Source organism: Pseudomonas sp. HUK17, from assembly GCF_001566765.1.
In genome coordinates this window covers 57,672-114,192 of the sequence record NZ_LSMW01000010.1, presented here as the reverse complement: position 1 = coordinate 114,192, position 56,521 = coordinate 57,672, and the positions used below count along the sequence as shown (strand labels likewise).

General features: G+C 66.7%; 49 protein-coding genes and 4 pseudogenes (2 of these 53 only partly in view). 16 read left to right on the top strand and 37 right to left on the bottom strand.

From position 1 onward, the window contains the following. The 5 genes and pseudogenes from AX284_RS06155 to AX284_RS12275 all read right to left on the bottom strand — a co-directional run. Positions 1-1,339, bottom strand: partial view of a non-ribosomal peptide synthetase gene (locus AX284_RS06155; protein WP_068384120.1) — the beginning only. The gene continues 8,210 nt to the left of window position 1, outside the view; 1,339 of the gene's 9,549 nt are visible here — the first part of the coding sequence; it begins with the start codon at positions 1,337-1,339; its stop codon lies off the left edge, out of view. A gap of 73 nt (positions 1,340-1,412) precedes the next feature. Next, a complete protein-coding gene (locus AX284_RS06150; protein ID WP_068384118.1) occupies positions 1,413-2,699 on the bottom strand; it encodes a lysine N(6)-hydroxylase/L-ornithine N(5)-oxygenase family protein in 1,287 nt (428 codons plus the stop codon). A gap of 148 nt (positions 2,700-2,847) precedes the next feature. After that, the gene (locus tag AX284_RS06145; RefSeq protein WP_068384116.1) at positions 2,848-4,512 is read right to left on the bottom strand and encodes a multidrug ABC transporter permease/ATP-binding protein; all 1,665 of its coding nucleotides are present in this window, start codon (positions 4,510-4,512) and stop codon (positions 2,848-2,850) included. Next, positions 4,509-5,162: a sigma-70 family RNA polymerase sigma factor gene (locus tag AX284_RS06140; RefSeq protein WP_082731519.1), complete on the bottom strand. Its 654-nt coding sequence runs from the start codon at positions 5,160-5,162 to the stop codon at positions 4,509-4,511. The genes AX284_RS06145 and AX284_RS06140 overlap by 4 nt, the downstream gene beginning before the upstream one ends. 169 nt (positions 5,163-5,331) lie before the next feature. Further along, positions 5,332-5,481 (bottom strand): annotated as a pseudogene (locus AX284_RS12275) (LysR family transcriptional regulator); the annotation flags it as partial. 242 nt (positions 5,482-5,723) lie between these two features. Between AX284_RS12275 and AX284_RS06135 the strand changes: the two are divergent. From AX284_RS06135 to AX284_RS06105, 7 genes and pseudogenes are all read left to right on the top strand, one after another. Then, on the top strand, positions 5,724-6,335 hold the full coding sequence (locus AX284_RS06135) for a glutathione S-transferase family protein (protein ID WP_017639891.1): 612 nt from the start codon (positions 5,724-5,726) through the stop codon (positions 6,333-6,335). Positions 6,336-6,365: 30 nt separating this feature from the next. Further along, positions 6,366-8,393: a 2Fe-2S iron-sulfur cluster-binding protein gene (locus AX284_RS06130; protein WP_068384114.1), complete on the top strand. Its 2,028-nt coding sequence runs from the start codon at positions 6,366-6,368 to the stop codon at positions 8,391-8,393. Between the two features lie 76 nt (positions 8,394-8,469). After that, entirely contained in the window at positions 8,470-9,372 is a 903-nt protein-coding gene (locus AX284_RS06125) for a LysR family transcriptional regulator (protein WP_068384112.1), read from the top strand. A 141-nt stretch (positions 9,373-9,513) separates the two neighbouring features. Then, complete coding sequence (locus tag AX284_RS06120; protein ID WP_068384109.1) at positions 9,514-10,977, top strand: NAD-dependent succinate-semialdehyde dehydrogenase; 1,464 nt, start codon at positions 9,514-9,516, stop codon at positions 10,975-10,977. A 143-nt stretch (positions 10,978-11,120) separates the two neighbouring features. Next, complete coding sequence (gene gabT, locus AX284_RS06115) at positions 11,121-12,410, top strand: 4-aminobutyrate--2-oxoglutarate transaminase (RefSeq protein ID WP_068384106.1); 1,290 nt, start codon at positions 11,121-11,123, stop codon at positions 12,408-12,410. Between the two features lie 54 nt (positions 12,411-12,464). Continuing rightward, on the top strand, positions 12,465-13,154 hold the full coding sequence (locus tag AX284_RS06110) for a hypothetical protein (RefSeq protein ID WP_017639896.1): 690 nt from the start codon (positions 12,465-12,467) through the stop codon (positions 13,152-13,154). 29 nt (positions 13,155-13,183) lie between these two features. Further along, positions 13,184-13,675, top strand: a pseudogene (locus tag AX284_RS06105) (Lrp/AsnC family transcriptional regulator). 52 nt (positions 13,676-13,727) lie between these two features. Here AX284_RS06105 and AX284_RS06100 read toward each other — a convergent pair. Then, positions 13,728-14,441 carry a cupin domain-containing protein gene (locus tag AX284_RS06100; protein WP_068384104.1) on the bottom strand — a complete coding sequence of 238 codons (714 nt, stop codon included), beginning with the start codon at positions 14,439-14,441 and terminating at the stop codon, positions 13,728-13,730. Between the two features lie 231 nt (positions 14,442-14,672). On the opposite strand from AX284_RS06100, the gene AX284_RS06095 reads away from it, so the two are divergent. After that, positions 14,673-15,599: a 2-hydroxyacid dehydrogenase gene (locus tag AX284_RS06095; protein ID WP_068384102.1), complete on the top strand. Its 927-nt coding sequence runs from the start codon at positions 14,673-14,675 to the stop codon at positions 15,597-15,599. 18 nt (positions 15,600-15,617) lie between these two features. Here the strand turns inward: AX284_RS06095 and argE are convergent, their stop codons facing one another. The 11 genes from argE to AX284_RS06040 all read right to left on the bottom strand — a co-directional run bounded on the left by argE (position 15,618) and on the right by AX284_RS06040 (position 29,277). Continuing rightward, positions 15,618-16,769 carry an acetylornithine deacetylase gene (argE, locus tag AX284_RS06090; RefSeq protein ID WP_068384100.1) on the bottom strand — a complete coding sequence of 384 codons (1,152 nt, stop codon included), beginning with the start codon at positions 16,767-16,769 and terminating at the stop codon, positions 15,618-15,620. Then, on the bottom strand, positions 16,766-17,926 hold the full coding sequence (locus AX284_RS06085) for an NAD(P)/FAD-dependent oxidoreductase (protein WP_068384098.1): 1,161 nt from the start codon (positions 17,924-17,926) through the stop codon (positions 16,766-16,768). Before AX284_RS06085 ends, argE begins: the two co-directional genes overlap by 4 nt. Continuing rightward, a complete protein-coding gene (locus AX284_RS06080) occupies positions 17,923-19,338 on the bottom strand; it encodes an FAD/NAD(P)-dependent oxidoreductase (RefSeq protein WP_068384096.1) in 1,416 nt (471 codons plus the stop codon). Before AX284_RS06080 ends, AX284_RS06085 begins: the two co-directional genes overlap by 4 nt. Next, a complete protein-coding gene (locus AX284_RS06075; RefSeq protein WP_017639902.1) occupies positions 19,323-19,628 on the bottom strand; it encodes a (2Fe-2S)-binding protein in 306 nt (101 codons plus the stop codon). Before AX284_RS06075 ends, AX284_RS06080 begins: the two co-directional genes overlap by 16 nt. Then, positions 19,625-21,469 (bottom strand): ABC transporter ATP-binding protein, encoded by a 1,845-nt coding sequence (locus AX284_RS06070; RefSeq protein WP_068384094.1) that lies wholly within the window; start codon positions 21,467-21,469, stop codon positions 19,625-19,627. The genes AX284_RS06075 and AX284_RS06070 overlap by 4 nt, the downstream gene beginning before the upstream one ends. Position 21,470: 1 nt before the next feature. Continuing rightward, positions 21,471-22,373, bottom strand: a complete 903-nt coding sequence (locus AX284_RS06065; protein WP_068384093.1) for an ABC transporter permease — start codon at positions 22,371-22,373, stop codon at positions 21,471-21,473. Beyond that, positions 22,370-23,326, bottom strand: coding sequence for an ABC transporter permease (locus AX284_RS06060; protein ID WP_068384091.1), 957 nt, complete (start codon positions 23,324-23,326; stop codon positions 22,370-22,372). Before AX284_RS06060 ends, AX284_RS06065 begins: the two co-directional genes overlap by 4 nt. A gap of 72 nt (positions 23,327-23,398) precedes the next feature. After that, complete coding sequence (locus tag AX284_RS06055) at positions 23,399-25,036, bottom strand: ABC transporter substrate-binding protein (RefSeq protein ID WP_068384089.1); 1,638 nt, start codon at positions 25,034-25,036, stop codon at positions 23,399-23,401. 609 nt (positions 25,037-25,645) lie between these two features. Further along, complete coding sequence (locus tag AX284_RS06050) at positions 25,646-26,938, bottom strand: NAD(P)/FAD-dependent oxidoreductase (RefSeq protein ID WP_068384087.1); 1,293 nt, start codon at positions 26,936-26,938, stop codon at positions 25,646-25,648. Positions 26,939-26,965: 27 nt separating this feature from the next. Further along, positions 26,966-27,637, bottom strand: a complete 672-nt coding sequence (locus tag AX284_RS06045; RefSeq protein ID WP_064308769.1) for a haloacid dehalogenase type II — start codon at positions 27,635-27,637, stop codon at positions 26,966-26,968. Positions 27,638-27,801: 164 nt separating this feature from the next. Next, a complete protein-coding gene (locus AX284_RS06040) occupies positions 27,802-29,277 on the bottom strand; it encodes an aldehyde dehydrogenase family protein (protein WP_068384084.1) in 1,476 nt (491 codons plus the stop codon). Positions 29,278-29,460: 183 nt separating this feature from the next. Between AX284_RS06040 and AX284_RS06035 the strand changes: the two genes are divergently transcribed. Continuing rightward, positions 29,461-30,306, top strand: coding sequence for a GNAT family N-acetyltransferase (locus AX284_RS06035; protein ID WP_068384082.1), 846 nt, complete (start codon positions 29,461-29,463; stop codon positions 30,304-30,306). Between the two features lie 21 nt (positions 30,307-30,327). Here the strand turns inward: AX284_RS06035 and AX284_RS06030 are convergent, their stop codons facing one another. From AX284_RS06030 to hmgA, 11 genes and pseudogenes are all read right to left on the bottom strand, one after another. Next, entirely contained in the window at positions 30,328-31,107 is a 780-nt protein-coding gene (locus AX284_RS06030; RefSeq protein ID WP_064308771.1) for an ABC transporter permease, read from the bottom strand. Beyond that, the gene (locus AX284_RS06025; RefSeq protein ID WP_068384080.1) at positions 31,104-31,925 is read right to left on the bottom strand and encodes an ABC transporter ATP-binding protein; all 822 of its coding nucleotides are present in this window, start codon (positions 31,923-31,925) and stop codon (positions 31,104-31,106) included. The genes AX284_RS06030 and AX284_RS06025 overlap by 4 nt, the downstream gene beginning before the upstream one ends. Beyond that, positions 31,925-32,952, bottom strand: a pseudogene (locus AX284_RS06020) (ABC transporter substrate-binding protein). Before AX284_RS06020 ends, AX284_RS06025 begins: the two are co-directional and overlap by 1 nt. Before the next feature lie 145 nt (positions 32,953-33,097). Continuing rightward, positions 33,098-33,380, bottom strand: a pseudogene (locus AX284_RS06015) (ABC transporter permease); the annotation flags it as partial. A gap of 58 nt (positions 33,381-33,438) precedes the next feature. After that, positions 33,439-33,843: a hypothetical protein gene (locus AX284_RS06010; protein WP_068384078.1), complete on the bottom strand. Its 405-nt coding sequence runs from the start codon at positions 33,841-33,843 to the stop codon at positions 33,439-33,441. Between the two features lie 80 nt (positions 33,844-33,923). Then, complete coding sequence (locus tag AX284_RS06005; protein WP_068384076.1) at positions 33,924-35,060, bottom strand: glycerate kinase; 1,137 nt, start codon at positions 35,058-35,060, stop codon at positions 33,924-33,926. Between the two features lie 83 nt (positions 35,061-35,143). Further along, positions 35,144-36,238 carry a CdaR family transcriptional regulator gene (locus tag AX284_RS06000; protein WP_068384074.1) on the bottom strand — a complete coding sequence of 365 codons (1,095 nt, stop codon included), beginning with the start codon at positions 36,236-36,238 and terminating at the stop codon, positions 35,144-35,146. A gap of 94 nt (positions 36,239-36,332) precedes the next feature. Then, positions 36,333-37,412 carry a 4-hydroxyphenylpyruvate dioxygenase gene (hppD, locus tag AX284_RS05995; RefSeq protein ID WP_017639920.1) on the bottom strand — a complete coding sequence of 360 codons (1,080 nt, stop codon included), beginning with the start codon at positions 37,410-37,412 and terminating at the stop codon, positions 36,333-36,335. A gap of 136 nt (positions 37,413-37,548) precedes the next feature. Then, on the bottom strand, positions 37,549-38,187 hold the full coding sequence (gene maiA, locus AX284_RS05990) for a maleylacetoacetate isomerase (RefSeq protein ID WP_068384072.1): 639 nt from the start codon (positions 38,185-38,187) through the stop codon (positions 37,549-37,551). A gap of 143 nt (positions 38,188-38,330) precedes the next feature. Next, positions 38,331-39,629, bottom strand: a complete 1,299-nt coding sequence (fahA, locus tag AX284_RS05985; protein ID WP_068384070.1) for a fumarylacetoacetase — start codon at positions 39,627-39,629, stop codon at positions 38,331-38,333. Next, positions 39,626-40,924 carry a homogentisate 1,2-dioxygenase gene (hmgA, locus tag AX284_RS05980; protein WP_068384068.1) on the bottom strand — a complete coding sequence of 433 codons (1,299 nt, stop codon included), beginning with the start codon at positions 40,922-40,924 and terminating at the stop codon, positions 39,626-39,628. Before hmgA ends, fahA begins: the two co-directional genes overlap by 4 nt. A gap of 122 nt (positions 40,925-41,046) precedes the next feature. On the opposite strand from hmgA, the gene AX284_RS05975 reads away from it, so the two are divergent. Together AX284_RS05975 and AX284_RS05970 are read left to right on the top strand one after the other, a co-directional pair. Next, positions 41,047-41,820, top strand: a complete 774-nt coding sequence (locus AX284_RS05975; RefSeq protein WP_064308778.1) for an IclR family transcriptional regulator — start codon at positions 41,047-41,049, stop codon at positions 41,818-41,820. Positions 41,821-41,994: 174 nt separating this feature from the next. Continuing rightward, on the top strand, positions 41,995-43,026 hold the full coding sequence (locus AX284_RS05970; RefSeq protein ID WP_068384066.1) for a GGDEF domain-containing protein: 1,032 nt from the start codon (positions 41,995-41,997) through the stop codon (positions 43,024-43,026). A 63-nt stretch (positions 43,027-43,089) separates the two neighbouring features. Here AX284_RS05970 and AX284_RS05965 read toward each other — a convergent pair whose 3' ends face one another. After that, positions 43,090-44,760 carry a methyl-accepting chemotaxis protein gene (locus tag AX284_RS05965; RefSeq protein WP_064308779.1) on the bottom strand — a complete coding sequence of 557 codons (1,671 nt, stop codon included), beginning with the start codon at positions 44,758-44,760 and terminating at the stop codon, positions 43,090-43,092. Between the two features lie 159 nt (positions 44,761-44,919). On the opposite strand from AX284_RS05965, the gene AX284_RS05960 reads away from it, so the two are divergent. Further along, complete coding sequence (locus AX284_RS05960; RefSeq protein ID WP_064308780.1) at positions 44,920-46,110, top strand: MFS transporter; 1,191 nt, start codon at positions 44,920-44,922, stop codon at positions 46,108-46,110. Here AX284_RS05960 and AX284_RS05955 read toward each other — a convergent pair. Together AX284_RS05955 and AX284_RS05950 are read right to left on the bottom strand one after the other, a co-directional pair. Then, entirely contained in the window at positions 46,107-46,370 is a 264-nt protein-coding gene (locus AX284_RS05955) for a hypothetical protein (RefSeq protein WP_017639928.1), read from the bottom strand. The genes AX284_RS05960 and AX284_RS05955 overlap by 4 nt on opposite strands. A gap of 50 nt (positions 46,371-46,420) precedes the next feature. Next, the gene (locus AX284_RS05950; RefSeq protein ID WP_017639929.1) at positions 46,421-46,873 is read right to left on the bottom strand and encodes a MarR family winged helix-turn-helix transcriptional regulator; all 453 of its coding nucleotides are present in this window, start codon (positions 46,871-46,873) and stop codon (positions 46,421-46,423) included. Positions 46,874-47,051: 178 nt separating this feature from the next. Here AX284_RS05950 and AX284_RS05945 point away from each other — a divergent pair, with 178 nt between their 5' ends. Both AX284_RS05945 and AX284_RS05940 read left to right on the top strand, forming a co-directional pair. Next, positions 47,052-48,284: an MFS transporter gene (locus tag AX284_RS05945; protein ID WP_064308781.1), complete on the top strand. Its 1,233-nt coding sequence runs from the start codon at positions 47,052-47,054 to the stop codon at positions 48,282-48,284. Between the two features lie 89 nt (positions 48,285-48,373). Then, positions 48,374-49,030: an ion channel gene (locus AX284_RS05940; protein ID WP_017639931.1), complete on the top strand. Its 657-nt coding sequence runs from the start codon at positions 48,374-48,376 to the stop codon at positions 49,028-49,030. Here AX284_RS05940 and solA read toward each other — a convergent pair. Together solA and AX284_RS05930 are read right to left on the bottom strand one after the other, a co-directional pair. Next, the gene (solA, locus tag AX284_RS05935; protein ID WP_082731518.1) at positions 49,027-50,196 is read right to left on the bottom strand and encodes an N-methyl-L-tryptophan oxidase; all 1,170 of its coding nucleotides are present in this window, start codon (positions 50,194-50,196) and stop codon (positions 49,027-49,029) included. The genes AX284_RS05940 and solA overlap by 4 nt on opposite strands. Before the next feature lie 132 nt (positions 50,197-50,328). Then, positions 50,329-51,327, bottom strand: coding sequence for a fatty acid desaturase (locus tag AX284_RS05930; RefSeq protein WP_068384064.1), 999 nt, complete (start codon positions 51,325-51,327; stop codon positions 50,329-50,331). A gap of 660 nt (positions 51,328-51,987) precedes the next feature. Here AX284_RS05930 and AX284_RS05925 point away from each other — a divergent pair. Further along, entirely contained in the window at positions 51,988-53,211 is a 1,224-nt protein-coding gene (locus AX284_RS05925) for an acyl-CoA dehydrogenase family protein (RefSeq protein ID WP_068384062.1), read from the top strand. A 103-nt stretch (positions 53,212-53,314) separates the two neighbouring features. Further along, the gene (locus AX284_RS12135; protein ID WP_017639934.1) at positions 53,315-53,449 is read left to right on the top strand and encodes a hypothetical protein; all 135 of its coding nucleotides are present in this window, start codon (positions 53,315-53,317) and stop codon (positions 53,447-53,449) included. Positions 53,450-53,479: 30 nt separating this feature from the next. Here the strand turns inward: AX284_RS12135 and tauD are convergent, their stop codons facing one another. The 4 genes from tauD to tauA form a co-directional block, all read right to left on the bottom strand. Continuing rightward, positions 53,480-54,331: a taurine dioxygenase gene (tauD, locus tag AX284_RS05920; RefSeq protein ID WP_068384061.1), complete on the bottom strand. Its 852-nt coding sequence runs from the start codon at positions 54,329-54,331 to the stop codon at positions 53,480-53,482. A 10-nt stretch (positions 54,332-54,341) separates the two neighbouring features. Further along, positions 54,342-55,157 (bottom strand): taurine ABC transporter permease TauC, encoded by an 816-nt coding sequence (gene tauC / locus AX284_RS05915; protein ID WP_026083713.1) that lies wholly within the window; start codon positions 55,155-55,157, stop codon positions 54,342-54,344. Further along, positions 55,147-55,935 carry a taurine ABC transporter ATP-binding protein gene (locus AX284_RS05910; protein WP_068384059.1) on the bottom strand — a complete coding sequence of 263 codons (789 nt, stop codon included), beginning with the start codon at positions 55,933-55,935 and terminating at the stop codon, positions 55,147-55,149. The genes tauC and AX284_RS05910 overlap by 11 nt, the downstream gene beginning before the upstream one ends. Before the next feature lie 70 nt (positions 55,936-56,005). Beyond that, a protein-coding gene (gene tauA, locus AX284_RS05905; RefSeq protein ID WP_153015322.1) for a taurine ABC transporter substrate-binding protein crosses the window boundary here: on the bottom strand, positions 56,006-56,521 show its end. 516 nt of this gene lie beyond the right edge of the window; 516 of the gene's 1,032 nt are visible here — the last part of the coding sequence; its start codon lies beyond the right edge, outside the window; the stop codon is at positions 56,006-56,008.

The window sequence follows — 56,521 nt, the reverse complement described above, 5'->3', positions numbered from 1 at the left end:
CGATATAGAGTTCGCGCTCAGCGGCGATGCCCAGGTCGCCGGTGCGCAGCCAACGGCGACCATCGCGCTCGATGAAGGCCGCGGCCGTGGCCTCGGGATTGTTCCAGTAGCCTTGCGCCAGGCTGGGGCCGGCGACCCACACCTCGCCGGCGCGGGTCTCGTCCAGCGGTTCCAGGGTGTGCGGATCGACGATGCGGAACTCGTGGTCGGCATCGCACCAGCCGCACCCGGCCAGGCGGCCGTGTTGCAGCGCCGCCTCGGCCCCGGCGGCACTCAAGGCGTCACCGGCGAATCGCTGGATACGGAATTCGTCGGTCGGCTCGTGGGCGCAGACATAGAGGGTCGCTTCGGCCAGGCCATAGGCCGGGGTCAAGGCCTGCCGGCGGAATCCCGCGGCGGCGAAGCGCTCGCAGAAGGCATCCAGGGTGTCCACTCGGATCGGCTCGGAACCGGAAAAGGCCATGCTCCAGCGACTCAAATCGAGCTCGGCCAGGGCACTGTTGCTGATCCGCTCCACGCACAGGCGGTAGGCGAAGTCCGGCCCGCCGCTGACGGTGCCGCCGTATTGGCTGAGCGCTTGCAGCCAGCGCGCCGGGCGGGTGAGGAAGTGATTGGGCGACATCAGCGTCAGGGTGCCGCCATGAAAGATCGGCAGCAGCAGTCCGAGCATCAGGCCCATGTCGTGGTAGAGCGGCAACCAGCTCACCCATTCCTCGTCGCGCCCGGTGAAGAAGCCGCGCTGCATGGCCTTTTCATTGGCAATCAGGTTGGCATGGCTGACCATCACCCCCTTGGGCGCCGACGTCGAACCCGAGGTGTATTGCAGGAAGGCCAGCGCCGAGGGGTCCACCACCTGGGGGCGATAGGTCAGCGCCCAGCTGGCCTCGATGTCTTCCACCGCCTGGCACAACGCGCCCTCGGGCAGCGCCTGCGCCAGGGTGTCGGCATGGGCGGCGAGGCAGGCCCGCTCGCCGAGCACTACCCGCGGCTGGGCGTCGTCGAGGATGCCGCGCAGGCGCTCGATGTGCATCTGCCGACTGTTTTCCGGCGGGAAGGCCGGCACGGCGATGACCCCGGTATAGAGGCAGGCGAAGAAGGCCGCGGCGTAATCCGGGCCGCTGGGTAGCAGAAGCACGCAGCGCTCGCCCCGGGTCTGCCCGAGCCGCTCCTGCAGGTAGCCGGCCAGGCTCAGCGCCCGGTTGCGCAGCTCGGCATAGGAGGTCAGCTGCGGCGTCTCGTCGTTGGTCAGATGGCGCAGCACCGTCTTGTCCGGCTGGCGCTCGGCGTAGAAATCGAGGACGTCGACGAAGTGCTCGGCTTGATCCGCTCGGGAGGTCATGGCTTCACCTGCAAAAATAGAAGGCCGGACGCCGCCGTGGCAGCGTCGCGAAAAGAAAGGAGTGACGGGTGGCTCAGGCGGAACGCATCGCCACCGGCGGCGCGCTGGCCAGGGTCATGGCCTTGACCAGCTCAGCGGAGCGAATCGCCAAGACCGACAGCAGGGTGTCGGACAGCCCGTGGCTGACCTCGCAGCCACCTTGCAGGAACACCTGGACCGCGCCGCCCGCCGCCAGCGGCAAGCGGTAGTGGCGGTCGGGCTCGCCGTCTTGCAGATGCTCGCGCAGGCCGGCCAGCAGGTGCTGGTGGTAGTCACGGCGATAGCCGGTGGCCAGGATCACCACGTCATAGCCCAGGGTGGTGCGGCTGCCGTCCAGCCGCCCTTCCAGCTCCAGCTCCAGCCCCTGCGCGGATGGCAGGCAGGTCACCACGTCTCGCTCGCAGAGCAGTCGATGGCGCTCGTGACCGCGCAGCTTCTGCAGGTAAAAGAGTTGGTAGAGGTTCTCGATCAGCTCCAGGTCGACGACCGAGTAGTTGGTATTGCGGTACTCGGCGAACAGGCGTTCACGGCGCTCGGGCGATTGCGCATAGATCCGGTCGGTAAAGGACGGATTGAAGATCTCGTTGACGAAGGGGCTGTCATCGGACGGTTTGAGTGCCCCGCCCCGCAGGATCAGCGACGCCTCGACCTGGGGAAAACGCTGGGTAAGGTCCTGGAAGATCTCGGCGGCGCTCTGGCCGCCACCGATCACCGCCACCCGGCGCGGCTGGGCTGGATCGGCCAGCAGCGCCTCGATCCGCCCGCGATAGGCCGAGGAATGCAGTACCCGCGGATCGCTCAGCCCGGCGAAGGCCGGTGGTACCTGCGGTGTCCCACCAATGCCGAGGATCAGATTGCGCCCCAGGCGCCGTTGCAAGGTGCCCTGCTGATCGCGGGACACCACCTGCACCGCGGCCAGGCTACCGTCGCGGTACCAGGGCTCCACCGCCACTACCTCTTCACCGTAGTGCACCTGCTCGGCGAAGGCGGCCGCCGCCCAGCCGAGGTAGTCGTTGTACTCTTCGCGGCTGGGGAAAAAGGTCTTGAGATTGATGAAGTCCTCCAGTCGACCGCGTTCCTTCAGATAGTTGATGAAGGTGAAGCGGCTGGCCGGATTGCGCAGGGTCGTCAGGTCCTTGAGAAAGGAGATCTGCATCGTGCTGCCCTCGAGCAGCATGCCTTCGTGCCAGCTGAAGGCCGGCTTGCGCTCGATGAAGCATCCCTGGGGCTGGCGCTCGGGAGCCTGCTCGTCCGCGGCGATGGCCAGCGCCAGGTTGGAAGGCCCGAAGCCGATGCCGATGTAGTCGTGGACCTGTTCCATGCGAACCTCTCGTCGATAACCGGGTGGGATTGCCCTCGCGACACAGCACGACTGACAATCATTCTCACCTTCCTCGACGAACAGCCCTGACGCTTGTTCAGGGCTTTTTTGCCGATCCCTGTCCAGATCGGCGACTGCTTCTCACCTCCTAGCCGGCGATCTCCCGCAGGGCATCGCGACTGGCCCGCTCGCGCTGCTCACCGACCAGTTCCACCAGGCGGCCGCCATCCATCTTCAATAGCCGATCGGCCTGATCGAAATAGGCGTCGTCATGGGTGATGGCAAATACCGTCAACCCCGCCGCCTTCATCAGGGGCAACAGCTCCCGATAGAACAGCTGGCGAAACAGCGGGTCCTGGTCGGCGGCCCACTCATCCAGTAGGACGATGCTGCGCCCCTCCAGCATGGCCAATAGCAGAGCCAACCGCTTGCGCTGGCCCTGGGACAGGCGGGTATCGCTCAGCCGCCCCTCCGCCACCCGCACTTTGCGCTCCAGATGCAGGCGTCGCAGCCAAGTCTGCACCTGAGACCCCTCGGCAAGCGTGCCATCGGGCCCGAGCAGGCGATCGAACAGATGGAAGTCGGTAAAGACCGCGGCGAACAGCTGGCGATAGGCCGTCCGATCGGCCACGCCCACGACCCTGTCGTCCACCGCGATGACGCCGCGTTGCGGCTGATACAAGCCGGTCAGCAGACGCGCCAGGGTCGACTTGCCACTGCCGTTACCCCCCATCAGGAACACCGTCTCACCGCGCCTGAGCGTAAGATTCAAGGGTCCCACATCGAAGCCCTGCTCATCGCCCTGGGTCTCGTAGCGATACTCCACGCCACGCAACTCCAGGCGCTGCCAGTCTCCTGCGAAGGCCGGCACCGACTTGGCGAAATCTTCCGCGGCGGGCGCCAGGGCCAGAGCCTCCACCCGCTCCAACGCCACCTGCCCCGCCATCAGCGGTGGTAGCGCCCCGACCGCCATCACCAGCGGCGTGCGCAGGAACAGGATGGTCAGGGCATAGGTGGCGGCCACCTCGGTGCTGGCCCAGCCCAGTCCGTTCGCCAGGTAGAACGCCAGGCCGATGGTGCCCAGCACCATGGTGTTGGCCCAGTTGCTGGCGAGGGCGTTGTAGCGATCCGCCAGCGTCACGTGCTCGCGATAGGCACTGGCGTTGTCCTCGAAGTCCTCCTCGAAGAAACGCTGGGCGCGGGCACGATTCAGCGCCAGTTCCTTGCGCCCCTCGATCAGCGCCTGGTAGTCCGCATAGAGGCTATTCTCCGCATCGCGCAGCAGATGCAGATGGCGATTGAGCCGCGTCACCAGCAACCAGCCCAGGCCCAGGGTCAGGGTCATCCAGGCGAGCGTCACCAGGAACAGCGACCAGGACAACCAGGCCATATAAAGGAACGCCGCCAGGCTCAGCACCGCGCCATAGAGCAGCCCAGGCAGCTGCACGAAGGCCAGGGTGAGGTTGCGCAGGTCGCTGGATAGACTGGCCAGGATGGCCGGCCCCCCCACGGCCTCGATGCGTTCGATATCGGTATCCAACACCCGCTTCACCACCTGCCGCCGCAGATCGTAGACGAAGCGATGGCCCAGCGCGGTCAGGGCCACCTGGGCGCCGGCAGCCATCGCCAGCAACAGTAGCAGCAACCCGAGGAATTGCAGCAGCGCCTCGGTCGGCGCTGTCTGGACGGTCACCAACCGCCAATTGATGAAGGCGATCACCCCGACGCTGAGCAAGGCACTCCCCAGGCTGAGCAACAGCACCAGGGTCGTGGCCAGCGGGCGATAGCGCAGGATGAGGCGGATGAGGGTCATGGGCGACCTCGCTTCGGACAGTTACGGGCAAGACAGTTGCCGGTCAGGGACTTGCGACAATGCACGGTAGCGTCCTGCAGCAGGACATTGACCAGCGCCGGCGAGGCACCGATCCGCCGGGCGACATCACGCTGGGTCAAGCCCTCAACCCGACACAGGGTGATCACATCCTGGGTGCGGGGCGGCAGCTGCCGCAACGCCCGGACCACTAGCCCGATCTCCTCCCGGGCCTGGACCACTCGCTCGGCGGACACCTCGCCCGGCACCCCTTCGGCCTGTTCATCGGGGCTGGTGAACCAGCGCGCCTCCAGCTTCCGGCGGCGCAGCTGATCGACCGCCAGATTCTGCACCACCCGATACAGATAGCGCGAAGGCTCCACGACCTCCCGGGAATCGCGCTGCTCCCAGAACTTGAGGAAGGCGTCTTGAACGATGTCTTCGGCACGCTTGCTACAGCCGAGCAACCGCGTCGCGATTCCGAGCAGGCGGCTACGGTGATGATCGAACAGCTTTCCCAGCGCCGGACCCTGAGCGGCGCCCCCCTGCCCGACCGGCTGCGGTGGTGAAGCCTGAAGGGTCGGCGGGGTGACCTCATCAAGGGGAAACCCGGGCTGACGTGACGCCTGAAGTGGAGCAAGCAGCGATAGCATTTTTGCGTCCATGTAAAACTAGGAACGCGAAACTCTAATTGATACTCATTCTCACATCAACGAACCGTTTAACGTTTCGTGATCCTGCTTGTTGAGCACTCTTGGAATGGGCGAGGGCCAAACCCTTAGCGGCTTAGCGAGTTTTGCGAAGAAGCATGCCTCGACAGTTATACCCGGCGCAAAGCGCGGGCAGGTAGAGCGGCGCCGCAGACTCTAGACAGCCGATGGCCACCGTGCCCGAGACCCTCTCGTTTTCCACCTTGGCGTTCTGTTCCAGTTCCTGGGACAACCGCAACAGTACCTTGGCCTTTTCGTGGAGTCGGCGCCCGCTGGCATGGCCCAGGGTCACAAGCCGGACGAATTCATCACCCAGGCGCAGCTGGATGGCTGCAACGTCATGCTGGAGCGGGTGTTGGCCTTCGCCTGTCGCTGACTCGATCATTCCAGTTTGCGGAATGCTGAAGTGACCAGAAGGCCCATTCCCTCGCGAAGGTTCTGATTCCAAGCTGGTAGCACCTGTCGGGACCACCCTTGGCCCCGATGCCTGCCAGGAGTCGGCTCATGCAGCTCTATCACACCCCGCTGTCCGGTCATGCCCATCGTGCTGTGCTCTTCGCCTCCTTGTTGGGATTAGAGGTCGAGCTGATCGACGTCGATATCCCGGGCGGCGCCAATCGCACGCCTGAATTTCTCGCCCTCAACCCCTTTGGTCAGGTACCGGTGCTGCGGGACGGCGAAACGGTGGTCGCCGATGCCAACGCCATCCTCGTCTACCTGGCGAAAAAGACGGGCCGCAGCGACTGGCTGCCTGAGGACCCGGCTGGTGCCGCCGCCGTACAGCGCTGGCTGTCGGTAGCAGCCGGCGAGCTGGCCTATGGCCCGGCGGCGGCGCGCTTGATCACGGTATTCGGCGCCCAGCTGGATGCCGACGAGGTCATCGCCCGCGCCCATGTCCTGCTCGAACGCCTGGAGGCCCACCTGGCCTCGCGAGACTGGCTGGCGGCCGCTTACCCGACCGTCGCCGATATCGCCCTCTATAGCTATTTGGCCGGGGCGCCGGAAGGCAATGTGGATCTGGCACCCTACGCGGCCGTGCGCGCGTTCCTGCAGCGGGTGGAAGCCTTGCCGGGCTTCGTGCCCTTCCCCCGGACCGCGGCAGGCCTCAGGACCTGATCGCGCGTCGCCTAGCTGGAGGTCACGGTCATGCACGAATCCCTACCCACCTGGCACGCCGGTGAAACCCTTATTCAGGAACGCCTGGGCGTCCGTGAGCGCATGGCGGCCCTGGGTCCGCGGGTGATCCGCTCGTTCATGCCTGACCAGCATCGGCAGTTCTTCGCGCAGTTGCCCTTTGTGATACTGGGCAGCGTCGATGCCGAGGGGGCGGCCTGGGCGACGATCCTGGCAGGCCAGCCCGGCTTTCTCGCTTCGCCCACGCCCACCACCCTGGACATCGCCGCCCATCTCTCAGCCGAGGATCCGGTAACCCCGGGCCTGGGCGACGGCGCCGCCGTGGGCCTGCTCGGCGTCGAGTTGCATACGCGCTGCCGCAATCGCATGAACGGCACACTCAGCGTCACTGCCCAGGGTCTGCGCGTGACGGTGGACCAGAGCTTCGGCAATTGCCCGCGCTATATCCAGCTGCGCGATCTGAGCGTCGTCCACGCGCCAGGCCCGCCCCCGGTCGCATCGATGGAGAACCTCGCCTGCCTGGACGCCGATGCTCGCGCGTTGATTGCCGGCGCCGATACCTTTTTCGTCGCTTCCTATGCCGACCAGCAAGGCCAGCGGCGGGTCGATGTCTCCCATCGCGGCGGCAAGCCGGGCTTCGTCCGGGTCGGCGCCGAAGACCTGCTGACCATTCCCGACTTCAACGGCAATCTGTTCTTCAACACCTTGGGCAATGTCGTCGCCAACGGCCGGGCCGGGCTGCTGTTCGTGGACTACGAACACGGGGATCTGCTGCAGCTGAGCGGCACCGCCGAGGTGCTGTTCGACTCGCCGGAGATCGCGGCTTTCGACGGGGCCGAGCGGCTCTGGGCCTTTCGCCCACGGCGGATCGTTCGCCGCCGCGCCGCCCTGGCGCTGCGCTGGAAGGCCCGAGCCGGAGGAGCGTCGGACAGCAGCCAGCTGACCGGCAGCTGGCTGGAAGTCGAGCGGCGCCTGGAGGCTGGGGCCCAGGGCCGCCACTGGCGCCCGCTACGCATCGCCCGGATCGTCCAGGAGAGCACCACCATCCGCTCCTTCCATCTCGAACCCGTGGACGCCGCCGGCTTGCCTCCCTATCAGGCCGGTCAGTTCCTGCCGATTCGGGTGACACCTCGGCCGGGCCAGCCCTACCTGGTGCGGACCTATACGCTGACCTCCCTCCTCGCGGACGGTCGCTACCGCATCAGCGTCAAGCGCGACGGTCTGGTCTCTCAGCTGCTCCACGACCAGTGGCGCGAAGGCGATTTGATCGAAGCGCGAATGCCCGCCGGCGACTTCACCCTGGCACCCGCTGGCACTCGTCCCCTGGTGTTGCTGGCCGCCGGGATCGGCATCACCCCACTGCTGGCCATGTTGCGGCAGCTGGTCCATAAAGGTCGGCGAACCGTCACGCTGTTCTATGGCGCCCGCACCAGGGCGGAACGGGCCTTCGACAGGGAGCTCGCCGAGCTGCTGGCCCAGGCGCCGGAGTCGATACGGATGATCAGGGCGCTGAGCGATCCCTCCGACGCGCTTCCCGGGGTGGACTATGACGCCGCCGGACGCATCGAGATGGCGTTGCTGGAGCGCTACCTGCCCTTTGGCGACTACGACTTCTACCTCTGTGGTCCGGCTGCCTTTACCCAGGGGCTCTATGACGGCCTGCGGGGTCATGGCATCGAGGATGATCGTATCCATGCCGAAGCCTTCGGGCCGGCTGGACCGATGCGCACCGTCACGGCGACGGCGGAAGTAACCCGCCCAGCGGTGTCCACCGAGACCATTCCGGTGCGCTTCACGGCGTCCGGCCGGGAGGCGCAGTGGACGCCTGCGGCCGGCAGCCTGCTGGAACTGGCCGAGGCCCAGGGGCTGGAGCCTACGTTCAGCTGTCGCGAGGGACACTGTGGCAGCTGCCGTACCCCCTTGCTCAAGGGCGCCGTTGCCTATCTCAAGGAACCCGCCGCGGCGGTGGGCGCCAGTCAGGCGCTGCTCTGTTGCGCGCGGCCCGCGGCCGGGTCCGCGCCGCTGGAATTCGACCTCTAGGCTGGTCAGCCAGGTCGGGTCGACTACCATGCACCTCTGGCCGGTCCGCTCCGGCGCCCTGAGGAAGACCCCGCAGATGGATCGTTGGCAGGCGATGCGCGTGTTCGTGAAGGTGGCCGAAACCGAGAGCTTCGCCCGCGCGGCCCGGGAACTGCACCTGAGCGCACCGGCGGTGACGCGCCTGGTGGCCGGCCTGGAGGCGCTGGTCGGCGCCCGCTTGCTGGTGCGCACCACCCGCTCGGTGAAGCCCACCGAGGCCGGCGCCCGCTATCTGCAGGATTGCCGGCGCATCCTCGGCGAGATCGCCGAGGCGGAACTGGCCGCCGCCGGGCACCAGGTCGAGCCTTCGGGCACCCTGGCGATCACCGCACCGCTATTGTTTGGCCAGCTGCACGTACTGCCGCTGGTGCTGGACTTTCTCACGCTCTATCCGGAGATGCGCGTCCGTACCTTTTTCGTCGACCGGCAGGTGAATCTGTTGGACGAGGGCATGGATGTCGCCCTGCGCATTGGTCAGTTGCCGGATTCGGGGCTTACCGCCATCCAGGTCGGCCAGATGCGGCGGGTGGTTTGCGCGGCCCCGAGCTATCTGGAGGCGCGCGGCACTCCCGCCACCCCGGCCGCACTTAAGGAGCACCGCATCCTTGTCTGCCAGGGCGCCTGGGCCTCGCCGGAATGGCGCTTCGCCCGCGGACAGCGGGTGGTGGTGGATCCGCTGTTGCTGTGCAACACCAACGAAGCCGCCATCGCCGCGGCCAAGGCGGGGCACGGTCTGACCCGGGTGCTGCATTACCAGATCGCCCTGGCGCTGGCCGAAGGCAGCCTGAGGATCGTGCTGGCGGACCATGAGGAGGCGCCCCTGCCGGTGCACCTGGTCTATCCCCAGGGCCGCCAGGCGGCGGCCAAGGTCAGGGCCTTCGTCGAACTGGCCGTGGCGGCGTTGCGCGGTGATCCGCTGTTTGGCGAACCGTCCGACTGAGCGGACCTATTGGCCGCCGCACAAACTGCGGCCAGGACGCGCCGAACGCGTTCTGCCACTGCTCGTGCAGCGCCAATTCGGCATCCGCCGCCGCCACCGCTCCCTAGACTCAGGGGCTGACCTGCCACTGGGAGCGCCACCATGCCACTGCACCCCGATCTGCGAGACCCACGCCTGTTCAAGGAATCCGCCTATGTCGACGGTCACTGGATAGCCGCCGACAACGGCGCCACCTTCGCCGTGGAAAATCCTGCCACCGGCGCCGTCATCGCCCAGGTGGCGGCACTGGAGGCAGCGGAAACCGCCCGCGCCATCGCCGCCGGGGAAGCGGCCTGGCCGGCCTGGCGCGAGCGTCCGGCAGCCGAGCGAGCGGTCCTGCTGGAGCGCTGGCACGCGCTGATGCTGGAGCATCAGGAAGACCTGGCCCTGCTGATGACCCTGGAACAGGGCAAGCCCCTGGCCGAGGCGCGCGGCGAGATCGCCTATGGCGCCAGCTTCGTCAAATGGTTCGCCGAAGAAGCCCGGCGCGCCTATGGCGACATCCTGCCCGCCCCGACGCGCGATCGCCGCGTGCTGGTGCTCAGGCAACCGGTGGGCGTCGCCGCCGCCATCACCCCGTGGAATTTCCCGAATGCCATGATCACCCGCAAGGCCGCGCCGGCGCTGGCGGCCGGCTGCCCGGTGGTGATCAAGCCCTCGGACCTCACCCCGCTCTCGGCCCTGGCGCTCGCCGAGCTGGCCGACCGCTCCGGCTTTCCGCCCGGCGTATTCAACGTGCTCACCGGGATGCCCGCCGGCATCGGCAGCGAACTGACCGGCAATCCAGCGGTGCGCAAGCTGTCGTTCACCGGCTCTACCCGCATCGGCCAGCTGCTGTTGGCGCAGTGCGCGGCCACGGTGAAGCGCACCAGCATGGAGCTGGGCGGCAACGCCCCCTTCATCGTCTTCGACGACGCCGATCTGGACCTGGCCGTCGCCGGGGTGTTGCAGAGCAAATTCCGCAACGCCGGCCAGACCTGCGTCTGCGCCAACCGCATCCTGGTACAGGACGGCATCCACGATCGCTTCGCCGAGCGCCTGGCCGCCGAGGTCGCCAAGTTCAAGGTGGGCAACGGCCTGGAGACCGGAGTGACGCTGGGTCCGCTGATCAATCGCCAGGCGGTGGACAAGGTGGCCCGCCACGTCGACGACGCCCTGACCCAGGGTGCCAGGGCCCTGTTCGGCGGCCTGCCCAGCGGCCGTGACCAGTTCGTCGCCCCCACGGTGCTCACCGGCGCCACGGCGGACATGCTGCTGGCCAGCGAGGAGACCTTCGGCCCGGTAGCGCCGTTGTTTCGCTTCCGCGACGAGGCCGAGGCCCTGGCCCTGGCCAACGCCACGCCCTACGGCCTGGCCGCCTACTACTACACCCAGGACCTGCGCCGCGCCTGGCGGGTGGGCGAACAGCTGGAATTCGGCATGGTGGCCCTCAACACCGGCACCCTGTCGATGGAGGTCGCGCCCTTTGGTGGCGTGAAGCAATCCGGCCTGGGCCGCGAGGGCTCGCACCTGGGGCTGGACGAGTACCTGGAGGTGAAGGCCTGGCACCTGGGTGGCCTCGACTGAGGCCCGACGGCGGCGGGCAACCGAAAATGCCGCCGCTCCTGACCAAAACAGCCGATCGCGATGCCGGGGCCAGCAACTTCAGCGTTACCAACCCCAGGGCCTGCGTAGGCTGGAACTCTCGCCCCTGCCTGGAGTATCGCTGCATGAATTCCGCTGCCAAAGCCACCGAACGTCTGTTGGGTTATCGCGAACAAGGCGTTCCCCGCGGCATCATCACCGCCCACCCCGTCGTGGTGGCCCGCGCCCAGGGCAGCGAAGTCTGGGACGTGGATGGTCGCCGCTACCTCGATTTCGTCGGCGGCATCGGCGTGCTCAACGTCGGCCACAATCACCCGCGAGTGGTGGAGGCCGTCCGCCGCCAGGTCGGGGAGATCTCCCACGCCAGTTTCCAGGTGATGGCCTACGAGCCCTACCTGGAACTGGCCAGCCGCCTCAACACCCTGATCGGCGATGGTGAGGCCTACAAGACGCTGCTGCTGACCTCCGGGGCCGAAGCGGTGGAGAACGCCATCAAGATCGCCCGTGCCCATACCAAGCGGCCGGGGGTGATCGCCTTCCGCGGCGGCTTCCATGGCCGCACGCTGCTGGGCGTGACCCTGACCGGCTTCGCCCAGCCCTACAAGCAGAACTTCGGGCCCTTCCCTGGTGACATCTATCACGCGCCCTACCCCGATGCCTTCCGCGGGGTGGACAGCCAGCAGGCCCTGGCCGGCTTGCGCGAAGTGCTCGCCACCCAGGTCTCCCCCGACCAGGTGGCCGCCATCCTGATCGAACCGGTACAGGGCGACGGCGGTTTCCGCCCGGCGCCGGTGGAATTCCTCCAGGGGTTGCGCGCGCTGTGCGACCAGCACGGTATCGTCCTCATCGCGGACGAGATCCAGACTGGCTTCGGCCGTACCGGCAGCCTCTTCGCCTTCCAGCAGACCGGCATCCAGCCCGACCTGGTGACGGTGGCCAAGAGCCTGGCCGGCGGCCTGCCGCTTTCCGGGGTGGTCGGCCGCGCCGCCATCATGGACGCGCCCCTGCCCGGTGGCCTCGGCGGTACCTACGGCGGCAACGCCCTGGCCTGCGCCGCAGCGCTGGCAGTCCTGGACATCTTCGACGAGGAAGACCTGGTCGCCCGTGGGGTCACGCTGGGCGAGCAGCTGCGCAGCGGTCTGGTCGATTTGCAACGCCGCCACCCACGCATCGGCGAGGTCCGCGGTCGCGGCTTCATGCTGGCGGTGGAGATGGTGGGCGCGGATGGCAAGAGCCCGGATGCCGCCCTCGCTCAGCAGATCATCGAGGGCGCTCGTCAGGCCGGATTGCTGGTGATCAAGTGTGGGGTGGAGCGCAATGTCATCCGTTTCCTGGCGCCTCTGGTCACCACCGAGGCACAACTGGCCGAAGCCTTGCAGATGTTCGGCCAGGCTCTCGCCCAGGCTGGTGCCTGAGGTCAAACGTAACGCCGCCCGGCCCGGCTGTGGCAGCGCCAAGGGAATCCGACCATGAGAATCACGCGTTACCAGGCCCTAGGCTTTTCCTGCTACGGCACCCTCGTCGACCGTGAAGGGGGCATCCTCGAAGCCCTGCGCCCCCTTGTGGCGCAGGCGGGCCTGAGCACCCATCCCGACTGGCTGCTCGGCAGCTACCACCGCCTGGCCCGCGAAATGCGCCAGGCGGCTCCCACTGCCAGCCAGACCAGCCTGCACCTGCGCATTCACCAGCGACTGGCGCAGGAGTTGCAACAGGAAGCCGACCTTGATGCCAGCGTGGCTTTTGGAAACGCCACGACGTGCTGGCCGGTGTTCGAGGATGCTCCGGGCGCGCTGCAGTACCTGAGCAAGTTCTATCGATTGGTGTTGCTGGCCTCGCCCGATGACGGCGAGGCGGCAGCGGTCACGGCGCGCTTGCCTGAGGTGTTCGCCGCCGTGATCCCCAACCGCGGTGGCGATCTGCGCCAGGCGTTGGACAACACCCTGGAAGAACTGGGCTTGGCGCGTGGAGATTTGCTGCCCATCAGAGGCAGTGAACCGGACGATCCCTGGAGTGCCCTGGTGGATTTTCCCCTGTGTACCCTGCGCCGTGATCGCTCGCGGCCCTGGAACCTTTCGCGGCAGGCCCTGGATGGCACGCGGTGCGAGTACGCGAGTCTCGCCGACCTGGTGCATGCGCACCAGACCGCCCTGCGTGCCTAACCTGCCGTTCACGATTGCGAGGAACGACGATGGACGCCGCAACAAAACTGGATCGCATCGACATCAACATCCTGGTGCAGCTGCAGAAGGATGGCCGGATGACCAATGTCAGTCTCGCCGAAGCCGTGGGCCTCTCCCCCAGCCCCTGCCTGCAGCGGGTCAAGCGCCTGGAGGCGGCCGGCTACATCAGTGGCTACGAGGCCCACGTCAATCTCGCCAAGATCGCCAACTAGGTGACGGTTTTCACCGAGGTCACCCTCTCCGACCACAAGCGCGCCGACTTCGTGAAGTTCGAGTCCTTTATCCGCGGGGTCGACGAGATCCTCGAATGCCACCTCATCAGCGGGGGCTACGACTACCTGCTGCGCTTCATGTGCAGCAGCATCGGTCACTACCAGGAATTGATGGAATCCATCCTCGACCGCAACGTCGGCATCGAAAAGTACTTCAGCTACATCGTCATCAAGTCGCCGGTGGTCAAGAACGCCCTGCCGCTGCGCAGCTTGATCAAGGCGGGCTAGTACTCCCCGGCTCGACGCTCCGCCAGCATCCCGCTGCCGGAGCGCGCCGTTCCTAGCGCAGGATGCAATAGAGCTTGCGTACCGTCTCCCGACTGTCCCAGGCCATGGGTGTCGCCGCCGGCACCAGCACCGCCTCGCCCGCCCTGACACTGCAGGGCGCTTCACCCTCGACGGCCAGGGTCACAGAGCCGGCATAGAGCAGCATCAGTTCGCAATGGGGATTGGTCACTGCCTTGCGCACGTAACCGGTGCATTCCCACATCCCTACCCGCAAGGCGCCGCAGCCGCTTTCGAACAGATCGCAGCCGGTGGCCGTGGGCTCGGGACTGAGCAAGACGCTGGCCGCCGGTGGCGACGAGGGTTCGCGCGGAGCCGAGGGATCCAGCAGCACGGGCGCCTGGGGCATGGCGCCTTCGCTGGCGCGGCCGGGAAAGGCCATGAACAGGCGACGTAGCTCGCCACTATGACGCCAACGGCAACTCAGGCCCCGGGGCAGGACAAAGGCATCGCCGGCCTTGAGCTGCAGGGCGCCACCGGCCCACTCCAGCTGCAATTCGCCCGCTTCGAGAATGCTCACTTCCACCCAGGGAAAGTCATCCAGCTGGCAATCGGCGAAGTGGCTGGTGGCGCTGCCCATGACATAGCCCAGGCGGCCATCGTGCAGGTGCAGTTCCCGGCCGGCGGCCAGGGGATCACTGTGCAGGGGCTGCAGCGCGCGCGGCAGCTGCCGGTCATTGGGCGGTTGGCAGTAGTGCAACAGGGGCATGGCGGATCCTCACGACCAGAGGCGCGGCGGGCATGCCGCGGACAGGGTCAGTATCGGTCGCCAAGACGGCCGGGTTATGGCGTTTCCGGCGCGAGGCAGCACAGAAGCTGCCGTTTTTCCCAGATGCGGCGCAGTTTCCACCGCACCACCGATCATGGCGGCGGCAGTGGAGAATTCGGGACAAACTACCGCGCCCTTGCGCCATCCTTGAGCTTTGCCGGAGACCTCCCCATGACGCTGCTCTACAAGGCTGATCCCGAACGCGGCCAGGTCTGGCGACGCCTGTTCCAGGAACGCGCGCCCGATATCGAATTTCGCCAGTGGCCGGAGGTGGGCAACGCCGACGAGGTGCGCTACCTGGCCTGCTGGCAACCACCAGAAGACCTCGCCAGCCGCTTTCCCAACCTGGAGGTGCTGTTCGCCACCTCAGCCGGGGTCGATCAGTTCGACCTGAGCCTGCTGCCTGCCGACCTGCCGGTAGTGCGCATGCTTGATCCCGGTATCGTCGCCGGTATGGTGGAGTACGCCACCCTCATGGTGCTGGCCCTGCATCGCCAGCTGCCGCTCTACCTCGAGCAGCAAGGTGCGGGGCGCTGGCAGGAACATGCCCTGGTGACAGCGGAGAACAGACGCGTCGGGGTGCTCGGCCTTGGCCAGATCGGCCAGGCGGTGCTGGAGTGCCTGAAGAGCTTCGGCTTCGCGTTGTCGGGTTGGTCGCGATCGCCCCATGAGCTGCCAGGGGTACGCTGTCATGCCGGTCCCGAGCAGCTGCCGGCGTTTCTCGCCGATTGCGAGATCCTCATCTGCCTGCTGCCCCTGACCCCGGAGACGCGCGGCATTCTCGATGCCGAACTGTTCGCCGCCCTGCCTCGTGGCGCCAGCCTGATCAACCTGGGCCGTGGCGCCCAGCTGGTGGAAGCCGATCTGCTGGCGGCCCTGGATAGCGGTCAGCTGAGCCAGGCGGTGCTGGACGTGGTGGAGCCGGAACCGCCCGCGGCCGACCATCCCTTCTGGCAGCATCCGCGTATCTGGCTGACGCCCCACGTGGGCGCCATGACGGTGCCGGAAACGGCCTTCACGGTCTTGCTGGACAACATCCGCCGCCACCAGCGCGGCGAGCCGCTGCGTGGGCTGGTCGACCGGCAGCGGGGGTATTAGCCGAGGCTCGGGGTGCCCTTAGCCCAAGGCCACTCGCAACCGTCCGAGCAAGGCATCACAGGCTTCCAGCTGGCTGATCTCGACGTACTCATCGGGCTTGTGCGCCTGCTCGATGCTGCCGGGCCCGCAGACCACCACCGGGGTGTCCAGACGATTGGCGAAGAGGCCGCCCTCGGTGCCGAAGGCCACCTTGAGCTGGGCAGTGCCGGGCTCGACCAGGGTCTGCAGGAAGCGCACGGCTTCGACACTGGGATGGGTGTCCAGGCCTGGATAGGCATTGACCGTCTCGATCTCGATGGCAGCCTTGGCTGACGTCTGCCGCGCCTCCCTGACCAGGCGGTCCGCCGTTTCCTGCAGCTTGGCCACCAGGCTGGCGGGATCGTCCGCCGGCAGGTGGCGGATCTCGAAATCCAGGGTGCAGAGATTGGGCACGATATTCAGCGCCTTGCCGCCATCGATCCGGCCGACATGCAGGGTGGTGTAGGGAATGTCGTAGGCCGCGTCACGGGCGCCCTCTTCCGCCAGGCGCCGCTGGCTGGTGCGCAGGGCCGTGACCAGATCGCTGGCCAGGTGGATGGCGTTGACGTGCAGCGGGGCGCGCGAAGAGTGCCCTTCCTGGCCTTGGCAGTGGGCGCGCAACGCCGCCTTTCCTTTGTGGCCAAGGACGACCTGCATGTTCGTGGGTTCGCCGACGATGCAGAGGAAAGGCCGCACCGGAGTCAGCTCCAGCACCTCCAGCAGTCGCCGTACACCGACGCAACCAATCTCCTCGTCGTGGGAGAGCGCCAACTGCAGGGGTCGTTTCAGCGGTTCACCGCGAGCGGCGTCCAGCAGGGCCACCACCGCGCAGGCGACGAAACCCTTCATGTCGCAGGCACCGCGCCCGTAGATCCGGCCGTCCTGCAGGGTGCCGGCGAAGGGTGGCAAGGTCCAGGCCTGGCCTTCCACCGGCACCACATCGGTATGCCCGGACAACAGCACCCCCGGTACGTCGGCAGGCCCCACGCTGGCGTAGAGATTGGCCTTGCGCCCGCTCTCGTCCAGCACCAGCCGGCAGGCGATGCCGGCGGCTTCCAGCAACCCCTGCACATGCCTGATCAGCGCCAGGTTGGAGTCGGCGGAAACGGTGGGGAAGCCGATCAGGGTGCGCAGCAGATCCTGGCTGTTCATCCGGCAAGGCTCTCCCGGCGCGGTTGCGCGAAACGGGCCACGTCGAAAGCCGCCAGGGGGGTGTCGGTATGGCCGGTGGCGATCAGCTCGGCCATGGTGTCCCCTACCCCCGGGCCGAGCTGGAAGCCGGCACCACAGAAACCGAAGGCGTAGTAGAGCCCCGGCACCTGGCTGCTGGGGCCCATGATCGGCAGGTCGTCGGCGATGTAGCCCTCGACCCCGCTCCAAGTACGGATCACGTTGACCCGCCCCAGCGCCGGCGCCAGACGGCGCAGCTGGGTGAGCTGATTGAGCAGGCCGTGGGGTTCGGCGCGGGCCAGACGGGTGTCCAGATCCGGTCGGGTACGGAAGCAGCCGCCAAAGATCACGTTGCCCCGCGGGATCTGGCGGAAATAGATGGTCTCGCTCACCAGCGGCGAAGACACGCCCACCGCTTCCTTGAAGGCATAGGGCAAGGGCTCGGTAACGCCCATCTGCGGCCCGTGGGTCTCGATGGGCACCGGCTCGCCGAACTGGCTCGACAACCGGCTGCCCCAGGCCCCGGCGGTGACCAGCAACCGTGGCGCCTGGTAGCGGCGACCATCGGCGGCCTGCACCAGGAAGTCACCGCCCGGCTTGGTGACCTGGGTGATCTCGACCCCTTCCTGCAGATCGACGCCTTCGCGCATCGCGGCGCGGGCGAACGCCGGCGCGGCCAGGCGCGGATTGGCGTGGCCATCGTGGGGCGCATAGGAGCCGGCCACCACCTCGGGGCCCAGGTAGGGAAACTTTTCGTGCAGGGCCGCGCCTTCGAGCACCCGCAGCTCCAGGGCGGCGGTCTCCGGTGCCCGTGCATACTCATGCAGCATGGCGATGCGCGATGGATCGTAGACCACCCGCAGATGGCCGCCGGGAATGAACTCCAGATCGTCCCCGATAAGCTCCGGTAGCCGCCCCCAGATCCCCCGCGACCGCGTGGCCAGTGCGACCTGACTCAGGTAGCGGCCCTGACGGCGGACATTGCCGAAGTTGGTGCCACTGGCGAAGCGCCCGACCTGGTCACGCTCCAGCAGGAGCACCGACAAGCCCCGGCGCCGCAGGAAAAAGGCGCTGGCGCTGCCCATGATGCCGGCGCCGACGATGATGACGTCGGCCTGGTTGGCGGCATTCTGGCTCATGATGAAACCTCCTCTTCGCTGGTCACGATGCCCAGCGGCAATGGCCGGACCGGCGCCTGGCCACGCAGGCGGCCAACGGTCTCGACCGGCACCCCGGATTCGGCGGCGATGATCTCCGCCCCGGCCTGGGCGCAATAGCGACCCTGGCAGCGACCCATGCCGACGCGGCTGAAGGCCTTGGCGCGATTGGCCTCGCGAGCGCCCTTTTCGCGCACCACGGCGCGCAACTCGCCGGCGGTGATGCCTTCGCAGCGGCAGACCACCGCCGTGTCCGGCAAGCTGGCCATCTGCCTGGCCGGCCAGGGAAAGGCTTCGGCCAGGCCCAGGCGGAAGCGCTCCTGCACCGCCAGCGCCTCGCGGCAGTGCTCGGCGAGCCCCGTGGGCGGCGTGCGGCCGAGATCGGTCAGGACCGCGCAGGCGGCCAGTTGCCCGGCCAGCTCGGCGCCGTCGGCGCCCCGTACCCGCGCCCCATCCCCGGCGGCATAGACGCCGGGCGTGGAGGTGCGGCCGTCGCCGTCCAGTTGCAGTACCCACTGGCCGGTCGCCTGCTCGAATTCGAAGGCGCAACGGGCCAGATCGGCCAGTTGGGTTTCCGGACGCAGGTGGTAGCCCAACCCCACGGCATCGCCGACCACCTCCTGACGCAGGCCGCGGGCATCGGCGAAGGCCACGCCACGCACGCCCTGCTCGGCATCGCCGAGGATCTCCAGCGGGGTGACGCCCAGGTGCAGCGGCACCCCGGCGCGCTTGAGCGAGGCCATGAGCTGCACACCCTTCCAGGCCACCCCCGGGCGGGCCAGCAGCTTGGGCGTCGCCAGGGCACGCAGGCGCAGCGGCGCGGTGTCGAGTACCGCCGCCACCGTGGCGCCGGCCTGCTGGTACTGGGCGGCGACGAGATAGAGCAAGGGCCCGCTGCCCATGAAGATCACCCGGCGGCCGATGGACACCGCCTGGGCCTTGAGGGCGATCTGGGCGCCACCCAGGGTATAGGTGCCGGCCAGATTCCAGCCCGGCACCGGCAGCAGCCGATCGCCGGCACCGGTACAGAGCACCAGGGCGTCGAACTCCAGGGTGCGCTGGCGATTGCCCTGCACCGTGTAGAGGGTGCGCTCGTGCAGGTGCCAGGCCAGGGTGTCCGGGTGATAATCGAGGCGTCCGCGCAAACCATCGAAGGTGCGGTGCAGGTCCTCGGCCTTGGCCGCCTCGCTGCCATAGAGGGTGGCATAGGCGCGCTGGAAGCCCTCGGGCTGACGACGATAGATCTGGCCGCCGTCGCGTCGATTCTCGTCGATCACCACCGGGCTGATGCCGGCGGCCAGCAGGGTCTCGGCGCACCGCACGCCGGCCGGACCGGCGCCGACGATGACCACCCGCGGAGTGCTCTTGCCCGGTTGGGCTAGGCCAGATTCCATATGGCCTCCGGTTGCGCGGTGAGGATCTGCAGTCCTTCGCGGACCTCGGTGCCGCAGGCACGCAGGCGCTCGCCGGCGGCGGTCCACACCCAGCAATCCTGACAGGCGCCCATCAGGCAAAAGCCGGCACGGCGCTCGTCACCGAATTCGGAACGCCGCAGCGCCGGACCGTTGGCGAGCAAGGCGACCATCAGGGTATCGCCGGCCAGGGCCGTGACCGGCAGCCCGTCGACGGTGAGACTGACCTGCGGCCGGCCGGTTTCGGCGAGTCGCTGGAAGCGGGAAGTCATGCGCGAACTCCTTGGGAATGCAGCACGGCGCCGCCCTGCAGCCGCTGCAGGGTCTCGCCATCATGGTGACAGAGGATGCGGTTGCCGCCGGCCAGCGTCAGGGGCCGTGGCGGCACCTGGTCGCAGCGGCCTTCGAGCCGTACCGGGCAGCGCTGCAGGAAGCTGCAGAGCCGACCACTGGCGGGCGGCGACGAGACCAGAGGGACCGCCGTGCGGATGGGTTGCTCTTCCAGCCAGCCCTGGCGCAGCGCCGGTACCGAGGCGGTGAGCAATTCGGTGTAGGGGTGCAGCGGCGGATGCTGCAGGGTGGTCGGGGTGCCCAGTTCCACGGGCTGCCCGGCATAGAGCACCAGTACCTCGTCGCAAAGGCTGCGCACCGTGGAAATGTCGTGGCTGATGAACAGATAGGCCAGCCCCAGCTCACGGCGCAACTCGACGAGCAGGTCGAGAATGGCCGCGCCGACCACGGTATCCAGCGCCGAGGTGACCTCGTCACAGAGGATCAGCTCGGGTTCCGCGGCCAGGGCACGGGCCAGGTTGACCCGCTGCTTCTGGCCACCGGAAAGCTCGCCTGGACGCCGGCTGGCGAGGCTGGCCGGGAGTTGTACCCGGTCGAGCAATTCGCGGACCTTGCGCTGGCGGGTGGCCTTGTCGAAGGCGTGATAGGTCTCCAGCGGGCGCATGAGGATGCGCTCCACACTGTGGGCCGGATTGAGCGCCGTGTCGGCATTCTGGTAGACCAGCTGCACCCGGCGGAATTGCTCGCGGGTGCGACCGTCCAGCCCCGGTGGCAGCAGTTCGCCGCCCAGGCGCACGCTGCCCTGGGCCGGTGGCAGCAAGCCGGCGATGACCCGCGCAAGGGTCGACTTGCCCGAGCCGGATTCGCCGATCACCCCCAGGGCCTGGCCGGCGGCGATGCGCAGATCGATACCCTCCAGCACCCGGTAACGTGGCAGGCCATCGGCGCCGCTGGGGCCATAGCCGGCCACCAGGTCCTTCACTTCCAGTACCGGCGCCGCGGTCTCAACCGTGGGCAGGCCACGGTCTGTCAGGGGCTCCGGCCGGGCCGCCGCCAACAGGCTGCGTGTATAGGGATGGCGGGCGCTGGCCAGCAGCCGTTCGGTGCGGCGGTTCTCATAGACCTCGCCGCCGTTGAGCACCAGGATGCGATCGGCCATCTGCGCCACCACCGCCAGGTCGTGGGAGACGTAGATGGCGGTCACGCCCCGCTCGCGGACCACCTGCTTGAACACCCGCAGCACCTCGATCTGGGTGGTCACGTCCAGCGCCGTGGTGGGTTCGTCGAGGATCACCAGGGTCGGATCGGTGATCAGCGCCATGGCCGCCATCAGCCGCTGCAACTGACCGCCCGAGACCTGGTGCGGATAGCGCTGACCAATGTGCTCGGGATCCGGCAGCGCCAGCTCCCTGAACAGTTGCAGCGCCCGCGCTTCGGCTTCCTGGCGCGTCAGTACACCATGGATCAGGGCGCTCTCGATGATCTGTTCCATCAGGCGCCGCGACGGGTTGAAGGCCGCCGCGGCGCTCTGGGCGATATAGGCCACGGTGCGACCGCGCAGGCGGCGCAGGCCAGCGGCGTCCAGCTCCAGCACCTGGGTATCGCCGACGCGGATCGAGCCGCCGGCCAGTCGGCAACCCTCACGGGCATAGCCGAGCAGCGACAGGGCGATGGTAGTCTTGCCCGAGCCGGACTCGCCGATCAGCGCCAGCACCTCACCCTTGGCCAGGTTGAAGCCGACGTCCTTGACGATGGGGGTTTCGCTGCCGTCGTCGCCCTGGGCGACCACGCGCAGGTCCTTGACCTCTACCAGCAGTTCCATCTCAGCGCCCTCCCCGGCGTCGCGCGCCGAACCGGTCGATGAGCAGGTTGACGCCCACGGTCAGGGTGCCGATGGCCAGCGCCGGCATCAGCACCGCCGGGGCGCCGTCGGCCAGACCGCCGATGTTTTCCCGCACCAGGGAGCCCAGGTCGGCGTTGGGCGGCTGCACGCCAAGACCAAGAAAGCTCATGCCGCTGAGCAGCAACACGATGTAGACGAATCTCAGGCCCAGGTCGGTGAGCAGCGGCAGGCGCATGTTGGGCAGCATCTCGCACAGGGCGATATACAGCCGGCCCTCGCCACGGGTGCGGGCGACCTGGACGTATTCCAGCTCGATGAGATTCATCGCCAGGCTGCGGGCGATCCGATAGCAGCCGGGGGCATAACCCACCACCGCCATGACGATCAGCAAGGGCACCGAGGAGCCAAAAGCCGAGACCATCACCAGCGCCAGCATCTTGCTCGGCAGGGAGATCAGTGCATCGATCAGGCGCGACAGCGGCTCGTCCACCCAGCGCCCGGACAGCGCCGCGAGCAGACCGAGACCGGTGCCGAGCACGCAGGCCAGCACGGCCGCGATCAACGCCAGGCCCACGGTGAAGCGGGCGCCGTCGAGGATACGGCTGAGCACATCACGGCCCAGGTAATCGGTGCCCAGCGGATGGACGGCGCTGTAGCCGGCCAGCACCGCGCTGTCGCCCAGGGCGCCTGGGTCATAGGGCGCGAGCCAGGCGCCGAACACGGCGAGGAATAGCCAGAAGGCCACCAGGATGCCGCCGATGATGCCGGTCAGTGACCAACGCGCGCGGCGACGAGTGCGCGGCGGCGACAGCTGGGCATCGAGCGTCTTGCCGTCCACCGGCAGGACGGACGCGGCACGTACGGGAGTCACGGGTCGGGTCATAGCGTTCTCAGCCTCGGATTGGACAGGATGGCGCAGAGATCCGCCAGGGTCATGAGCACCAGGTAGGCGCAGCAGAACAGCATGGCGCAGGCCTGGATCAGCGGCAGGTCGCGACTGGCGACGCCGTCCACCATCAGCTGGGCGATGCCCGGGTAGTTGAAGATGGTCTCGACGATCACCACCCCTCCCATCAGGTAGGAAAGACTCAGGGCGATGGAATTGGCGATGGGCCCCACGGCGTTGGGCAAGGCATGGCGCAGCACGGCGCGCACCGGACCGACGCCCTTGAGCCGGGCCATCTCCACATAGGGACTCTGCAGCTGCTCCACCAGGGCGGCGCGGGTCATGCGCGCCATCTGCGCCACGATCACGCAGCACAGGGTGCCCACCGGCAAGGCGTAGGCACGCAGGAAGTCCAGGGGGCCGGCGATGTCGTGGGCGAAGGTCAGCGCGGAGGTCCACTGCAGGCGCACGGCGAAAACCAGCACCGCGAGGGTCGCCACCAGGAATTCCGGTACCGCGACGATGCCCAGGGTGAAGACGTTGAGCGCCCGGTCCAGCCGCCCGCCGGCGTTCATCGCCGAGGCGATGCCCAGGCCGAGCGCCAGGGGCACCGACACCAGGGCGGTGACGCCGGCCAGCATCAGCGAGCCGCCCAGCCGGTCACCGATCATCGTGGCGATGGGCATCTGGCTGGCCAGGGACTGGCCGAGATCGCCGTGCAGCAGGCCGCTCAGCCAGTGGAAGTAGCGCAGCAGCGCCGGCTGGTCGAGGCCCATCTGGGCGCGCAGCGCCGCGACCTGCTCGGGCAGCGCGAACTGGCCCAGGGCCTGCTGCGCGGCATCGCCCGGCAACAGCGCCGAGACGAAGAACACCAGCAACGAGACGATGAGCAGGGTCAGCAACCCGCCCCCGAGGCGTCTGGCGATGAGGGAAAACACGGAAAGATCCAAAGCCACCTCCTGCTTGAGCGTGGAGTGGCGAGTCCTGTCCCTGCGGACCGACTCGCCGTCAGGCACCGGGCGTCAGGCCTCCAGCCAGACGTGTTCGGCGAACATGTAGCCCATGAAGCCCCCGATAGGGATGATTCCGTAGCCGCCGAGCTTGGGCGAATGGGCATCGATGGAACTGGTGAAGATCGGCAAGCCGATGCCGGCGTGCTGGTGGATCAGCAACTGCATGTCGGCGTACATCTGCTTGCGCTTGGCCAGGTCGGTCTCGCTACGGGAGGCCACCAGCAACTGGTCGAATTGCTCGTTCTTCCAGCCCGATTCGTTCCAGGGTGCATCGGACTTGAAGAACTGCGATAGCAGGATGTTGGCGGTAGGTCGGGCGTTGATGTTGCCGAAACCCAGGGGATCCTTCATCCAGTGGTTGTCCCAGTAGCCGTCGGCACTGACCCGGTTGACCATCAGGTTGAGCCCGGCCTGGCGTGCCGATTGCTGCAGCACCAGGGCCATCTCGTTGGCGTTGTCGGCGGCGGTGGAGGTCACCAGCGGCATCCGCGCACCGGCGATCCCGGCTTTCTGGAAGAGGAACTTGGCCTTGTCCGGATCATAGGGCCGTTGCGGCAGGTCCGCGGCGTGATAGGGAGTGCCGGGCATGATCGGCTGGTCGTTGCCGATGGTGCCGTAGCCCAGGAACACCGACTTGAGAATCTGCTCGCGATCGAACAGCAGCTTCATCCCCTCGACCACATTGGGATCGTTGAACGGCCGATTAGGGATGCGCATGATCAGATCGGTGTAGCCACCCGAGGTGTTGGCCACGATCTTGAGTTTGCCGCTCTGCTTGAGGCGGTCGGCGGAGCGCGGATCCACCGAGACGGTCAGCTGGACGTCACCGGCCAGCAGCGCATTGACCCGCGAGGGTTCGTCGCCGATGCCGATCAGCTCGATCTCGTCCAGATAGGGCTTGCCGGACTTCCAGTAGTTTTCGTTGCGCGTGCCGACGGTGCGCACCCCCGGCTTGAATTCCTTGACCTTGAAGGGGCCGGTGCCGTTGGCGGTGGAGAAGTCCTTGGTGCCATCGGCGATGATCAGGAACGGCGAGATGGCCAGTACGGCGGGCAACTCGGAATTCGGCGACACCAGGCGGATACGCACCTCGTCGGATGACACCGCGGTGATCTCGGCGAACTGGTCGGCCAGCGCCTTGACCTTGGAGCCCACCGCCGGGTCCTTGTGGCGCAGCAGCGAGTAGACGACGTCGGCGCTGTCGAAGGTCTTGCCGTTATGGAACTGCACGCCCTGGCGCAGCTTGATCGTCCAGGTCAGGGCGTCCTGGGTGTCGAAGCTGGTGGCCAGGGCCATCTGCGGCTCCAGATGGCTGTCGAACACGGTCAGGCCGTTGTAGAAGAAATAGTGGCGCGCGTAGTCACCGGAAAAGGCGCCACGGGCCGGGTCGAGGGTATCGGCGGTGGACGAACCCGCCGCCGCGGCGCGCACCCGACCGCCGCGACGCGGGGTGCCGGTGACCGCATCTTCTGCCGCGAAGGCCTGACCATCACGGCCGAGCAGACTGCCCACGCCGGTCGCCAGCAGCCCGGCGGCGCCGAGCAGGCGGAGCGCATCGCGCCGCGACACACCCCGCTGCAGGGCCTCGAAGGCACGCACGCTTTCAGCAGCACCTATCAGGGGACTTCCAGTCTTTTTCTCGGTCATGTCGGCTCGCTCGTTGGGGGCTCTGTCACCAGCGCCGCGATCCCCTCCCCGGGCCTGCGGCACTGTCCTCGTGGCCGCCGTGTCGCACGGCCTGGTTCATTACAGCACCGGCCCTTCGTCGAATACGGTCGAATTGAGCAGGCGACGAGACAGAAAAGACCGTTTTGGCCAAGCCGCTCAGCATTGTTTGCGGTGTGCGTCGCCACAGCGCAACGGGGCTGCCCATGCCCGGGTTTGGCGCGCTGCCAGCCGTCTCGCTGGCCAGCGGAGCGGCGTTTCCGACCAGGTACAAGATGCGAACGCCGACCCTCGCAGCAGCTTTCACGCCGGCCACCTGCCTGGCACAGGGGAAAATGCCAAACCGCCCGTTGGCCTGCAGAAACGACAAAACCGCCCGCCTTGACGCTGCGGTTGGTTGGCAGGTCCGGGCGCGCGGTTCGTTGCTCAGGATCTAGGTTCTGTACGAAAAGTCGACGAGCGAAGGTCAGGCGAGGCGAAAAAGGCTGAGGAAGCGGAGTTTACGAGCAGTAAATGAGCATTCCGACCGGCTGGCGATCCAGGCCTTTTTCAACGAAGCATCACCGAGCGCAGGCACTTTTCGTACAGAACCTAGTGCAGGCGATCCTGGACCCGGTAATACAACCCCACCAGCGGCAGGAACCAGGGCTTGCCGAAGTGGCCGGGGATGGCCGGCCAGTCCAGCACCCGCCAGGGGTTGGACTGGCTGCGCCCTTCCAGCACCTCGGCCATCACCCGGCCCATGTGCACCGCCATCTGCACGCCGTGGCCGCTGTAGCCCATGGCATAGAACAGGCCGTCCTGCTCGCCGGCGCGGGGCAGGCGGTCGGCGGTCATGTCCACCAGCCCGCCCCAGCAATAGTCGATGGGCGTCTGGGCCAGGCTGGGAAACAGCTGCCCCAGGGCGGCGCGCAACACGGCGCCGCTCTTGGCGTCCTGGCGTGGATCGGACAGGGCGAAACGCGCCCGACCGCCAAAGATCAACCGGTGGTCCGGGGTGGTGCGGAAATAGTTGCCGATGATGCGGCTGGTAACATAGGTGCGGCGGTTGGGCAGCAGCTCGTCCAGCTGCGCCTTGGGCAGCGGCGCGGTGGCGATGATGAAGCTGCCTACCGAGGCGATGCGCCGCCGAAACCACTGGAAGGGGCCGACCCGGGCATTGCCCGTCGCCACCAGCACCTGGCGGGCGCGCAGCTCGCCCTTGGCGCTGATCACGCGAAAGCTGCCATCGGGCAGCCGCTGCAGATCGCTGACCGCTGCGCCTTCGTAGACCTGGGCGCCACGCCGGACCGCCGCCTCCGCCAGGCCCACACCAAACCGCCCCATGTGCATCTGGGCGCCATTGCGCTGTAGCAGACCACCGTGGAAACCATCGGAGGCCACCTCGATCCGCACCTGGGCGGCGTTGAGCAGCTCCACGTCCGGGTCCACCTCCCGGCGGATCAGCTCGCAGGTACGTGCCAGGTTGTCATAGTGCTGCGGCTTGGCCGCCAACTTGAGTTTGCCGGCCTTGTGAAAATCGCAGCCGATGCCCTCCTCGGCGATCACTGCCTCCACGCTGGCCACCGCATCGGCATAGGCCTGGTAGAAGGCCCGCGCGCGCTCGGCACCCAGGCTGGCGTGCAGGGCCGCGTAGTCCTGGGCGACCCCGGTGTTGCAGTGCCCGCCGTTGCGCCCGGAGGCTTCGCCGATCACCCGACCGGCCTCCAGCACGGCCACGCTGGCACCGCGCCGGCGCAGGGCCACCGCCGCGGAGAGCCCGGTGAAGCCGCCGCCGATGACGGCGACATCCACCTCGCCCACCACCGGCCCCGGGGTGGCCCCAGTAAAGCCCGGCGCGGTCGCCAGCCAGTAGGAATCGGACGATGCTGGGCCAAGACTCATGGGCGGGCGCTCCGGCAGCTCAGGGTGTTATTCGAGACCGACCACGGCGGCCAGGCCGCCGATGTCCTTGATCTCGGTGTTGCGGTAGAACGGCGTGCTCGGCTCGTGGCCGCGATTCACGAACACCTTGTTCTGGATGTTCATGTAGTCGGCCGGGATGAGGTCGTAGCGGAAGCTCGACGACACATGCAGCACGTCTTCCGGACCGCAGCCGAGGTTGTCCAGCATGTATTCGAAGGCCTGCAGGCGCGGCTTGTAGGCCTGGCCCTGCTCGGCGGTGAAGACGCGGTGGAAGGGCACGCCCAGCTTGTCGACGTTGGACATGATCTGCTCGTCGGCGGCGTTGGAATAGATCACCAGCGGGATCTTGTCGGCGATCTTGGCCAGGCCCGCGGTCACGTCGGGATGCGGGCCCCAGCTCGGCACCGCCTCATAGTAGGCATTGGCCTCGGCGTCGGTGAAGGAGATGCCCCAGCGCTTGCAGGTGCGCTCCACTGCCGCGTACAGCACCTCCGAATAGGGCTTCCAGGCGCCAAGCACCTCGTCGAAGCGATAGCCGTTGAAATCCTTACAGAACTGGTCCATCGCCTCAGCTGGAATGCGGTCGGCGAACATCTCGCGGGCCATGTCGGACATGCGGAAACGGGTCAGGGTACCGTAGCAGTCGAAGGTGATGTACTTGGGCCGAAAGGCGGTCATGGCAAGGGTCCTTTGACGAGGGTCGGGAGTGAAGGCCGGGACATTGTTGGCGTCCCTGGCACGCATTACAGCATCGGTGGGCCTGACAGTTGTCCGCTTTCAGGCGACGTGGGAGATAGAAAAAACCGTTTTACCGGTAGGAGCCAGCATTGTTTGCGGCCTTCTCAGGAATGCTCCAGATCGATCAGCACACTCTTGCTACGCAAGGTCGCCTCATAGGCGGCGCGACCCAGGTCCTTGCCGATGCCGGAACGCTTGTAGCCACCGGTGGGGATGATCCAGTCGTGGCTGCGGCCATAGCGATTGACCCAGACGGTGCCGGCTTCCAGGGCGCGGGTCAGGCGCAGCGCTCGGCCGAGGTCGGCAGTGTGCACCCCGGCGGCCAGGCCATAGGTGGGGTGATCGGCCAGGGCCAGGGCCTCGGCTTCGTCGTCGAACACCTGCACGGTCAGCACCGGACCGAAGATCTCTTCGCCCACGGCGGGATTGTCCGCGCCGACCCCGGTGATCAACGTCGGCTGATAGTAGGCGCCGCCCAGCCCCTCCTCCAAGGCGCCGCCAACCAGGATCTCTGCGCCGGCCGCCTGGCTGCGGGTGACGATGTCCTGGATACGTTGGCCCTGGCGCTGGGAAATGATCGGCGACAGCGTCGCTGCTGCCGACCAGGTAGGCCCGGGACGCAAGTCGACGAAGGCCGCGCGGATGCCTTCCAGCATCGGCTCCAGGGCGGCGCGCTGCACCAGCAGCCGCGAACCCGACACGCAGACCTGGCCGGCATTGCCGGTGATGGCCGCTGCCACGCTGCGGGCGGTCCGTGCCAGATCCGGCGCATCAGCGAACACCAGCTGCGGACTCTTGCCGCCCAGCTCCAGGGTCACCGGCTTGGGGCCGCTCTCGGCGCAGGCGGTCATGATGGCGGTGCCGGTACCCGTGGAGCCGGTGAAAGTGACCTTGCCGATGCGCGGATGCCGGCACAGGGCATCGCCGGTCACCCGGCCATCGCCCTGAACCACGCTGAGGATGCCGGCGGGCAGCCCGGCCAGCGTGGCCAGCTCAGCCAGGCGCAGGATGGAAAAGGGCGTCAGCTCCGACGGCTTGATCACCACCGCATTGCCGGCCGCGAGCGCCGGCGCGATCTTCCAGCCGGCCATGCTCAGCGGAAAATTCCACGGGGCGATGGCGCCCACCACGCCATAGGGCTCGGTGATCTGTAGGCCCAGGTGACTGGTGGCGGTGGCCGCCACCTCGCCGCCGTGCTTGTCGGCAAATTCGGCGAAGAAGCGGATGCCCTCGGCCACATAGGGGATGTCCCAGGCCAGCACCTCGCGCAGCGGACGGGTCGAGCCCACGGCTTCCAGCGGACCGAGCACCGCGCCATCGGCCTCCACCAGATCGGCCCAGCGGCGCATCACCCGCGCCCGTTCCCGGGGCGGACGGCTGGCCCAGTCACTGGCCTTCCAGGCGCGCCAGGTGCCTTCCACCACCTCATCTACCAGATCCGCCGAGGCGCACGGCAGCCCGCTCTGGAAGCCGCCATCGGAGGGCCGGAACACCTCCAGCTCGGCACGGGCATCGCGGCTGCGGCCGCCGATGAAATGGGCACAACGAACCGCAACTTCTCTGGGGTCGAACGAGGCCATGGCGCGCTCCGCTAGGGCTGTGGGCTTGGCCCCATGCTAGGCCGGCGGACCGCCATCTTTTGCCGATCTGGCCCGGACCTTCGGCGCCTCACGCCGCTGCACCCGGCCATCGGCAACCGAATCTGCCGTCGCGTCTTGCTAGGCTGACGTCTGCATCAGCCAGACCCGAACCGGAGCCCTGCCGTGTCCCACGCCACCCTGAGACCCCTGCGCGAAACCGACCTCGCTACCGCCTACCGCCTGTCCCAGGCGCTGCACTGGCCTCATCGGCCGGAAGACTGGCAATGCCTGTTCCATACCGGCGAAGGCCTGGCGCTGGAGGACGACCAGGGCGTGTTCGGGACCGGCTTCTGCGTCCCCCAGGGCGATTACGCCACCATCGGCCTGGTGATCGTCGCCGACAGTCACCAGGGCCAGGGCCACGGCCGCCGCCTCATGGACGGCCTGATCGGCCTGGCGGGCACCCGCACGCCGTTGCTGGTCGCCACCCTGCGCGGCGCCCCGCTCTATCGCAGCCAGGGCTTCGTCTCCTACGAGCGTATCTATCAGCACCAGATCGCGACGCTGCCGGCCATGGACGACCAGCGCCACCCGCTGGAAAGCCAGGTTCAGGAGCTGACGCTGGCCGCAGCTCCCCAGCTGCAGCGCCTCGCCCAGGCCGCTACCGGCCTGGACCGCACCACCTTGCTTCAGGAACTGCTGCCACAGGCCGAGCGCATTGTCGGCCTGGAACGTGGCGGCCAGCTGCGCGGCTTCGCCTTGTTGCGTCCTTACGGTCGCGGGTTGTCGGTCGGTCCGGTGATCGCCGAATCCGCCGACCAGGCCAGGGCGCTGATCCTCGCCCTGCTGCGCCACGCCGAAGGGCGCTATGTGCGCTTCGACGTGACGGCTCGTAGCGGCCTCAATCCCTGGCTCAGCGAGCTGGGCATCCCCCAGGTCGACGAGGTCGAGCAGATGGCCAGGGGCGAGGCGCCGGTATCCCGCGATGGCCTGGATCAGTTCGCGCTGCTGACCCAGGCGCTGGGTTGATCCGCGCAAATCGAGCCGGGCTCAAGCACGCGCCGACAAGCCACGCCGCCAGCGCAGCAGCCGTGCTTCCAGCAGGGCCAGCACCGCATTGAGCGCCAAGCCCACCACTGCCAGCAGCAGGATGCCGGCGTACATGCTGGGGATCTGGAACACCTCCTGGGAGTTGAGGGTGAGAAAGCCCAGCCCCGAGTGGGCGCCGATCATCTCGGCGGCCACCAGCGCGGTGATGGAATAGGCACCGGCCAGGCGGATGCCGGTGAAGATCGACGGCGCCGCCGCCGGCAGCACCACCTTGAGAAAGAGGAAGCGCCGGTTGGCCCCCATGGACAGCGCCGAATTCACCAGCAGCGCATCCACCTGCTTCACGCCGCTGATGGTGCTCAGCAGGATCGGCCAGAAGGACGCCCAGAAGATGATGGCGATCTTCGAGGCCTCGCCGATGCCCAGGAACAGGATGAACACCGGGAACAGCGCCAGGGCGCTGGTCTGGCGGAACAGTTGCAGCAGTGGATCGAGCAGCCGTTCAAGGCGGATGAACCAGCCCATCAGCAGGCCCAGGAGCACCCCTGCGCCTATGGCCAGCAGCAGGCCGGCCAGCGAGCGTAGCAGGCTGGCGCCGAGGTGCCGCGCCAGGCTGCCATCGCGCGCCAGGTCGAGGATGCTCTGCAGCACCACCGAGGGCGGACTCAGGTAGCCGGGGTTGACCAGGCCCAGCCGCGGCAAGGCCTCCCAGAGCGACAGGAACAGCAGGATGCCGAGGCTGCCGTCGAGCAGCCGACGGGAATGGCGTATCAGCTTCATGCGCCTACCTCCTGGCGTCGCGGTGCCGCTGACGGCACGGGTGCAGGCGCCCCGCGCAGGGCTTCCCAGGCCTGTTGGCGCAAGGCCGCGAAGGCCGGGGTGTTGCGCACCTCGGCCGCCCGCGGACGCGGCAGGTCGATGTCGAGCAAGCGGTGGACCCGCCCCGGGCGGGGCGTCATCACCGCGACCCGGTCGGCGAGGAAGATCGCCTCGTCGAGACTGTGGGTGATGAAGACGATGGTCTTGCGTTGCCCGTCCCAGATGCGCAGCAACTCGTCCTGCAGATGCTCGCGGGTCTGGGCGTCCAGCGCGGCGAAGGGCTCGTCCATCAACAGCACGTCCGGCACATAGGCCAGGGCGCGGGCGATGGCCACCCGCTGGCGCATGCCGCCGGAGAGTTCGTGGGGATAGCGAGCGCCCTGCCCCTCCAGCCCTACCAGCGCCAGATACTCCCGCGCCGTCGCGAGCCGCTCGCGACGCCCCACCCCGCGAATCTCCAGACCGATGGCGATGTTGTCCAGCACCGAGCGCCACGGCAGCAGCGCATAGCCCTGGAATACCACGCCCTGATGCGGATTGATGCCTTGCAACGGTCGGCCGTCGATGGTCAGCTCACCCGCGCTCTTCTGCGCCAGACCGGCGAGAATGTTGAGGAAGGTGGACTTGCCGCAGCCGGAAGGCCCCAGCACCGCCAGGAATTCGCCCTGGCGCACCTCCAGGTCGAAGTCCTGCAACACCGGTACCCGCTCCTGGGCGCCGCTTTCGCTAAGGCCGTCATAGGCCAGCGCCAGGCCCCGGGCGACGATCTTGGCGCTCATCAGACGGTACCCCGGACAAAGGGATTGAAGGCATTGGTGTAGACGTCCTTGACCTGCACCGCGCCGGGCTTGAGCTTGCCTTCGTGTTCGAGGATGTCGATGTAGTACTGGATCGGCGGCTCGGTGATAACCAGATCGTCGACGTAGGCGAAGCGCTCGACCAGTTCCAGCTTCATGCCCAGGCGCTCGGCGGTGATCTTGCGGGCGTCGTCGGGATGCCCGTTGACCCAGTTGGCCGCCTTGGCCAGCGCCTGGACCACGTCCCGCGCAGCCTCGGGATGGTCGCGCAGAAAGCGGCCATGGGCGCTGTAGGGCGCCATGCCGCCCAACCCCTCGTCCAGGTCGAAATCGCTCCACAGCTTGCGCAGGGCGGGATTGTGCTCGGCGCTGCCGGAGGTGGGCGGATGGATGATCGCCAGATCGATGTTGCCGGTGGCGAGCGTCTGTTCGGCCTGGACGTCCGGGACCACCACCCATTTGATGCGATCGACGTCCACGCCTTGCTGGCGCAGGTATTTCTTGGTGACGAACTCGGCGCAGGCGCCGAAGCTGTTGAAGCCCACCGTCTTGCCTTGGGCGTGCGAATACCCGAGTCGTCGCGCACGAAGTACTTCATGTGCGGCGCTTCCTGCAACGTCTTGCCCCCGGCGGCCACCACCTTGAGGTCGAGGCCGCTGGCGATGGCGGAGATCACCAGCGGCACCATGCGCGTGCCCAGGTCCAGCTCGCCGGTGCCGACCAGCGGGATGATCTGCGGCGCGGCGACCTTGCCGACGTATTGGGGACGCACCCGGGTACCCTCGAAGTAGCCCAGGGAGTCGGCGACGTAGACCAGATCGAAGGTAGGGTTGTCGGGGTAGCGGAAAGGGACCACCTGATCCGAGCGCTGGCCGATCACTGCCGGTGCGCCGGCCTGGGTACCGGGTTTGTCGTCGCAGCCGAACAGGCTGGTACCCAGGGCACCCAGGGCGGTTACGGTGGTTAGCTGTCGAATGAAGCGGCGTCGGTTGAGTGGCTCGAGATCCATTGGGGCTCCTGTCCTGGTTGTCAGCTCGTACGAACGGCTAGGCATGCTGCCCCAGGGTGGCGGACGACTCCAAAGACCCAGATTCTTTATGAATAGATCGAATGGTTAGACCCCATAATCTTTCACTCTAACCATATTCTTTCCGCTATCGCCCAGGTAGGAAGCGCTGGTGCAGCTGCCGCGCCAGCACGTTCAGGCAGGCCGATCAGCAGCACCAGGGCCATCAGCTCGCCATAGGCCAGGCGGTCGCGGGTGTCGAGGATGTAGTAGCCCAGACCGGTGCTGACGCCGAGCATCTCGCAGGGCACCAGCACGATCTAGAGGATGCCGATGGCCAGGCGCACGCCGGTCAGCACCTGGCCCAGCACGCCGGGCAGGATTACCCGCCGCAGGATTTCCCAGCGGGTAGCGCTCAGGCTGTGGGCCAATGACGCCGCAAGCGGGACACATGCGAGTGACGGGCGCCCCTCAAGCGCAGCCCTCCTGCTAGCGCCACTCGCACCCCGCCACGCGATTGCAGCTGGTGCGGGCGCGGTCGCCCTGGGAGGTGGAGAAGCGGCTGATGACGTTCCAGCCCAGCTGGCGGGTACGACCCAGCCAAAGGTTGCCGTCGCTGGTCAGGCCGCTGAAGAACTGCAGCCGCCCCAGTCGGGTGCTGGTCTGGGACCAGGAGAGGCCCGAGACCGGATCGTAGCCGCGCATCAGGGTATCGTTGCCCTGCACCGCCACCCCATACCAGCCGCCCTGCCTGTCCTGGCAGCGCAGCACGAAGGCGCTGCGCACGCAGGTGTTGGCCGGCTTGAGACTGGGAATGGCCGCCTGGGCGGAACACAGCGGCAGCAACAGCGCGGCGGACAGCAGGCAGCTACGCAGAATCAGGGACGAGGTCATTGCGGTAATTGGTCGAGAGCGGGACGCCCAGCATGAGGTAAATCCCGCCACCCTGCCAGCCATGAACGAAGGCTCTGGCTTCAGCCTTTCGCCGTCCGCCAGAGCCGGCCAATGTCGCGCGCGGTGCGTTCCAGCAGCACCTCGGCCTGGGCCAGGGCTTCTTCCAGGCTGAGCGGTCCCGGCACCAGGCTGAAGGCGGCGGCGAGGCCCTGGTCATAGAGGGCGTCGTACCCCTCGCCCAGGGAGCCGGCCACCGCCACCACCGGCACGCCGTGACGCCTGGCCAGGCGCAGCACGCCCGCTGGGGTCTTGCCTCTCAGGGTCTGGCCGTCCAGCCGCCCTTCCCCGGTCAGCGCCAGGTCGGCGCCCATCAGCGCGTGCTCCAGACCCACCAATTCCGCCACCACCTCGATGCCGGGTTGGAAGGTCGCCCGGAGAAAGGCCAGCGCCGCGAAACCCACCCCTCCGGCAGCGCCGGCACCGGGCTGCGCGCGGACATCGCGGCCCAGGGTCGCGGCGGTGACCGTGGCGAAATGCGCCAGTGCGCCATCGAGCTCCAGCACCTGTTCAGGCGAGGCACCCTTTTGCGGTCCGAAGATGTGGCTGGCGCCCTGGGGACCGCAGAGGGGATTGTCGACGTCGGCGGCGATGACCACCTCCACCTCGGCCAGGCGTGGATGCAGCTGGCTCACGTCGAGGCGAGCCAGGTTGGCCAGGGCCGCACCGCCCGGCGCCAGCGCCTGGCCCCGCTGATCCAGCAGCCGTACCCCCAGGGCCTGGAGCAGGCCTGCCCCGCCGTCATTGGTGGCGCTGCCGCCGATGGCCAGCACCAGGCGCTCGGCGCCGGCGTCCAGTGCGGCGTGCAGGAGCTCGCCGGTCCCCCGCGAGGTGGCCACCCGCACATCGCGACGCGCCTTGGGCACCAGTTCCAGACCGCTGGCGCTGGCCATCTCGACGAAGGCGGTGCGCTGCTCGGCCAGCCAACCCCAGCGGGCGGTCACGGGCTCGCCGAGGGGACCGGTCACCTGCGTCTGGCGCACCTCGCCACCGGTCGCGGCCAGCACGGCATCCAGGGTGCCCTCACCGCCATCGCCCAGCGGGCATTCGATGAGTTCGGCCTCCGGTAGCGCGTGGCGCAGGCCGCGGGCCAGGGCACGGGCGACCCCGGCGGCGGACAGGCTTTCCTTGAAGGAATCAGGGGCGATGACGATCTTCATGGGGCCGATTCTCCGTTGTTATGTGCCGAGTGTTCCGCGGATCGCTCAGCACAACAATAGGACAATTGCCCACCATCGACAGGTCAAGATCGTGAATTTGCCCAGTGCTGATCCAGCATCAGCAGGGCGCAATAGAGTTCGGCAGCCTCGGTGAAGCGCCGCGGATCCCGCCCGGTCAGCCTCTGGATCCGGTCGAGTCGATGGCGCAGGCCGTTGCGATGCAGCCCCAGCGCCTCGGCACAGGCCTGAGGGCTGGCGTCCTGGGCGAACCAGTTGCGCAGGGTCGCCAGCAACTGGCCATCCCGGTCGGCTTGGCGCAAGCGCTGCAGCGGCTCCAGCAGCCAGGTAGCGGGCAAGCACTCAGCCTGCCCCTGTAGCCAGGTGGGCAAGGCCAGGTCGTCCAGGGCCACCCGCACAAGGTCAGGTCGCAGCCGCCTGGCCACCGCCAGCAGATCCACGGCCCGCTGGGTCGTCTCGGCCAGGCCGGTCCAGGGTCGCGGCGCAGGGATCCAGGCGCTGCGCCCCAGTGACCAGCCCTGCCCCGGCAGTTCCTCCAGCAGCGCCTCTGGCGCCTTCGCTCCGGGTCGATACCAGAGCCATTGCCCCTCCTCCCGTGGCAGGCACCAACTGTGGGTTACCCGCTGCTGCGCCCAGTCGCCAAAACCCGGTGCTGGCGCGGTGAACTCCAGCAGTAGCACGTCTCGTGGCAGCGCCGGCTGCAGGCCGAGCAGATTGGCGTGGCGACCCAATTCGGGCGCCGCACCAGGTGCGAGCAACTGACGCAGCAAGGGTACGGTCATGCAGGTAGTCGCAGGCGCCTGCCCAGTGGCCTGTTCGATCAGCATTTCCGCGGTCAGGCGCAGGAGTTCGGCGGGCAGCCGCAGCTGCTCGGCGTCAGCCCCGGTCACGCCGAGAACGCCGACCAGCTCGCCCTGGCGATACAGCGGCAGGTTGATACCGGGCTGGGCACCCGCCAGCCGGGCGGCGGCAGTGGCATCCAGCGCCAGCGCGCGGCCTTCGGCGATGACCTGGCGCGCCCCGGCATGGCGGGTGAACAATCGCGCCGGATCACCCGAGCCGATGATCAGCCCGGACGCATCCATGACATTGACGTTGCCGGGCAGGATCCGCATGGCGCGTTCGACGATTTCCTGCGCCAGGGTCTGGCTCAGTTCCATGGCCACCTCTGTAGTTTGGGCGCGCCTTCGCGACGCGCCGTCACCTTAGAGGCGTCGCCTGCCGCCGAGCAAGCCGCCAGACGACCGGGCGCCGTTACTCCGAGGTGCTCAGCACGCCGCGGCGTACCTGGTCGCGCTCGATGGATTCGAACAGCGCCTTGAAGTTGCCCTCGCCGAAACCGGTGTCGCCCTTGCGCTGGATGAATTCGAAGAACACCGGACCCAGCAGGGTCTGGGAGAAGATCTGCAGCAATAGCCGGCGCTCGCCACCCTCGGCACTGCCATCGAGCAGGATGCCGCGGGATTTCAGCGCGTCCACCGGCTCGCCATGATTCGGCAAGCGACCTTCGAGCATCTCGTAGTAGGTCTCCGGGGGCGCGGTCATGAAGCGGGTGCCATAGGCCTTGAGGCGATCCCAGGTGGCGATCAGGTCATCGGTGAGAAAGGCCACGTGCTGGATGCCCTCACCGTTGAACTGCATGAGGAATTCCTCGATCTGCCCGGCGCCGCGGGAGGATTCCTCGTTGAGCGGGATACGCACCAGACCATCCGGCGCGGTCATGGCCTTGGAGGTGAGGCCGGTGTATTCGCCCTTGATGTCGAAGTAGCGCAACTCGCGGAAGTTGAACAGTCGCTCGTAGAAGTCGGCCCAGTAGGCCATGCGTCCGCGATAGACGTTATGGGTCAGGTGGTCGATCACCTTGAGCCCGGCGCCGAAGGGCTTGCGCTCCACCCCCTCCAGAAAGACGAAGTCGATGTCGTAGATGGAGCTGCCCTCCTCGAAGCGATCGATGAGGTACAGAGGCGCGCCGCCGATACCCTTGATCGCCGGCAGGCGCAATTCCATCGGCCCGGTGGGCATGTCCACCGCCTGGGCGCCCAGTTCCAACGCCTTGGCATAGGCGTGGTGGGAGTCGCGGCAGCGAAAGGCCATGCCGCACACGGACGGGCCGTGCTCCACGGCGAAATAGGCCGCATGGCCGGTCTTCTCGCGATTGACGATGGCATTGATGTCGCCCTGGCGGAACAGCACCACATCCTTGGATCGGTGGTTGGCGACGTGGCTGAAGCCGAGACTCTCCAGCACGGGCTCGATGACATTGGGAGTGGGCGAGGCGAATTCGATGAACTCGAAACCCATGAGGCCCATGGGATTTTCAAACAGATCGGCCATGATTGGCTCCTTGACGGGTGACGTGCGGACGTTGTCGATGACGCGGGTCAGCGTGTCGTCAAGGGTGGCGCGCAGGAGATTCCGCGTACGCTGCGGGCCAGGAAGTCACCGAGCAGGAGCTGGCAACCGAGGAACTTCACGAGGTCACCCGCTCCGGGCTATCCGCTTGCAGCACGGGGTGGGCTTGTTGAAAGGCGGGGTCAGCTGCGGCCAGGCTCTCCACGCGCAGCAGGCGCGGGTAGACCGACAGGTCCACCTGGAAACGCCGCGCGGCATAGAGCTGAGGCAGCAGATAGACGTCCGCCAGCCCCCGTTCGCCGAAACAGAATCCGCTATCACCGACCTGCGCCTCCACCGCGGCCAGACCTTCACCTATCCAGTGCGAAATCCAGTCTAGGATGGCCGGCTCGTCCAGGCCCAGACCGCGCAGGCGGTTGAGCACCGCGGCATTGTGCAACGGATGGATATCGCAGCCGATCAGCGCGGCGATGCCGCGATGACGAGCACGCAGCAGTGGCTCGGCTGGCAACAGCGGCACCGCCGGATAGCGTTCTTCCAGGTATTCGAGGATGGCGGGTGACTGGCTCAGTACCTCACCGCTGTCGAGGCGCAGGCTGGGCACCCGGCCCTGGGGGTTGAGCGCCCGGTAGGCCGGCTGGTGCTGCTCGCCGTCCAGCAGATTGACCGGTACGGCGCGCCAGTCCAGCCCCTTCAGCGCCAGGGCAAGACGCACCCGGTAGGACGAAGTCGAGCGGTAGTAGGTATAGAGGTCCATCAGGGCTGTCCTGCGGTCGCCGGTCGGCTTCTTATTATGCGTAAGTCAGTTACGTTGAAAGGAATCTGCGCGTGTCCGGCGGGCTTGTCAACGGCGCTCAGGTCGGGAGCCATCCTGCTGACCGCGTCGAAGCCCGCCCTTCCCTAGCCTGCCGGCAGCACCCGTCCGCGGCACTCGCCGAAGCCGATGCCGGGCAATCCAGGCGCCTCGCAGCGGGCCCTGAAGATGACCTCGTCGCCGTCCTCCAGAAAGGTACGGGTCTCACCACCGGGCAGCTGTAGCGGCTGCTTGCCGCCCTGGGTGAGTTCCAGCAGGCTGCCGCAGCTGTCGGCATCCGGACCGGACAGGGTGCCCGATCCAAAGAAGTCGCCCGGCTTGAGGGCGCAGCCGTTGACCGTGTGATGGGTCACCATCTGCGCCACCGTCCAGTACATGTTCAGGGTGTTGCTCAGGGCGACTCGCTGGGCGGGCAGCCCCTGCGCCTCCATGCGCGGCGTACGCAGCAGCACCTCCAGCTCGATATCCAGGGCGCCCTCGGCTTGGTCGTGCTCGTCGAACAGATAGGGCAACGGCTGGGGATCGCCCTCGGGCCGCGCCGGTTGCGCCCGGCGATAGGGTGCCAGGGCTTCCGCCGTGACCACCCAGGGCGACAGGGTGCTGGCGAAGCTCTTCGACAGAAAGGGCCCCAGCGGCTGGTATTCCCAGGCCTGGATATCCCGCGCCGACCAGTCGTTGAGCAGGCAGAAGCCAGCGATATGCGCTGCCGCGTCGCCAATGGCGATGGGCTCGCCCTGGGCATTGCCCGGCCCGATCCAGATGCCCAGCTCCAGCTCGTAGTCCAGCCGGCGGCAGGGTCCGAAGACCGGTACGTCCTGCCCGGGTGGCAGCGTCTGGCCCTTGGGCCGTTTGAAGGCCTCGCCGGAAACCCCGAGCGTCGAGGCGCGACCGTGATAGGCGATGGGCACGTGCTTGTAGTTGGGCAGCAGCGGATTGTCCGGGCGGAACAGTCGGCCGATCTGAGTGGCGTGGTGAATACCCACATAGAAATCGGTGTAGTCGCCGACCCGCGCGGGCAGGTACATCCGGCAGGCACCCTGGGGCACCAGCAGGTGTTCGCCTAATTCCTGCAGGTGCTCGCGTTGCGGATGATCGGCGCGCAGCAGCGCCTGCACGGCCTGGCGTAGGGCGACCCGCGCTTGCGTACCGGCGACGAAGAAGGCATTCAGTGTCGTCTGGCCGGCCAGCTCGGCGGCGCGCTGGGCCTCGCCCTGGAACAGGCCGGCTTCGAGGGCGAAACCGAGATCGAGGATGAAATCACCCACGGCCACGCCCCCGCGGGGCGTCTCCTCGCCACGACTGAATACGCCCAGGGGCAGGTTGTGCAGGGAAAAATCCAGATGGCCGTTGGCCGAGGCCACCCAGCTGTGTAGTTCGTGGGTCATGCCGGTTCTCCCGCGTTGGGCGCGACAAAGGTCTTGGCGAGGCCTGCCCAGCAGGCGTCGTAGTCAGGCTGCAGCAGCGGCGACGCCAGCGCGTGACGGGTCGGCCGCAGGACGCGACCGGTCTCGAACATGAAGGCCATGGTGTTCTCGATCTTGTGCGGCTGCAGGTCGGCGGCGATGGCGTTCTGGGTGGAGACGTGGTCCGGCCCATGGGCGCTCATGCAGCCATGCAGGGAGGCGCCACCCGGCGCGAAGCCATCGGCCTTGGCGTCGTAGGCGCCCTGGATCAGCCCCATGAATTCGTTCATCAGGTTGCGGTGGAACCAGGGCGGGCGGAAGGTGTTTTCCGCCACCATCCAGCGTGGCGGAAAGATCACGAAATCGATGTTGGCCATGCCCTCGATGGCGCCGGGCGCGGTCAGTACGGTAAAGATGGACGGATCCGGATGATCGAAACTGACCGTGCCCAGGGTATTGAAGCGGCGCAGGTCGTATTTGTAGGGCACGTGGTTGCCATGCCAGGCGACCACGTCCAAAGGCGAGTGATCCAACTCGGTTTCCCATAGCTCGCCGAGAAATTTCTGCACCAACCGGGTCGGCGCCGTGACCTCCTCGAAGCGGGCCACGGGCGCCTGGAAGTCCCGCGGATTGGCCAAGCCGTTGCTGCCGATGGGACCCAACTCCGGCAGGCGCAGGGAGCGACCGTGGTTCTCGCAGACATAACCGCGGACCGCTTCGCCCTCCACCAGCTCCACCCGGAATTTCATTCCGCGCGGGATCACCGCCATCTCCAAGGGCTCGATACGCAGCAACCCCAGCTCGGTGAGCAGATCGAGACGGCCCCACTCGGGCACGATCAGCAATTCGCCATCGGCGTCGTAGAACACCCCGGTCATGCTGGCGTTGGCGGCATAGCGATAGAGGCTGACGCCCTCGGCCTGGTCGCCCTCGGCAGTAGCGACGATCCGCTCCAGCCCGGCGAGGAAATCGGTGGGGGCTTCCGGGAGCGGCAAGGGATTCCAGCGCAGGCGATTGGGCGTTGGGCCACCCAGCTCGGCGCCGGTCAACTGGACGACGCTGCGCTGAAAACGGCCGTGAGCGGCCGATGGCCTGAGTCGATACAGCCAGGAGCGCCGCGCCTCGTGGCGCGGCACGGTGAAGGCCGTCCCGGACAGTTGCTCGGCATAGAGCCCGAAGGGCGCCCTTTGCGGCGAATTCTGCCCGATCGGCAACGCGCCCGGCAGCGCTTCGGTACTGAAGTGATTGCCGAAGCCGGACTGATAGGTCACGGGCATGGCTGCTTGTTCTTGTCTGTTCACCTGAGCACCCATTATGCGTAATAGGTTTACGCAAAAAGTAAATTGAACCCAAGGGAGCGTCAAGCTATAACGCTGCCTTTCCCCATGCGATCGAGCAGATGACGAACATCCCAGAAGAAGTTCCCCCACGGCGGCAGAAGGTGCAGGCAGCCGAGGTCGGTACCGACATCCTCAAGGCCCTCGCCGAGCTGGCACCCGCTACCTCCTTGTCACGCTTGGCCAGCCACCTGGACATGCCCGCCAGCAAGGTGCACCGCTATCTGCAGGCCCTGATCGCCAGCGGTTTCGCCGAACAGGATCCGCGCACCAACCATTACGGCCTTGGCCAGGCGGCGCTTTTCGTCGGTCTGGCGGCCTTGGGTCGCCTGGATGTGGTGAAGCTGGCGGCCCCGGTACTGGCCGAGCTGCGCGATGAGGTGGGCGAAACCTGCTTTCTGGCGGTCTGGGGTAACAAGGGGCCGACCGTGGTGCTGGTGGAGCAGGCGGTGCGCGCCGTCACCCTGGTGACCCAGGTTGGCTCGGTGCTGCCGTTGCTGGGCTCCTCCACCGGCCTGGTGTTCAACACCTTCCTGCCAGATGCCGAGACCGCGGCGTTGCGTGAAGAGGAGCTGCGCCAACCGGATGCGCCCGCTGCAGCAACGCTGGAAGAAACCGCACGCCAGCTGCGGGAAATCCTAATCCAACCGGTACACGGCCTGCTGATGGCCGGCGTCAATGCGCTCTCCGCGCCCTTGCTGGGTACCGGTCGCCGGCTGGCTGGGGTGCTGACCGTGGTAGGGGCCGCACCAGGCTTCAAGGCCGAGGTGGAAGGTCCTGCCGCGCTCCGCCTCCACGCCGCTGCCCAGGCCATCAGCAGGCGTCTGGGCGGATAAGACAGACAATCTCAACCAACCGGACCCTGCGTTAAGCGCCGCCAGCGGGCGCGACGCTCCGCCTGATCCTTTCTATACTCCATTCGGCTAAAGGATGACCCAGAATGGCCGTTTGCCATTAAGCTTACTGTTAGCGCGTTTATTATTGGCGCACTGCTTTATGGTGACCCCTTCATGAGTGCTCTTTCCTACCGCGATCGCAACCAGGCTCTCAACGACTCCCTGGACAAATTCTGGCAAGTCGCCAAGCCCGTGGTCCAGGCGGCCATGGTGATTCATGTAGCGTTACTGGTCATTTTCGTCCTGCTCGACCAGATGCTGATGGCCTGGACCAACGTGATCAGCGTAGCGGCCTATGTGGGCTGCCTGATCGCCCTGCGCCAGCGTCGCTATCGCATCGCCAGCCTGACGATGAGCTGCGAGATCGTCGCCCACGCCTGGATCGCCACCTGGCAACTCGGCTGGGACAGTAATTTTCATTACTACGTGCTGTGCATCCTGCCCATCGTCATCTACAACTACCGCACCGCCCCTCTGCGGCATCTGCTGCTGGTCATCGGCATTCTGGTGACCCTGGCGGGTGGCTATCTGCTGCACACACCGGCGACCCTCGCCCCGCTGACGATGAAGCTGTTCGGCACCCTCAACATCATCAGTGCCCTGTTGTTGCTGCTCTACGGCACCGGTGCCTCCTTTCATCACAGCACCAAGATGCAATTGGACCTGCTGCATTCCGCCAGCCACGACAGCCTCACCAATCTCTACAACCGGCGGCGCATTCTCGACCAGGCCGAGAAGCGCAGCGGCGTGAGTGGCAGCCTCATCCTCTTCGACGTCGATCACTTCAAGCACATCAACGATCGCTTCGGCCACGACTGTGGCGACCTGGTGCTGCAACGCATCGCCGACGTCATCCGCTGTGAGGTTCGCCAGTCGGATCTGGCCGCGCGCTGGGGTGGCGAGGAATTCCTGGTACTGCTGCCCAAGGCCCAGAGCGAGGTGGCCTGGGGCGTGGCGGAGCGGATCCGCCAGCGACTGAGCGAGGTGACCCAGTCCCTGGAGCGCGGTCCCGCGCGCGTCACGGCGACCCTGGCCGTGTGCGAGATCCGCGACTGCGAAGCCTTCGCCAGCGCCCTGGAGCGCGCCGACCAGGCGCTCTACCGTGGCAAGCAGGAAGGCCGCGACCGGGTGATGCTGGCGGCCTGAATTCGGGCTCGCCCTAGGCTTAGTACGAGAAGTGCCTGCGCTCGGCGACGTTTCGTACAGAACCTAGACCACGAAGCGCTGCAAGGCAGTGTGCAGATCGGCAGCCAGGGCGGAAAGTTGCTGGCTGCTGGCGCTGGTCTGCTGAGCGCCGGCGGACGTCTGGGTCGCCGCGTCGCGGATCAGCGTCAGATTGCGATCGACCGCCGCGGTGGTGGCGGTCTGCTCTTCGGTGGCCGCGGCGATGGCGTCGTTGCGCTGGCCAATGGCGGTGATGGCCTGGGTGATGCCCTCCAGCACCTGCCAGGTCGCCTGCGCCTGCTCGCGGGTGTGGCTGGCCTGGATCCGGCTCTGGTCGAGGGCGACCACGGTCTTCTCGCTGACCTGCTGCACACCGTCGATCAGGCCCTCGATCTCCCGGGTGGACTCGCCGGTACGCCGCGCCAGGCCACGCACCTCGTCGGCCACCACGGCGAAGCCCCGCCCGGCATCACCCGCACGGGCGGCCTCGATGGCGGCATTGAGCGCCAGCAGGTTGGTCTGCTCCGCCACGTTGCGGATGACGTCGAGCATCTTGCTGATGCCCTTGGACTGCTCGGCCAGGTGATCGGCCTGGGTAGCGGCTTCATCCACGTTACCCACCAATTGAGTGATCGCGACCAGCGTCTGCTGCACCTGCGCCTGCCCCTGCTTGGCCTGATCGACGCAGCGACGCGATTCGGCGGAGGTGGATGTGGCGTGCTCGCACACCGACTGCACCGCCTGATTGAGCAGATTGACCGCATCCGCCGCGTGCTGGATATCGGTCGTCTGCTGCTCCAGGTTTCGGCTGCTCTCATCCATTACCGCGCTCATCTGGGTCGAGGCCGAGGCCAACTGCTCGGAGGCATTGCCGGTATGGGCCAGCACCTCGCGCAGATTGCCTTGCATGCGCTCCAGTGCCAGCAGCAACATGGCCGCCTCGTCGCGTCCTTGTGGCTGGATCTGCTGCCGCAGGTCACCCGCGGCGATGCCGGCGGAGATGTCCAGTGCCTGCCGCAGCGGCTGCACCACGCTCCGGGTCAGCCGCCAGGCCAGCAGCAGCAAGAGGAGAATGGCGCCGCCAATGACCGACCAGACGATGGCGCGGGCCTGAAGGAACTGGGCATTGGCCACCTCCTTGGCCTGGGCGGCGCCTTGCTTGTTCAATTCGCGCAGGAGCTGCACCTGCATGTCCATCAGGTCGCCCTTGAGGCCAACCACGGTATCCAGCTGCATCCGCGCGGCCGGAAGCTGCTGCTGCTCGATCAAACGCACCTCCTCGCGCAGTCCTTCCACGAAAGGCAGGTAGGCCTCGTGCAGGGCCTTGACCGAATCCCGCTCGGTCGCATCGGTAATGACCGGCTCATAGTCGCGGAACAGTTGGTCGGTCTCGTTGACCAGCTGCTCCAGGGTCACTCGGCTCATGGCCACGGCGCCCGGGTCTTCGGCGTTGAGCAGGACCACCGAGGCCTGGTTGCGCAACTTGCCGAGGTTGATCGCCAGGGAATCGGCGATGGCGATGCTCGGCAACCAGTCCTGTTCCATGCTCAGGGCCTGACGACGCAACTGCTGCATTTCCCATAGCGAAAAGCTGCCCAGCCCGGCGAGCAGGACGGCGGCGAAGGTAAAGGAACACAGCATCCGCGGACCGGTCTTTAAGGCTCTCAGCCAGGAACGACGCGACAGACGACGAAATGGAGCGAGGATACGGCGCATGGAAGGTCACTGCAAAAAGACGTTCGAGTCAGCAGTCTAGGCAAGGGAGATGTCGGATTGATTGCAAAATACTGGCGCCAAAAAACAAATCAGACGATTGCGGTGAAGAAGGGTCGCCGCTAAGGTCCGCCTCCTCCTTTCCGGTCGGTGCAGTCCGCCATGTCCGTCGTTTCCGCCAAGGCCTCCACGTCCCACATCCTGCTGCTCGGCGTCGCTCAGATCCTCGTCTGGGGTGGTTCCTTCTTCATTCTGGCCGTGCTCGCCGATCCGGTGGTTCAGGAGACCGGCTGGTCTCGCCAATGGGTCTATGGGGGGCTCTCGCTCGGGGTCCTGGTGTCCGGGTTGCTGGCACCCGCTTGCGGACGCCTGATCGCCCGCCAGGGTGGCCGCACGCTGCTGTCGCTGAGCGGACTGGGCGTTGCCGCCGGCCTGACGCTGATGGCCTGCGCCCAACATCTGCCGGTGTTCCTGCTGGCCTGGGTGGTGATGGGCATCGGCATGGCCGCCGGTCTCTACGATGCACTGTTCGCCACCCTGGGTACCTGCTACGGCGCCCAGGCTCGCTCGGCGATCAGCGGCATCACCCTGGTATCCGGCTTCTGTACCGCCATCACCTGGCCCATCGCGGCCTTCATGGTCAGTCACCTCGGCTGGCGCGGTGCCTGCCTGGCCTATGCGGCCGTTCTCTTGCTGACGATCTGGCCGCTGTACCGGCGCGCCCTGCCCGCGCCAGCCCTCGCCGCCCAGGCACCACGGCCAAGTCAGGTGGCGCCGGAGGTAGCAGTAAACCGTCTGCTCTATACCGTGCTCACGGCGCTCTTCACCCTGGGCGCCGTGCTGATGACGGCCATTTCCATCCAGCTGATCACCCTGCTGCAGGGCCTTGGCTACAGCCTGGCGAGCGCGGTGGCCCTGAGCGCCTGCCTGGGGCCGAGCCAGGTGGCCTCGCGGATCATCGACCTGCTCAATCGCAATGGCCACCCCCTGTGGACGGCCCTCGCCTCGGTGATCTGCACGGCAGTCGGTCTGCTGCTGGTGACCCTGGGGCCGAGCCTCGTCTGGGTGACGGTGGTGGGTCTGGTGATCTTTGGCGCGGGCAATGGCCTCAGGGCGATCATTCGTGGCGCCCTGCCCCTGGCGCTCTGGAGTCCAGCCGAATACGCCACGGTCCTGGGACGCATGGCGCGCCCGGCGCTCTTGGGCCAGGCGGCCACGCCCCTGCTTTGCGGTTATGTGCTGGAGCACCAGGGTCCGCAGGCAGTGCTGGGATTGCTCTGCCTGCTGGCGCTGATCAACGTGGCGCTGGTCGCCTGGTTGTTCAGAACGCTCCTTGGCCGTGGCGCCGCCTAGTCACAGGCGATTTCCAGAGGGACCAGGCGCAGTTTGATACCGGTACGACGCAGGGTAAGGATATCCCCCTCGCGTTGGCCGACCTCGTCGCCCAGGGTGCTGCGCAGCGTTTCGTCGAGCAGCTGCGCATAGGTCCGGGGATCCTCTTCCTGGCAGCTCTTGGCGATGTGCAGCTCGCCCTGCAGCAACTTGCCCGCAGTGCGACCGCTGGTGAGGTCCACGAGCAGGTAATCTTGATCGGGCTGGTAGGTGAAGGTCATGCGAATTCCCCGGCGGCTGTAGCCATGGGAACCGTGTGTCCCCGGTTGGTTCAGGAAGTCGGATTGCCTTCCTCGTCCAGTCGATTGCGCAGCATCACCAGCGTCTCGCGCAAGTCATCCAATCCGGCGTCGCCCAGCGCGCACACTTCCCGAACCCGGCCGTTTACGCCATTGGCCTGCTCCCGCAGCGTGCGACCTGCAGGCGTCAGTTCGATCGACAGATTGCGCTCGTCTTCCGCGCTGCGGCGGCGCGTGACCAGTCCGCCCGCTTCGAGACGCTTGACCACCGGGGTCAGGGCGCCGGAATCCTGTCGCAGACGGTTGGACAGCTCCTTGAGGGTGAGGCCGTCGTGCTCCCAGAGCACCAGCATGATCAGATATTGTGGAAAGGTCAGGCCCATGCTCTCCAGCAGGGGCTTGTAGAGCTGCGTCATCGCCAGCGAAGCCGAATACAGGGAGAAGCACAATTGCTGATCGAGGAGCAGTGGATCTTTGGCTGTCATGGGATTTGCCATTACAAAAAGCGTGAAAGAGTGGAAGGTGCGATCGATCCCAATCCAGGTCAATAGCCCAGATGATAAGGGGTCGGTTGCCGGAAACATCCGGTAACTGGCACTGGATTCCGATGCCACAGGATGCCACAGTGAGCGGCTGGACATAAATAATAAGGGTAATACCTGCATGGCCGTTTCCCCTGCCACGCCAGCCACCGCTGGCGAAACTCCAACCGCCGTTGCCGCAGGCGCTTCGCCGCTGGTAGCAGGAATCTTGGCCTCCTGTGCGCTTGCCCATCTGATCAACGACCTGATCCAGTCCGTACTGCCATCGATCTATCCGATGCTCAAGGACAGCTATGGTCTGACGTTTACCCAGATCGGTCTGATCACCCTGGCCTTCCAGATCACTGCCTCCCTGCTGCAACCCTGGATCGGTTTCCACACCGACCGCCATCCTAAACCCTATCTGCTGCCGGCTGGCATGGTCTGCACCCTGATTGGCGTACTGCTGCTCGCCTTTGTCGGCAGCTTTCCGGCAATCCTGGCTGCGTCGGCGCTGATCGGTGTCGGCTCCTCGACCTTCCATCCCGAAACTTCGCGGGTGGCGCGCCTGGCGTCGGGCGGTCGCTTCGGTCTGGCGCAATCCACCTTCCAGGTCGGCGGCAACGCCGGCACGGCCATCGGCCCGCTGCTGGCCGCAGCCATCGTCATCCCCTACGGCCAGACCCACGTCGCCTGGTTCGCGCTCTTCGCGCTGTTCGCCATCGGCGTGCAATACGGGCTATCGCGCTGGTATCGCAATCACCTGCGCAGCGCCAAGGGTCGCAAAGCGGCCGCGGTCAGCCACGGCCTGTCGCGCGGGCGAGTGACCTTCGCCTTGATCGTGCTGGCCTTGCTGGTGTTCTCCAAGTACATCTACATGGCCAGCATCACCAGCTACTTCACCTTCTACCTGATCGAAAGATTCGGTCTCTCGGTGGCCAGCTCCCAGCTGCACCTCTTTCTCTTCCTGGGTGCAGTCGCGGCGGGCACCTTCTTCGGTGGCCCCATCGGCGATCGCATCGGTCGCAAGGCCGTCATCTGGTTCTCGATCCTGGGTGCGGCGCCCTTCACCCTCGCCCTGCCCTACGTCGATCTGTTCTGGACCAGCGTGCTCAGCGTCATCATCGGCTTCATTCTGGCTTCGGCCTTTTCGGCCATCGTGGTCTACGCCCAGGAACTGGTCCCGGGCAACGTCGGCATGATCGCCGGAATATTCTTTGGCCTGATGTTCGGCTTCAGCGCCATCGCCGCCGCCGGCCTGGGCAATCTGGCAGACCATCGCGGCATCGAGTACGTTTACCAGCTGTGCTCCTACATGCCGCTGCTGGGCATCCTCACCATCCTGCTGCCGTCCACCCGCCGCAAGGCGGTCTGAGGCCCAAGCCACGGGGGCGCAAGGCTCCCGTGGCGAAGCGCTGCGCCACCCGCTACGCTGGCCGCCCCTTGAGCTTTCGCCGAGTCGCGATGAAGAGTCCGCTGCACTACCTGGTCCGTTATCCTTCCGCCAACCTGCTGTTCATCCAGTTGCTCGGCCTGCTGCTCTATCCCTTCGTGGAACAGGAAGAGCATGGTCGCGCCATCATCGGTGCCTTTGGCATCATCGTCCTGGCCACCGCCCTGCGCATGGTCCGACGCAGCCCGACCATCCAATGGCTGGGCTTCATCCTCGCCGGCTGCATCCTGGTGCTCACGGTACTGGTGGAATGGCATGGCAATCGGCACCTGGTGGTGTCCCTGGCCATCCTCGATGCGATCTTCTATTTCTATGCCGCTGGCAGCCTCATCGCCTACATGATGGAGGATCAGCGAGCCACCACCGACGAACTTTTCGCAGTGGGCGCGACTTTCACACTGCTGGCCTGGGCCTTCGCTCACGCCTATTCGGCCTGTCAGATCCTGCAGCCCAACAGTTTTACCGCCGCCAACGATCCTCTCGCCGCCCGCACCTGGACGGAGCTGCTCTACGTCAGCTTCGCCATCCTGTCGGGTGTCGGCCTGAGCGACATCTACCCGATCAAGCCGATGGCGCGCTCGCTGGTCATGCTCGGTCAGTTCTCCGGGGTCATGTATATCGCCCTGGTAGTGACCCGGTTGGTCACCCTGACGGTGCGCAACCGCTAGCCGAATCTCGCCAGGCTGAAGCTGTCCAGATCGATGTCGCTGTGCCCGGTGGTCACGCGCTGGGCAAGCGCCTCGCCCAGCGCGGCCGAATGCTTGAAGCCATGTCCCGAACAGGCGCTGACCACGGTCACGCCCGGCAGCGCGGGATGCTCGTCGACGATGAAACCGAAATCGGGTGTGACGGTGTAGGCGCAGACGGCGCTGCGCACCGTGCGCGCCGAAAGACCGCCGACCCACCTCCCCACTTGATCACTGAACAGCTGGTGCGATTCTTCCGGGTGTAGATTTCGATCAATGCATATAGGGGTGGTATTATCCGTATATTGTTCGGTGGCGACCTTTACGGCGTTCTCGCCGGGCAACGGTGGAAAGCCGTAGAAGAGATCGGCGTCGCCACTGCCGTGGGCCAGGATGAAGCTGGGCGAATCGCTCGGAAACAGCGTGGGGTCGGCCACCTCGAACCAATGCAGGCTCTGGCGGCAAACGCGCAGCAACCGATCGAAAGGCGCTCTCAGCAGTTCAGCGCTCCACATGCCGGCGGCGACGATGACCCGCCTCGCTCGCCAGCTGCCTTCGGCAGAATGCAGTCGCACGCCCTGCCCGTCCGCTTCCAGGCGTTCGATGACCGTATCGGTTTGGATCCGCGCACCCCGCTCCCGAGCCCCGTCCAGCTGCGCCTGAATACAGGCTTCCGGATACAGATAGCCTCCTCCCGGCTCGAAATAGCCGAGGGCATCGTCTGCCACGCGAAATTGCGGGAAACGCTGGCGAATGGCGGTGCCCTCCCAGGCTTCGTGGGGGATGCCGTATTGGCGAGCCAGTTCCAGCGTCGCCCGGGTGAAATCCGGGCGACCGTGATGGGAGGTGGCCGTCGCCGTGGCGGTCATGATCAGCACGCCACATTGCTCGAAGAGGCTGACGCCCCGCTCCGCTTCCAGCTCGCGCCAGAGCTGCTGCGAGCGGAGCGCCAGGGGCACGTAGGCCGCGCCTTCGCCCACCGCCTGGCGGGTAATGCGCGTTGCGCCGTGACTGGAACCCAGGTCGTGGGGTGGCGAATGGCGATCGACGCCCGCGACCTTCACGCCACGCTTGGCCAAGTGGTAGAGCGTGGCCGAACCCATGGCGCCCAGCCCCAGCACGATCACGTCAAAGGTCGAGTCTTGCACGCCTATCTCCTGGGCATCCTGGCAGAGTGGGCACTCTAGCAGAGCTGCCAAGGTCGCAAGGGGCACTGCACCACCCTGTTTTCCACTTGGCACGGTACGAGATAGGCAGGGATCTTTTACAAGGGGGTGGTATTACCAGGAAAGACTGGAAACGCAAGGGCGATCCTCGGTCCCTAGCGGGCGCGCTGAAAGGGGCGCCGTAGGGTGTAACGGTGCATCCACGGCGCGCCAACCAAAACGCCGACCCAGTTCGCGATAACCGGAGAACACGAAATCACCGCTGCGCATCCGGTAGGCACCGCGCCGGGCGCGGTAGACCCGCGGGATGAGATACCAGGGCAAGCCCGGAAGATCGTGGTGAACCAGGTGCAGGGTATTGTTGAGAAACAGCCAGCGCATGGCCCCGCCGCTTTCGTTGAGTACGCAGCGCTGGGCAAGATCCACGGCCCGGCGATGCTCGTAGAAGGATCTGACCAGTGCCAACGCCAGCGCCGGCCAGGCGACCCCTAGCACATAGACGGCGATGGGCATTCCAGACAGCCCGTGGATCGTCAGAAGCAGTCCCGCGCACAGCGCCAGATGCTCCAGCCAGACGCGCAGTACGCCCTGCTCGCCACGCCGCCAGCGACCCCGTTCGTGATCCAGCATGCCGTGCAGCGACAGGACCGGTCCCACCAGGATTCGCCCGATCAGGGTCTTGTCCAGCCAGAGCAAGGCACGCCCGGTCTGTCCTCGCCGCTCCCATAGCTCCCCATCGACATAGCGGCTCTCGGGATCCAGCGCGGGGTCGGTAAGGGTCTCGCGGCGATGGTGGGCCAGGTGGCTATCGCGGTAGAGCGGAAAGGGAAACCAGAGGCCAAGCGGCGGATAGGCCAACAGCGCATTCACGCGGGACCAGCGCGTGGGGTGACCATGGATCAGCTCGTGTTGCAGGGACTGGTGCAGCACCACGACCAGTATCAGCGGCGGCAGTGTCCAGTAGCCGAGCAATGGCCAGGCCCAGATGAGCGTCAGCCAGCTGGCGTAAACGCCAACCACCAGCCCCCAGGTAGGCCACTCGCTGCGGGCGGCAAAGGTACTCAGAAGTAATTTGACCAGGCGGCGATGCCGCGCATCCAGATAGACAGTCACCACGGGGTCCTGATAGCGGATAACAGTGGTGACCCTAGGGACAAACAGTCGAGAAGCCAAATATCGTTAAAGCATTACCTCATGAAGTTGCTCTCGGGCATTCGGTCTAGACAACTCCAGCGCTATTCCAAACGGGTTCCGACACCAACTTTCCATCACTCACTGCTTTATACCCCTGGCTTTAAAAGCCTAAGCTTAGAAGTAAAAAACCCATTAACCGAGTTCAGGTGTTGCCGGAAAGACAGTTATCTGGCGAGACAACTAAGGGCATATCCTTAGCAGCTTTGAAGATTGGCAGCGCTCTCCGCGAGTCTTCTAGACTCGTTGGACTTTCGTTCTGCCAGAAGTGGCCATGCGCTTCTTTATCGATATTTTCCCTAGCACTAAGACCGCGCCCTTTTTCGCGGCGAAGGGTCCTGCGAGCCAGCGGGCCTTCCACCCGCGCCGGGTCAAGGTGCGGCGGGCAGCCGCTCACGGACAGGCCATATCCCCTGGCTGTCGCCCGGTGGCGAGGCTACCGGCGCTGAACGACCTGGTTCATCGCCTGGTCGCGACGATCCTGCTGATCGGTCGCACCAACGCCGCCCACACCGAAATGGCCCGTCTTGGCCTCGCTTGCCCTGAATCCCGCCCGACACGACCACAAGGATCTCCTATCCCATGAGCACCCTCTCCGCAGGCTGGGGAGCCGGCCCTTCCGAACGCCATGCCGAACTCTCAGCGCGCTTCCAGCCGCTGTTCCAGCGCATTCGCGCAGGCGCCATCGAGCGCGAGGTGCAGCGGCGGCTGCCGGTCGAAGAACTGGACTGGCTGAGGGCGGCCGGCTTCACCGCGTTGCGAGTACCGATCGAGCACGGTGGCGCCGGTGTCACGCTGCCAGAGTTGTTCGCCCTGCTCATCGAGCTCGGCGAGGCGGATTCCAATCTGGTCCAGGCGCTGCGCGGTCACATGGGCTTTGTCGAAGGGTTGCTCAACAGCGATGACCAGGCACGCCGCACACGCTGGTTCGCCCGTATTGCCGCCGGCGAAACCCTGGGTCCGGCGTCCAGCGAAGTCGGCGATGCCCGGCGGGCCGAATTCAGCACCCGCTTGCGCCGGGAGGGAGACGTCCTGCTGCTCTCCGGCACCAAGTTCTACACCACCGGGTCGCTCTATGCCGACTGGATCGACGTGGGTGCCACCGACGACGCTGGCGACCGCGTAATGGCCACTGTCCGCCGCGAGACGCCCGGCGTCGAGGTGGTGGACGACTGGAACGGTTTCGGCCAGACCCTGACCGCCAGTGGCACGGCGACCTTCACCAATGTGCGGGTGGAACCCACCGATGTGGTCACCGTGGGCGAGCGCTTCCGCTATTCGCCCGGCTTCTTCCAGGTCTTTCATCTCGCCAATCTGGCGGGCCTGGGCCGGGCCATGAGCAGCGAGGTGGCCGCCGCGGTCGCGGCCCGTACCCGCACCTTCACCATCGGCAACGCCGACCGTGTCAGCCAGGATCCGCAGGTGCTGGCCGTGGTAGGCCAGGTACGCAGCGCCGCCTATTGCGCCGGGGTGATCGCGCTGAAGAATGCCGAGGCATTGCAGCGCGTGCATGACCTCTGGCAGGCGGACGACCAGGCTGCTGAAGACAGCGCCGTGGCACTGGCCGAACTGGAGGTCTGCCAATCGCTCAATGTGGTCACGGATCTGATCATCGACGCCTCCGGCCGCCTGTTCGATGCCTTGGGCGCCTCGGCCACGCTGCGACCCTTGGGACTGGATCGCTTCTGGCGCAATGCCCGCACCCTCGCCTCCCACAATCCGCGCATCTACAAGGATCGTATCGTCGGTGACTTCGCGGTCAACGGCACTCCGCCACCGCCGCAATGGAAGATCGGCGTCGCCTAGGCTGCCGAAGCAGCCGGAAACGGCGACGAGAGCGGCCCTGCCCCGCTGTTCGCCGCCCCCGGCGATGCTTTAAGCTCGCCGGCTTTCTCCCAGGAGCGGTGTCATGGAAAGGTCGCGCAGCAATCGTCAGGCCATGTGGAAGGCTATCAAGGATCCGCGCTTCATCCCTGTCGTCGTGGCGGCGGTGTGCATCGTGCTGTTCTTCGTCCTGGGGCTGGTCGACGTCCTGGGCAACTGATCCCGTCGCTCCCGGTCGCGGCACGCGCCATCACCGCGCCTCGCCGGGGCCACGCGGACGGTCACCCAGAATGGTCGCCCGGTGCATCACGCGACGCTGGGGACGATAGTCGTCACAGGCATAGTGCTGGGTGATGCGATTGTCCCAGAAGGCCAGGTCGCCCACCCGCCATTGCCAGCGCACCTGGAACTCCGGTCGGGCGGCGTGGGCGAACAGCAGCTGCAGCAGCGCATCGCTTTCGGCCTCTTCCAGCTCGTGGATCCGGGTGGTGAAGCCGGCGCTGACGAACAATCCCTTGACCCCGCTTTCCGGATGTACCCGTACCACCGGATGGCGTACCGACGGATTGGCGGCGCGTGCCGCGTTGAAGCTCTGCAGGCCTTCCGCGGTATGGCCGAAGCGTTCCAGTGGAAAGGACTTGCTCAGGTCGTGCCAGGCGCTCAGGCCGTCGAGCAATTCGCGCAGCGGCGCGGACAAGGCCGCATAGGCCGCCGAATTGCTCGCCCAGAGGGTGTCGCCGCCGTACGCCGGCACCTGGCGTGCGCTCAGCAGCGATCCCAGGGGTGGCGTCTGGATGAAGGTGACGTCGGTATGCCAGAGCGCATTGTCCCGCAGATCGTTCAACTCGGTATCCAGCACCAGGATTTCCTGCTGCTCGGGATGCTTGGGATAGATCGGATGGATGTGCAGATCACCGAAATGGGCGGCTACGTCCCGTTGCTGGCGAGGCGTGAGCAACTGGTCACGGAGGAACAGCACCTGGTGCTCCAGCAATCCCCGATGCAGTGCGACATGGCTGGCGGGATCCAGGGCCTCGCGCAAATCCAGGCCATGGACGCGCGCACCCAAGGCAGAGCCGAGACGTTCGAAGGTGATGGCCATCACGAGCTCCTCAGCGCCAACCGGCATAGCGGCGCTGCAGGGCGCGCAAGCCGAGCTCGATGGACAGCGCGATGCTGGCGATCAGCAGGATGCCCACCACCACCACATCGGTGGCCATGAATTGCGCCGCCGATTGCACCATGAAGCCCAGGCCGCGATTGGCGGCGATCAGCTCGGCCGCCACCAGGGTCGACCAGCCCACACCCAGGGCGATACGCAGGCCGGTGAGAATGTCCGGCAAGGCGCTGGGGAGGATGACGTGACGCACCACCTGCCCTCGCGACGCGCCCAGGCAGCGCACTGCCTGGAGACGCGCTCGATCGACCCGCCGCACCCCGCCCACGGTGGCGATCAGCAACGGTGCGAACAGCGCCAGATAGATCAGCAGCACCTTGGACAACTCGCCGATACCGAACCAGATCACCATCAGCGGCAGATAGGCCAGCGGCGGGATCGGTCGATAGAACTCCACCAGCGGATCCAGTGCGGCATTCAGCGTGGGATTGAGGCCCATGGCGATACCCAGGGGCACCGCGGTTAACACGGCTGCCAGTAGCGCAGCCAGGACTCGCAGGAGGCTGGTGCCCAGGTGTTGCCAGAGGCTGGCATCCAGGTAGCCCTCGGCGAGCAGCCCCTGCAGGGCGACCAGCAGTTGCTCGGGCGACGGCAGGAACAGGGTGTCCACCCAGCCCAGATGGGTCGCGCTCCACCAGAGCGTCGCCACGCCGGCCAAGGTGCCCAGCGCTGCCACGCGACGGCGATCCAGGCGCAATCGACGGCGCTCTCGGGAGTCTTGCAGAGTGGAAACGAGGGTGTCAGAGGACATGATCGGGCGACTCCTGCAGAAAGAGGTCGAGCAACTCCTGGCGCAGCTTGGCGAAACGGGGATCGGCCTTGATCTGGCGAACGGGCTCCCCTGCCAGATAACGGCGGGCGAAAGGCACGTCCAGGCGCCGCACGATGCGCGCCGGCGGCCCGTCCAGCACCAGCAGTTCGGTGGCCAGAAACAGCGCCTCATCGACGCTGTGGGTGATGAGGAACAGGCCCTTGCCGGTGCGCTTCCATACCTCCAGCAGCAGCACCTGCATCCGTTCCCGGGTCAGGGCGTCGAGGGCGCCGAAGGGTTCGTCCAGCAGCAGGAAATCCGGATCCACCGCCAGGGCGCGGGCGAGCCCCAGGCGCTGGCGCTGGCCCCCGGACAATTCGCCGATGCCATGGCCGGCATGGTGCGCCAGCCCGACCAGGTCGAGCATCTCGCGGGCCTTGTCCTCTCGTTCACGCCGGCTCAGCCCCCGCAGGCGCAAGCCGAGCGCGACATTGTCGAGGGCATTGAGCCAAGGCATCAGGGCATCGTTCTGGAACACCACGCCGCGCTCGCCGCCCGGTCCCGCCAAGGTACGACCATCGAGCTGCACACGCCCCGCGTCCAGCGATTGGAACCCGGCGAGGACGTTGAGCAGGCTGGATTTACCGCAGCCGGACGGCCCCAGTACCACCAGGGAAGCGCCCTTCTCCACCGCGAGGTCGAGCTGCTGCAAGATCGGTTGACGGCGACCACCGCGGACGAATCCGAGACTGGCCTGTTCTAGGGTGAGTCGACTCATGACCGGCTCCTGTCGGCAGGGAAAAAAAGCCCCTCCAAAGAGGGGCGAGTCGTGGCGTGAAGAAGGGTCGTTACTGGGCCGCGCGGACGTATTCGGCGCTGACATAGGGCGAGTAGTCGTCGAGCACCGTGGGAATGCGCTTCTGTTCCTTGAGGAATTCGGCGGTACGAGCGATGGCCTTGGCCGTGCCACCACCGAGCAGCTCAGGGCTCAGTTGGGCCTCGGCGTCCGGATAACGGGACCCGGCGAGGAGCTCAGGCACATCAGCGGCGTCCGCGCCGGTCAGGCGAGCGATCTTCTTGGCCTGCTCGGACCCGGCGTTCCAGTCCTTGCCGTGGGCCTGATAGTCGGCGAAGGCCTGCAAGGTGACCTTGGCGTACTGGGCGAGGATTTCGGGGTGCTTTTCAGCGAAGTCCTTGCGCGCCACCCAGACCTCGAAGGTCGGTGCCCCCCAGCTGCCTACCTGGGCCGCATCGGCGAGGACCTTGCCGTTCTTCTTGATCTCGCCCAACGCCGGTGACCAGACAAAGGCGCCATCGATGTCGCCCCGGCGCCAGGCCGCGGCGATCTCGGTGGGATTGAGATT

Excerpts from the sequence above, each read along its gene's own strand:
- hppD (WP_017639920.1), bottom strand. The coding sequence starts at position 37,412 with ATGGCCGATCTGTTTGAAAATCCCATGGGCCTCATGGGTTTCGAGTTC.
- AX284_RS05960 (WP_064308780.1), top strand. The coding sequence starts at position 44,920 with ATGTCCGTCGTTTCCGCCAAGGCCTCCACGTCCCACATCCTGCTGCTC.
- AX284_RS06135 (WP_017639891.1), top strand. The coding sequence starts at position 5,724 with ATGCAGCTCTATCACACCCCGCTGTCCGGTCATGCCCATCGTGCTGTG.
- AX284_RS06130 (WP_068384114.1), top strand. The coding sequence starts at position 6,366 with ATGCACGAATCCCTACCCACCTGGCACGCCGGTGAAACCCTTATTCAG.
- AX284_RS06125 (WP_068384112.1), top strand. The coding sequence starts at position 8,470 with ATGGATCGTTGGCAGGCGATGCGCGTGTTCGTGAAGGTGGCCGAAACC.
- gabT (WP_068384106.1), top strand. The coding sequence starts at position 11,121 with ATGAATTCCGCTGCCAAAGCCACCGAACGTCTGTTGGGTTATCGCGAA.
- AX284_RS06040 (WP_068384084.1), bottom strand. The coding sequence starts at position 29,277 with ATGGCCTCGTTCGACCCCAGAGAAGTTGCGGTTCGTTGTGCCCATTTC.
- AX284_RS06140 (WP_082731519.1), bottom strand. The coding sequence starts at position 5,162 with ATGCTATCGCTGCTTGCTCCACTTCAGGCGTCACGTCAGCCCGGGTTT.
- AX284_RS06055 (WP_068384089.1), bottom strand. The coding sequence starts at position 25,036 with ATGACCGAGAAAAAGACTGGAAGTCCCCTGATAGGTGCTGCTGAAAGC.
- AX284_RS12135 (WP_017639934.1), top strand. The coding sequence starts at position 53,315 with ATGGAAAGGTCGCGCAGCAATCGTCAGGCCATGTGGAAGGCTATCAAG.
- AX284_RS05945 (WP_064308781.1), top strand. The coding sequence starts at position 47,052 with ATGGCCGTTTCCCCTGCCACGCCAGCCACCGCTGGCGAAACTCCAACC.
- AX284_RS06045 (WP_064308769.1), bottom strand. The coding sequence starts at position 27,637 with ATGACCGCCTTTCGGCCCAAGTACATCACCTTCGACTGCTACGGTACC.
- AX284_RS06095 (WP_068384102.1), top strand. The coding sequence starts at position 14,673 with ATGACGCTGCTCTACAAGGCTGATCCCGAACGCGGCCAGGTCTGGCGA.
- AX284_RS06100 (WP_068384104.1), bottom strand. The coding sequence starts at position 14,441 with ATGCCCCTGTTGCACTACTGCCAACCGCCCAATGACCGGCAGCTGCCG.
- tauD (WP_068384061.1), bottom strand. The coding sequence starts at position 54,331 with ATGGCCATCACCTTCGAACGTCTCGGCTCTGCCTTGGGTGCGCGCGTC.
- fahA (WP_068384070.1), bottom strand. The coding sequence starts at position 39,629 with ATGACCCACGAACTACACAGCTGGGTGGCCTCGGCCAACGGCCATCTG.
- AX284_RS06000 (WP_068384074.1), bottom strand. The coding sequence starts at position 36,238 with ATGGAACTGAGCCAGACCCTGGCGCAGGAAATCGTCGAACGCGCCATG.
- AX284_RS06150 (WP_068384118.1), bottom strand. The coding sequence starts at position 2,699 with ATGGAACAGGTCCACGACTACATCGGCATCGGCTTCGGGCCTTCCAAC.
- AX284_RS06080 (WP_068384096.1), bottom strand. The coding sequence starts at position 19,338 with ATGGAATCTGGCCTAGCCCAACCGGGCAAGAGCACTCCGCGGGTGGTC.
- hmgA (WP_068384068.1), bottom strand. The coding sequence starts at position 40,924 with ATGCCCGTGACCTATCAGTCCGGCTTCGGCAATCACTTCAGTACCGAA.
- AX284_RS06005 (WP_068384076.1), bottom strand. The coding sequence starts at position 35,060 with ATGAAGATCGTCATCGCCCCTGATTCCTTCAAGGAAAGCCTGTCCGCC.
- AX284_RS05955 (WP_017639928.1), bottom strand. The coding sequence starts at position 46,370 with ATGACCTTCACCTACCAGCCCGATCAAGATTACCTGCTCGTGGACCTC.
- tauC (WP_026083713.1), bottom strand. The coding sequence starts at position 55,157 with ATGTCCTCTGACACCCTCGTTTCCACTCTGCAAGACTCCCGAGAGCGC.
- AX284_RS05950 (WP_017639929.1), bottom strand. The coding sequence starts at position 46,873 with ATGACAGCCAAAGATCCACTGCTCCTCGATCAGCAATTGTGCTTCTCC.
- argE (WP_068384100.1), bottom strand. The coding sequence starts at position 16,769 with ATGAACAGCCAGGATCTGCTGCGCACCCTGATCGGCTTCCCCACCGTT.
- AX284_RS05910 (WP_068384059.1), bottom strand. The coding sequence starts at position 55,935 with ATGAGTCGACTCACCCTAGAACAGGCCAGTCTCGGATTCGTCCGCGGT.
- AX284_RS05975 (WP_064308778.1), top strand. The coding sequence starts at position 41,047 with ATGACGAACATCCCAGAAGAAGTTCCCCCACGGCGGCAGAAGGTGCAG.
- maiA (WP_068384072.1), bottom strand. The coding sequence starts at position 38,187 with ATGGACCTCTATACCTACTACCGCTCGACTTCGTCCTACCGGGTGCGT.
- AX284_RS06010 (WP_068384078.1), bottom strand. The coding sequence starts at position 33,843 with ATGACCTCGTCCCTGATTCTGCGTAGCTGCCTGCTGTCCGCCGCGCTG.
- AX284_RS06085 (WP_068384098.1), bottom strand. The coding sequence starts at position 17,926 with ATGAGCCAGAATGCCGCCAACCAGGCCGACGTCATCATCGTCGGCGCC.
- AX284_RS05925 (WP_068384062.1), top strand. The coding sequence starts at position 51,988 with ATGAGCACCCTCTCCGCAGGCTGGGGAGCCGGCCCTTCCGAACGCCAT.
- AX284_RS06070 (WP_068384094.1), bottom strand. The coding sequence starts at position 21,469 with ATGGAACTGCTGGTAGAGGTCAAGGACCTGCGCGTGGTCGCCCAGGGC.
- AX284_RS06065 (WP_068384093.1), bottom strand. The coding sequence starts at position 22,373 with ATGACCCGACCCGTGACTCCCGTACGTGCCGCGTCCGTCCTGCCGGTG.
- AX284_RS05970 (WP_068384066.1), top strand. The coding sequence starts at position 41,995 with ATGAGTGCTCTTTCCTACCGCGATCGCAACCAGGCTCTCAACGACTCC.
- AX284_RS06030 (WP_064308771.1), bottom strand. The coding sequence starts at position 31,107 with ATGAAGCTGATACGCCATTCCCGTCGGCTGCTCGACGGCAGCCTCGGC.
- AX284_RS06120 (WP_068384109.1), top strand. The coding sequence starts at position 9,514 with ATGCCACTGCACCCCGATCTGCGAGACCCACGCCTGTTCAAGGAATCC.
- AX284_RS05965 (WP_064308779.1), bottom strand. The coding sequence starts at position 44,760 with ATGCGCCGTATCCTCGCTCCATTTCGTCGTCTGTCGCGTCGTTCCTGG.
- AX284_RS06110 (WP_017639896.1), top strand. The coding sequence starts at position 12,465 with ATGAGAATCACGCGTTACCAGGCCCTAGGCTTTTCCTGCTACGGCACC.
- AX284_RS06145 (WP_068384116.1), bottom strand. The coding sequence starts at position 4,512 with ATGACCCTCATCCGCCTCATCCTGCGCTATCGCCCGCTGGCCACGACC.
- AX284_RS06025 (WP_068384080.1), bottom strand. The coding sequence starts at position 31,925 with ATGAGCGCCAAGATCGTCGCCCGGGGCCTGGCGCTGGCCTATGACGGC.
- AX284_RS05940 (WP_017639931.1), top strand. The coding sequence starts at position 48,374 with ATGAAGAGTCCGCTGCACTACCTGGTCCGTTATCCTTCCGCCAACCTG.
- AX284_RS06075 (WP_017639902.1), bottom strand. The coding sequence starts at position 19,628 with ATGACTTCCCGCTTCCAGCGACTCGCCGAAACCGGCCGGCCGCAGGTC.
- AX284_RS06050 (WP_068384087.1), bottom strand. The coding sequence starts at position 26,938 with ATGAGTCTTGGCCCAGCATCGTCCGATTCCTACTGGCTGGCGACCGCG.